The sequence below is a fragment of the Staphylococcus sp. HMSC055C03 genome (assembly GCF_001809385.1).
Classification (GTDB): domain Bacteria; phylum Bacillota; class Bacilli; order Staphylococcales; family Staphylococcaceae; genus Staphylococcus; species Staphylococcus simulans.
Window position 1 is genome coordinate 1 of the sequence record NZ_KV797483.1, and the last position, 57,671, is coordinate 57,671.

At 35.4% G+C, this 57,671-nt stretch carries 60 protein-coding genes and 1 pseudogene; 11 read left to right on the forward strand and 50 right to left on the reverse strand.

All coding sequences use genetic code 11. The features are described 5' to 3' along the window. Positions 1-71 precede the first annotated feature (71 nt). The 4 genes from mdh to HMPREF2603_RS03450 all read right to left on the reverse strand — a co-directional run bounded on the left by mdh (position 72) and on the right by HMPREF2603_RS03450 (position 3,548). Positions 72-1,010: a malate dehydrogenase gene (mdh, locus tag HMPREF2603_RS03435; protein ID WP_060803698.1), complete on the reverse strand. Its 939-nt coding sequence runs from the start codon at positions 1,008-1,010 to the stop codon at positions 72-74. A gap of 190 nt (positions 1,011-1,200) precedes the next feature. Next, the gene (locus HMPREF2603_RS03440; RefSeq protein WP_002481480.1) at positions 1,201-1,488 is read right to left on the reverse strand and encodes a hypothetical protein; all 288 of its coding nucleotides are present in this window, start codon (positions 1,486-1,488) and stop codon (positions 1,201-1,203) included. 25 nt (positions 1,489-1,513) lie between these two features. Then, positions 1,514-2,422: an aldo/keto reductase gene (locus HMPREF2603_RS03445; protein WP_060803699.1), complete on the reverse strand. Its 909-nt coding sequence runs from the start codon at positions 2,420-2,422 to the stop codon at positions 1,514-1,516. 196 nt (positions 2,423-2,618) lie between these two features. After that, entirely contained in the window at positions 2,619-3,548 is a 930-nt protein-coding gene (locus HMPREF2603_RS03450; RefSeq protein ID WP_060803700.1) for a CobW family GTP-binding protein, read from the reverse strand. A gap of 248 nt (positions 3,549-3,796) precedes the next feature. On the opposite strand from HMPREF2603_RS03450, the gene HMPREF2603_RS03455 reads away from it, so the two are divergent. Then, complete coding sequence (locus tag HMPREF2603_RS03455) at positions 3,797-4,237, forward strand: MarR family winged helix-turn-helix transcriptional regulator (protein WP_023015420.1); 441 nt, start codon at positions 3,797-3,799, stop codon at positions 4,235-4,237. A gap of 180 nt (positions 4,238-4,417) precedes the next feature. Here HMPREF2603_RS03455 and cydC read toward each other — a convergent pair whose 3' ends face one another. Further along, a complete protein-coding gene (cydC, locus tag HMPREF2603_RS03460) occupies positions 4,418-6,085 on the reverse strand; it encodes a thiol reductant ABC exporter subunit CydC (RefSeq protein ID WP_060803701.1) in 1,668 nt (555 codons plus the stop codon). Continuing rightward, positions 6,082-7,722: an ABC transporter ATP-binding protein/permease gene (locus HMPREF2603_RS03465; protein WP_060803702.1), complete on the reverse strand. Its 1,641-nt coding sequence runs from the start codon at positions 7,720-7,722 to the stop codon at positions 6,082-6,084. The genes cydC and HMPREF2603_RS03465 overlap by 4 nt, the downstream gene beginning before the upstream one ends. Positions 7,723-8,141: 419 nt before the next feature. On the opposite strand from HMPREF2603_RS03465, the gene HMPREF2603_RS03470 reads away from it, so the two are divergent. The 4 genes from HMPREF2603_RS03470 to HMPREF2603_RS03485 all read left to right on the forward strand — a co-directional run bounded on the left by HMPREF2603_RS03470 (position 8,142) and on the right by HMPREF2603_RS03485 (position 10,950). Next, positions 8,142-9,041, forward strand: coding sequence for an undecaprenyl-diphosphate phosphatase (locus tag HMPREF2603_RS03470; RefSeq protein WP_002481473.1), 900 nt, complete (start codon positions 8,142-8,144; stop codon positions 9,039-9,041). Positions 9,042-9,207: 166 nt separating this feature from the next. Beyond that, on the forward strand, positions 9,208-9,909 hold the full coding sequence (locus tag HMPREF2603_RS03475; protein ID WP_057510181.1) for a hypothetical protein: 702 nt from the start codon (positions 9,208-9,210) through the stop codon (positions 9,907-9,909). Then, positions 9,910-10,362: a YaiI/YqxD family protein gene (locus tag HMPREF2603_RS03480; protein ID WP_002481471.1), complete on the forward strand. Its 453-nt coding sequence runs from the start codon at positions 9,910-9,912 to the stop codon at positions 10,360-10,362. A gap of 12 nt (positions 10,363-10,374) precedes the next feature. Further along, complete coding sequence (locus HMPREF2603_RS03485; protein WP_002481470.1) at positions 10,375-10,950, forward strand: LOG family protein; 576 nt, start codon at positions 10,375-10,377, stop codon at positions 10,948-10,950. A 75-nt stretch (positions 10,951-11,025) separates the two neighbouring features. Here HMPREF2603_RS03485 and HMPREF2603_RS03490 read toward each other — a convergent pair whose 3' ends face one another. The 3 genes from HMPREF2603_RS03490 to HMPREF2603_RS03500 form a co-directional block, all read right to left on the reverse strand. Further along, positions 11,026-11,571: a GNAT family N-acetyltransferase gene (locus HMPREF2603_RS03490; protein WP_023015424.1), complete on the reverse strand. Its 546-nt coding sequence runs from the start codon at positions 11,569-11,571 to the stop codon at positions 11,026-11,028. Between the two features lie 177 nt (positions 11,572-11,748). Beyond that, positions 11,749-12,060, reverse strand: a complete 312-nt coding sequence (locus tag HMPREF2603_RS03495; RefSeq protein ID WP_023015425.1) for a hypothetical protein — start codon at positions 12,058-12,060, stop codon at positions 11,749-11,751. 71 nt (positions 12,061-12,131) lie between these two features. Then, a complete protein-coding gene (locus tag HMPREF2603_RS03500) occupies positions 12,132-12,512 on the reverse strand; it encodes an SA0632 family lipoprotein (RefSeq protein ID WP_002481467.1) in 381 nt (126 codons plus the stop codon). A 204-nt stretch (positions 12,513-12,716) separates the two neighbouring features. Between HMPREF2603_RS03500 and HMPREF2603_RS03505 the strand changes: the two genes are divergently transcribed. After that, positions 12,717-13,403 carry a DUF1129 family protein gene (locus HMPREF2603_RS03505; RefSeq protein WP_002481466.1) on the forward strand — a complete coding sequence of 229 codons (687 nt, stop codon included), beginning with the start codon at positions 12,717-12,719 and terminating at the stop codon, positions 13,401-13,403. A 77-nt stretch (positions 13,404-13,480) separates the two neighbouring features. On the opposite strand, the gene HMPREF2603_RS03510 is transcribed toward HMPREF2603_RS03505, so the two are convergent. The 22 genes and pseudogenes from HMPREF2603_RS03510 to HMPREF2603_RS03615 form a co-directional block, all read right to left on the reverse strand. After that, positions 13,481-13,969 carry a DUF456 domain-containing protein gene (locus tag HMPREF2603_RS03510; RefSeq protein WP_002481465.1) on the reverse strand — a complete coding sequence of 163 codons (489 nt, stop codon included), beginning with the start codon at positions 13,967-13,969 and terminating at the stop codon, positions 13,481-13,483. Positions 13,970-13,983: 14 nt separating this feature from the next. Continuing rightward, a complete protein-coding gene (locus HMPREF2603_RS03515) occupies positions 13,984-15,180 on the reverse strand; it encodes a sugar efflux transporter (protein ID WP_002481464.1) in 1,197 nt (398 codons plus the stop codon). A 185-nt stretch (positions 15,181-15,365) separates the two neighbouring features. Continuing rightward, on the reverse strand, positions 15,366-16,235 hold the full coding sequence (locus HMPREF2603_RS03520) for a LysR family transcriptional regulator (RefSeq protein ID WP_023015426.1): 870 nt from the start codon (positions 16,233-16,235) through the stop codon (positions 15,366-15,368). A 132-nt stretch (positions 16,236-16,367) separates the two neighbouring features. Next, entirely contained in the window at positions 16,368-16,940 is a 573-nt protein-coding gene (locus HMPREF2603_RS03525) for a ribonuclease FAU-1 family protein (protein WP_002481462.1), read from the reverse strand. A gap of 237 nt (positions 16,941-17,177) precedes the next feature. Next, a complete protein-coding gene (gvpU, locus tag HMPREF2603_RS03530; RefSeq protein ID WP_002481461.1) occupies positions 17,178-17,564 on the reverse strand; it encodes a gas vesicle accessory protein GvpU in 387 nt (128 codons plus the stop codon). Between the two features lie 21 nt (positions 17,565-17,585). Then, positions 17,586-19,823 (reverse strand): YtxH domain-containing protein, encoded by a 2,238-nt coding sequence (locus tag HMPREF2603_RS03535; RefSeq protein WP_070501932.1) that lies wholly within the window; start codon positions 19,821-19,823, stop codon positions 17,586-17,588. Positions 19,824-19,920: 97 nt separating this feature from the next. Continuing rightward, positions 19,921-20,235, reverse strand: a pseudogene (locus HMPREF2603_RS03540) (gas vesicle protein); the annotation flags it as partial. A gap of 40 nt (positions 20,236-20,275) precedes the next feature. After that, positions 20,276-20,560: a gas vesicle protein K gene (locus HMPREF2603_RS03545; RefSeq protein ID WP_002481458.1), complete on the reverse strand. Its 285-nt coding sequence runs from the start codon at positions 20,558-20,560 to the stop codon at positions 20,276-20,278. Next, on the reverse strand, positions 20,544-20,807 hold the full coding sequence (locus tag HMPREF2603_RS03550; RefSeq protein WP_002481457.1) for a gas vesicle protein: 264 nt from the start codon (positions 20,805-20,807) through the stop codon (positions 20,544-20,546). The genes HMPREF2603_RS03545 and HMPREF2603_RS03550 overlap by 17 nt, the downstream gene beginning before the upstream one ends. Positions 20,808-20,824: 17 nt before the next feature. Beyond that, entirely contained in the window at positions 20,825-21,634 is an 810-nt protein-coding gene (locus tag HMPREF2603_RS03555; protein WP_002481456.1) for a GvpL/GvpF family gas vesicle protein, read from the reverse strand. Positions 21,635-21,637: 3 nt separating this feature from the next. Beyond that, the gene (locus HMPREF2603_RS03560; RefSeq protein ID WP_002481455.1) at positions 21,638-21,892 is read right to left on the reverse strand and encodes a gas vesicle protein GvpG; all 255 of its coding nucleotides are present in this window, start codon (positions 21,890-21,892) and stop codon (positions 21,638-21,640) included. Position 21,893: 1 nt separating this feature from the next. Continuing rightward, complete coding sequence (locus tag HMPREF2603_RS03565; RefSeq protein ID WP_057510177.1) at positions 21,894-22,658, reverse strand: GvpL/GvpF family gas vesicle protein; 765 nt, start codon at positions 22,656-22,658, stop codon at positions 21,894-21,896. Between the two features lie 57 nt (positions 22,659-22,715). Next, a complete protein-coding gene (gene gvpO, locus HMPREF2603_RS03570; RefSeq protein ID WP_002481453.1) occupies positions 22,716-22,985 on the reverse strand; it encodes a gas vesicle protein GvpO in 270 nt (89 codons plus the stop codon). A gap of 75 nt (positions 22,986-23,060) precedes the next feature. Then, a complete protein-coding gene (gvpJ, locus tag HMPREF2603_RS13575; RefSeq protein ID WP_002481452.1) occupies positions 23,061-23,411 on the reverse strand; it encodes a gas vesicle protein GvpJ in 351 nt (116 codons plus the stop codon). A 58-nt stretch (positions 23,412-23,469) separates the two neighbouring features. Continuing rightward, positions 23,470-23,958, reverse strand: coding sequence for a gas vesicle protein GvpQ (gvpQ, locus tag HMPREF2603_RS03580; RefSeq protein ID WP_002481451.1), 489 nt, complete (start codon positions 23,956-23,958; stop codon positions 23,470-23,472). 392 nt (positions 23,959-24,350) lie between these two features. Beyond that, positions 24,351-24,803: a hypothetical protein gene (locus HMPREF2603_RS03585; protein WP_057510176.1), complete on the reverse strand. Its 453-nt coding sequence runs from the start codon at positions 24,801-24,803 to the stop codon at positions 24,351-24,353. A 30-nt stretch (positions 24,804-24,833) separates the two neighbouring features. Next, positions 24,834-25,292, reverse strand: a complete 459-nt coding sequence (locus HMPREF2603_RS03590; RefSeq protein ID WP_060803705.1) for a hypothetical protein — start codon at positions 25,290-25,292, stop codon at positions 24,834-24,836. Between the two features lie 383 nt (positions 25,293-25,675). Continuing rightward, positions 25,676-26,167, reverse strand: a complete 492-nt coding sequence (locus HMPREF2603_RS03595; RefSeq protein WP_060803706.1) for a cupin domain-containing protein — start codon at positions 26,165-26,167, stop codon at positions 25,676-25,678. A gap of 3 nt (positions 26,168-26,170) precedes the next feature. Continuing rightward, positions 26,171-26,887 carry a YebC/PmpR family DNA-binding transcriptional regulator gene (locus HMPREF2603_RS03600; RefSeq protein ID WP_002481447.1) on the reverse strand — a complete coding sequence of 239 codons (717 nt, stop codon included), beginning with the start codon at positions 26,885-26,887 and terminating at the stop codon, positions 26,171-26,173. A gap of 195 nt (positions 26,888-27,082) precedes the next feature. Continuing rightward, a complete protein-coding gene (locus tag HMPREF2603_RS03605; RefSeq protein WP_002481446.1) occupies positions 27,083-27,439 on the reverse strand; it encodes a transcriptional regulator, SarA/Rot family in 357 nt (118 codons plus the stop codon). Positions 27,440-27,594: 155 nt separating this feature from the next. After that, positions 27,595-29,769 carry a helix-turn-helix domain-containing protein gene (locus HMPREF2603_RS03610; protein WP_002481445.1) on the reverse strand — a complete coding sequence of 725 codons (2,175 nt, stop codon included), beginning with the start codon at positions 29,767-29,769 and terminating at the stop codon, positions 27,595-27,597. Positions 29,770-30,046: 277 nt separating this feature from the next. Further along, on the reverse strand, positions 30,047-30,694 hold the full coding sequence (locus HMPREF2603_RS03615) for a Bax inhibitor-1/YccA family protein (protein WP_060803708.1): 648 nt from the start codon (positions 30,692-30,694) through the stop codon (positions 30,047-30,049). Positions 30,695-31,052: 358 nt separating this feature from the next. On the opposite strand from HMPREF2603_RS03615, the gene HMPREF2603_RS03620 reads away from it, so the two are divergent. Further along, positions 31,053-31,853 carry a CHAP domain-containing protein gene (locus HMPREF2603_RS03620; protein ID WP_070501933.1) on the forward strand — a complete coding sequence of 267 codons (801 nt, stop codon included), beginning with the start codon at positions 31,053-31,055 and terminating at the stop codon, positions 31,851-31,853. A 216-nt stretch (positions 31,854-32,069) separates the two neighbouring features. On the opposite strand, the gene HMPREF2603_RS03625 is transcribed toward HMPREF2603_RS03620, so the two are convergent. The 6 genes from HMPREF2603_RS03625 to HMPREF2603_RS03650 all read right to left on the reverse strand — a co-directional run bounded on the left by HMPREF2603_RS03625 (position 32,070) and on the right by HMPREF2603_RS03650 (position 38,553). Beyond that, positions 32,070-33,077 (reverse strand): inorganic phosphate transporter, encoded by a 1,008-nt coding sequence (locus HMPREF2603_RS03625; RefSeq protein ID WP_002481442.1) that lies wholly within the window; start codon positions 33,075-33,077, stop codon positions 32,070-32,072. Positions 33,078-33,090: 13 nt separating this feature from the next. After that, complete coding sequence (locus tag HMPREF2603_RS03630; RefSeq protein ID WP_002481441.1) at positions 33,091-33,708, reverse strand: DUF47 domain-containing protein; 618 nt, start codon at positions 33,706-33,708, stop codon at positions 33,091-33,093. Positions 33,709-34,102: 394 nt separating this feature from the next. Further along, positions 34,103-35,896 (reverse strand): FtsX-like permease family protein, encoded by a 1,794-nt coding sequence (locus tag HMPREF2603_RS03635; protein WP_261676365.1) that lies wholly within the window; start codon positions 35,894-35,896, stop codon positions 34,103-34,105. Positions 35,897-35,990: 94 nt separating this feature from the next. After that, positions 35,991-36,752 (reverse strand): ABC transporter ATP-binding protein, encoded by a 762-nt coding sequence (locus tag HMPREF2603_RS03640; protein ID WP_002481439.1) that lies wholly within the window; start codon positions 36,750-36,752, stop codon positions 35,991-35,993. 90 nt (positions 36,753-36,842) lie between these two features. Continuing rightward, entirely contained in the window at positions 36,843-37,886 is a 1,044-nt protein-coding gene (locus tag HMPREF2603_RS03645; protein ID WP_070501935.1) for a sensor histidine kinase, read from the reverse strand. Next, positions 37,873-38,553, reverse strand: coding sequence for a response regulator transcription factor (locus HMPREF2603_RS03650; protein ID WP_060803712.1), 681 nt, complete (start codon positions 38,551-38,553; stop codon positions 37,873-37,875). The genes HMPREF2603_RS03645 and HMPREF2603_RS03650 overlap by 14 nt, the downstream gene beginning before the upstream one ends. 207 nt (positions 38,554-38,760) lie before the next feature. Here HMPREF2603_RS03650 and HMPREF2603_RS03655 point away from each other — a divergent pair, with 207 nt between their 5' ends. Further along, the gene (locus HMPREF2603_RS03655) at positions 38,761-39,267 is read left to right on the forward strand and encodes a GNAT family N-acetyltransferase (RefSeq protein ID WP_002481436.1); all 507 of its coding nucleotides are present in this window, start codon (positions 38,761-38,763) and stop codon (positions 39,265-39,267) included. Between the two features lie 156 nt (positions 39,268-39,423). Here the strand turns inward: HMPREF2603_RS03655 and HMPREF2603_RS03660 are convergent, their stop codons facing one another. The 9 genes from HMPREF2603_RS03660 to HMPREF2603_RS03700 form a co-directional block, all read right to left on the reverse strand. Continuing rightward, a complete protein-coding gene (locus HMPREF2603_RS03660) occupies positions 39,424-40,452 on the reverse strand; it encodes an alpha/beta hydrolase (protein WP_060803713.1) in 1,029 nt (342 codons plus the stop codon). 228 nt (positions 40,453-40,680) lie between these two features. Continuing rightward, positions 40,681-41,748, reverse strand: a complete 1,068-nt coding sequence (locus HMPREF2603_RS03665; RefSeq protein WP_023015440.1) for a YkvI family membrane protein — start codon at positions 41,746-41,748, stop codon at positions 40,681-40,683. Between the two features lie 326 nt (positions 41,749-42,074). Then, positions 42,075-42,575, reverse strand: a complete 501-nt coding sequence (locus HMPREF2603_RS03670) for a hypothetical protein (RefSeq protein WP_002481433.1) — start codon at positions 42,573-42,575, stop codon at positions 42,075-42,077. A 115-nt stretch (positions 42,576-42,690) separates the two neighbouring features. Beyond that, positions 42,691-43,707, reverse strand: coding sequence for a FecCD family ABC transporter permease (locus tag HMPREF2603_RS03675; RefSeq protein WP_002481432.1), 1,017 nt, complete (start codon positions 43,705-43,707; stop codon positions 42,691-42,693). Beyond that, positions 43,704-44,711 (reverse strand): FecCD family ABC transporter permease, encoded by a 1,008-nt coding sequence (locus HMPREF2603_RS03680; protein WP_002481431.1) that lies wholly within the window; start codon positions 44,709-44,711, stop codon positions 43,704-43,706. The genes HMPREF2603_RS03675 and HMPREF2603_RS03680 overlap by 4 nt, the downstream gene beginning before the upstream one ends. Positions 44,712-44,721: 10 nt before the next feature. Further along, positions 44,722-45,528 carry an ABC transporter ATP-binding protein gene (locus HMPREF2603_RS03685; protein WP_023015441.1) on the reverse strand — a complete coding sequence of 269 codons (807 nt, stop codon included), beginning with the start codon at positions 45,526-45,528 and terminating at the stop codon, positions 44,722-44,724. Between the two features lie 293 nt (positions 45,529-45,821). Next, positions 45,822-46,658 carry a YitT family protein gene (locus HMPREF2603_RS03690; RefSeq protein WP_002481429.1) on the reverse strand — a complete coding sequence of 279 codons (837 nt, stop codon included), beginning with the start codon at positions 46,656-46,658 and terminating at the stop codon, positions 45,822-45,824. 411 nt (positions 46,659-47,069) lie between these two features. Further along, a complete protein-coding gene (locus tag HMPREF2603_RS03695; protein ID WP_023015442.1) occupies positions 47,070-48,299 on the reverse strand; it encodes a NupC/NupG family nucleoside CNT transporter in 1,230 nt (409 codons plus the stop codon). Between the two features lie 304 nt (positions 48,300-48,603). Beyond that, positions 48,604-50,334, reverse strand: a complete 1,731-nt coding sequence (locus HMPREF2603_RS03700; protein ID WP_023015443.1) for an ABC transporter ATP-binding protein — start codon at positions 50,332-50,334, stop codon at positions 48,604-48,606. A gap of 233 nt (positions 50,335-50,567) precedes the next feature. On the opposite strand from HMPREF2603_RS03700, the gene pbp4 reads away from it, so the two are divergent. Continuing rightward, a complete protein-coding gene (gene pbp4 / locus HMPREF2603_RS03705; protein WP_060803714.1) occupies positions 50,568-51,857 on the forward strand; it encodes a penicillin-binding protein PBP4 in 1,290 nt (429 codons plus the stop codon). 75 nt (positions 51,858-51,932) lie between these two features. Here pbp4 and tagD read toward each other — a convergent pair whose 3' ends face one another. The 4 genes from tagD to HMPREF2603_RS03725 all read right to left on the reverse strand — a co-directional run bounded on the left by tagD (position 51,933) and on the right by HMPREF2603_RS03725 (position 55,439). Continuing rightward, a complete protein-coding gene (tagD, locus tag HMPREF2603_RS03710) occupies positions 51,933-52,331 on the reverse strand; it encodes a glycerol-3-phosphate cytidylyltransferase (RefSeq protein ID WP_002481425.1) in 399 nt (132 codons plus the stop codon). A gap of 56 nt (positions 52,332-52,387) precedes the next feature. Beyond that, positions 52,388-53,473, reverse strand: coding sequence for a glycosyltransferase family 2 protein (locus tag HMPREF2603_RS03715; protein WP_070501937.1), 1,086 nt, complete (start codon positions 53,471-53,473; stop codon positions 52,388-52,390). Then, positions 53,470-54,561: a teichoic acid glycerol-phosphate primase TarB gene (gene tarB / locus HMPREF2603_RS03720; protein ID WP_060803715.1), complete on the reverse strand. Its 1,092-nt coding sequence runs from the start codon at positions 54,559-54,561 to the stop codon at positions 53,470-53,472. The genes HMPREF2603_RS03715 and tarB overlap by 4 nt, the downstream gene beginning before the upstream one ends. A gap of 74 nt (positions 54,562-54,635) precedes the next feature. Beyond that, positions 54,636-55,439: an ABC transporter permease gene (locus HMPREF2603_RS03725; RefSeq protein ID WP_023015447.1), complete on the reverse strand. Its 804-nt coding sequence runs from the start codon at positions 55,437-55,439 to the stop codon at positions 54,636-54,638. 288 nt (positions 55,440-55,727) lie between these two features. Between HMPREF2603_RS03725 and tagH the strand changes: the two genes are divergently transcribed. Both tagH and HMPREF2603_RS03735 read left to right on the forward strand, forming a co-directional pair. Further along, the gene (tagH, locus tag HMPREF2603_RS03730) at positions 55,728-56,525 is read left to right on the forward strand and encodes a teichoic acids export ABC transporter ATP-binding subunit TagH (RefSeq protein ID WP_002481421.1); all 798 of its coding nucleotides are present in this window, start codon (positions 55,728-55,730) and stop codon (positions 56,523-56,525) included. Between the two features lie 358 nt (positions 56,526-56,883). After that, entirely contained in the window at positions 56,884-57,255 is a 372-nt protein-coding gene (locus HMPREF2603_RS03735; protein WP_023015448.1) for a Na-translocating system protein MpsC family protein, read from the forward strand. The last annotated feature ends 416 nt before the right edge of the window (positions 57,256-57,671 follow it).

Sequence of the window (57,671 nt, forward strand, 5' to 3'; positions counted from 1 at the left end):
ATTTTATTTTGGACTGTATTTATGTCCCAGCCCCCTGTTCCAATATATAATAATTTACTTTACCACATAGTTTATGAATACTTTAAAGCACTTTTTACTTCTTCTACCGCATCTGCTGAAGCTTTTAACTGTGCTTTTTCATCATCAGAAAGTTTTGTTTCAATGACTTGTTCGACACCATTTTCACCGATTAATGTCGGAACACCTAAACAAATATCATTAAAGCCATATTCGCCTTCTAAATACGTAATTGCAGGTAATACACGTCTTTCGTCTTTAAGTATCGCTGCAGCCATTTCAAAAATCGCAGCGGCTGGCGCATAATAAGCTGAACCGTTGCCAAGCAAGCTGACAATTTCAGCACCGCCTTTACGCGTACGGTCCACAATCGCATCGATTTTATCTTGTTCCAATAGTTCAGTGATTGGCACACCACCTACTGTAGTCGTACTTAATAACGGTACCATTGTATCTCCGTGGCCACCTAGTACTAATCCTGAAACGTCCGTACGCGCAACATCTAATGCTTCTGCGATAAATGTACGATAACGTGCTGTATCTAAAATACCTGATTGCCCTAACACACGATTTTTAGGGAAACCTGACAATTTATATACTGCATATGTCATCGCATCCACAGGATTCGTCAACACGATAATCGTGCTGTCCGGCGCATAAGTTTTAATACCCTCTGTCACTTGTGCCATTACCGATTCATTAATTTGAATCAAATCATCACGACTCATCCCAGGTTTACGTGCGACACCTGCAGTGATCACCACAATATCTGAACCAGTAATATCTTGATAATCAGATGTCCCTTTAATTTTGTTGTTGAAATTAAAAATCGGTCCGCTTTCCGAAATATCCAACGCTTTGCCGCGTGCTGGTTTTTCATTTTCAGGTTTATCTAATAACACCACATCTGCTAAAGTTTTTTCAGCTAACATAAACGCTAAGGTTGCACCTGTATGACCTGCACCAATAATTGCGACTTTTCTTTTCCCCATCTTGAATCCCCCTCAATACGAATTTATTTTTCTTTATACATTCTTATTTACTTTAAGAATATCAAAGCTAGTCCTATTAATAAAGAAAACGTTTTCATTTCTTTTGAATTCTTTATGACAATACAAAACTCCCTCTATATAGAGTGTTGAAAAACACTTATAGAGGGAGTTATTTTACTTATTTAATTGCTTAGTATCTGCCCGCAAATTGCGCAGTTGCTGAGATGGTAAACATGAGACCGACGAAGATTGTTAACACTAATAATAAAATCATCGTACGTGTGTAATGCTTAATAAACGCAACGAATAATAACACTGCGTTATAGATAAAGAAAATACCGAATAATGTCAGTACAACAGTTGGTGCTGAAAAAATCGTTGTAAAGAAAAAGACGATAATCGCAAAAATAATATATGGAAAGACGATAAGGTTACGTTCAAAGCGCATGCGCGCACGTGATTGTTCTTCTGAATTCATTTCTTATTCTCCTTTATTTCACTTATCAAGGGATGTCTTGACCTAAGACTGCAACATAAATATCAAACCATTCTTGATCTGTTAAAGTCAGTTCTAACCCTTTTACCGCATCTTGCATACGTTCAATTTGACTTGTACCCATGATTGGCATTATCGTAGCTGGATGTTTCACCAACCACGCTGTGACAATACTGGCTGGAGCCACATTATATTTATAAGCAAGTGGGCTGATAATAGACATGACACGTTTAGATTTAGCATTTTCTACATTCAGTAATTTACCGCCTGCAAGCGGGCTCCATGCCATAATCTTAACGTCATCTCGATACATATGATCAATTGTTCCATCATAAATAGGTGCTGCATGATACGGTGAAACTTCTAGTTGATTCACTGCGATATGCAGTTTATGTGATTTGATACCTTGGTTCAGCAAATCATACTGTGTGTTATTAAAGTTAGAAACACCGAATGATTTAATTTTACCTGCTTCTACTAAAACATCAAGCGCATCTCTGACTTCATTTGGATCCATGAGCGGAGATGGACGATGAATCAACAACGTATCAAGTACGTCTGTTTGTAGATTCTGCAATGAACGGTTCACCGCTTCTACAATATGTTGTTTGCTTAAATCGTAACGATGGCCATCAAATTGCGCGAATTGATCGGTCGGCAAGATAATACCGCATTTCGAAACTAATTCAATTTGGTCTCTGAGTTCAGGTGACAAAGCCAATGCTTCTCCGAATAACTGTTCACAACGATAATCACCATAAATATCTGCATGGTCCATTGTCGTTACACCTAATTCAACTAACTGGTGCAAATAACGGTTTAAGTCTTGGGTTGTCATCTGCCAATCATTTAATCTCCAAAAACCTTGAATCATCTTTGAATAAGTTACGTTACGATTGATTTTAACACGATCCATTGTGTTTACCCCTCTCACTCATTTCATTTTTATTACAACTTATGTTAGCGCTTGCTAAATTTAAAAATGAGGTTCACTATAGTGTAGTAGGGATGCTTAATGGATTAAAATATTTTAGTATTGTATTCCCTACAAATTCCTTGTACTATTAAACGTTGTATTCATTATAGTGTTACCTTGATATGCACGTCAATTTTCAAGTGAACTGCAATGCATCTAATTGATTGCGTAAACGCTCTTTATCGAGTTGTTCACCAATCAATACAATAGTATTTTGCACCTCATCTTGAATCGGCTCGTAATCTGGCAGCCCATTGGCGAATTGGAATAAATACGTTGTTTCTGGTGCATCTCTGAATCTTACATAACCTTTCAAACGATAGACGTTGTCTGGCAAACGTAAGATAAACTGGTAAAACATTTGTCTATCTATAGGCGAAGTAAAGGTATACGCAATTGAGCTGATACCATGGTGATGTAAATGTTGGTGTTTTGGCTTCATATTGACTGGCTCTAACGCCTGCAATTCATCAATATTGACTTGACCATAGGTTGTAAAATAGATGGCACCATTCGAATTGATTTGTTTTAAAGCTTCGATCAGCACTTGCTGCTCATCTTGGCTGATTAAATCTGTCTTATTGACAATCAGCGTTTGACTGACTGCAAGCTGTTCTTCCATCAATGCTTGCGTTGATTCAGAATAATCCGCACGATGTAAAAATCTAGGTGCGTCAACTAAACCGACCACAAGCGGCGGATTCACATAGTCAGTAAGCAATGGATCATAGCAAGCTTGGATGAGTTGAAGTGGATGTGCAATCCCTGTGGCTTCAATAATGACGAATTGTGATTGGTTTTGATTGATTATTGCTGATAGTTGTCCGATAAGGTCTTGTTGTAAATCACAACAGACACATCCGTTCTGCAAGGAAATCGTTTGAACTTTATCTCCTAAAATTTTACTATCGACATCGAAATCACCAAATTCGTTCATAATTACAGTGATTTTCTCATCTCTTTTTAATAATTGCTCAGTATAATATTTAAGGAAAGACGTTTTACCGCTTCCTAGAAAACCTGTTACAATACAAATAGATAATTTACTATTATTATTTCGTTCCATTTTTAACACTCATTTCTAAAGGACTTAATGGTACAATCATTAATGGACATATTATATTATGTTACAACTTGATTTAATGCAAGATATCTTCTAAAATCAATGCATGCTTTAATTTTAACATGGCTTGTGAGGAGTCGACAAAATAGATAAAATTTCCATTTTTGTCACTGCTCAAACTTTCACAACAAGACGGAACGAATTCCGGTACACAGAAAAATATAACGGATAGAATGTCTGGAGGAGAACTTATGACTGAAAAACTTAATTTAGGCGGACGTTTATGCTTTAGTTTGTACAACGCTCAAAGACAAGTAAATCGCTACTATTCAAATAACGTTTTTAAGAAGTACAAATTAACTTACCCGCAGTTTTTAGTATTAACAATTTTATGGGAAGAATCACCAGTTAATGTGAAGAAAGTCGTTACTGAACTTGCATTAGATACTGGTACAGTATCCCCACTTTTAAAAAGAATGGAACAAGTAGATTTAATCAAAAGAGAGCGTTCTGAAGTCGATCAACGTGAAGTGTTTGTTCACTTAACTGAAAAGAGCGAAGCAATCGAAGAAGATCTAGGCGGTGCTTGTAACCACTTAGGCGATATCTCAGGATTAAACAAAAAAGAAGAAAAAGAATTGAATCGTTTATTAGATAAACTGATTGATTCTTTAACTAAGCAAAACTCATAATTTCGAATGCCATTAAAATTAGAGTGATAACTTGCATTTTTAGTTTTTTCACTTTTAAATAAAGCAAAAACAAAGCGGTTGAGACTTCTGTCATAGAGGTCTCAACCGCTTTTTCTATTTCTTCATTTTACTTCTCAGCGTTGGATTCAGTGTGCTTATCTTTTGAGTAAATACATAGTTTTATCGGTTTAAAGTCACCATGTCATAAAGTGCACCGTGTTGTTGAAGCAAACTGTCATAAGTGCCACTTTCAATAATTTGACCTTCAATCATGACGATAATGCGATCAAATTGCGGTAACAATTCTAAATCATGCGTTGCGACAATAAGCGTCTCACTTTCATTAAAGAGACGTTGCATCACATGATGGCTATTATGCCAATCTAATGCACGTGTCGGTTCGTCAATCAGCCAAACAGGTGCTGTTCTTAAGAATAATCTCGCAAGACAAATCCGCTGCAATTCTCCACCTGATAGTCCTTCCCCACTCATGGTAATTTCATAGTCTAAATCAATATACGCTAAACCTAAGTCATCTAAGACAGCACGCATTTCATTATCGCTGTAATCTGATAATAAATTATCACGCACTGTACCATCAAAGAGTTGTTGGTGCTGCAATAAGACATTAAACGTCTCTGCTTTAGACGCTTCAGACATCTCATATACTGATTGACCTTGATAAGTAACAGAACCTTGTGTTGTTTGATATAAACCAGCCAGCACTTGCAGTAAAGTACTCTTACCTGAACCTGAAGGTCCGATAATCGCAAGTTTTTCACCAGGCTGGATATCTAATTGAATGTGTTCTAATACCTTTGTAACTTGATGTTCATATTGGAAAGTCACATCATCAACTGCTAGTATCTGCGTATTATTCACTTGTTTTGAACTTTCAGGTGTTTCTGGCACTTCTTGCAAGACCTCTTCAATTTCTACTAATGCTTGGTCTGTATCTGCTTTAAAGTAAGCCACATTACTCATCGTTACTGCTTGTTCAAATAACGTCAACAACATTAATACAATACTTGTTAAATAGATGACATCTAATTGTCCATTTTGAACTTGTATGACACCTAACCAAACACAAAAGAACAAGGCCAACATAGAAACTAAATCTAACATAAATTCATAAAGCGTTAAGAAACGTTGTTCATTACGTTGTTGATGGCTGTATTTAGAGAGTGCCTTAAGTACAGATTGATGATAGGTTTTTAATTGTTTGAATCGTGCTAGTTCTTCATAGCCTTCTTTATAGTCGTAGAAGCGGCTTAAAAATGATGATTCATCTTGAGCTGCTCGTGCGTTCAATAATTGTGCACGCTTCGCAGAAATCCAAGGTAAGACACCTAATGAAATCAACATACTGACTAATAATAAGACGGCATGCATCCAAGAAAAGAACCACAAGGTTAATATTGTAATAGCTGCCGTGATACCAATGACCACTGGCGGATAATAAACGCGTAAATAAATATTCTGTAATGCTTCAACGCGTGATACCATTCGTGCAATCAAATCACTGGATTTAAATTTACGATAAATATCCGGTACAACTTGAATCAAGCCTTTGAAGAATTGTGTTCTGACGTCTCTTAACATCGTGAAAGTTGTTCGATGTGAGTATAAACGTTCAAAATAACGCATAATCGCACGGATAATCCCAAACATTTTCACGCTGACCACTAAGACAATCAAACCATATAACGGTACATTTTTCGCAGCTTGCGCAATCATTAAACCACTTAAAAAGAACATACCGATTGCGACTAAACTACCGATGACTCCAAACAATATCGCTAAAGCTAAATCTTTATCTAACTTAAATTGAATGCCGCGTCGTTTCATTGTCTATCACGTCCTTTGTCTCTTTGCGTGGAAATGACTTGATCATCTGTAATCATATGGCCACCTTCCATATAAATACGACGTTGTGCCATACGAATTGTACTTTCACGGTGTGCAATCATAATAACGGTACTTTCTTTAAAATAAGTATTCAGTGCTTCTTGAATCGTACGCTCTGTCCAAACATCTAAACCTGTGGCTGGCTCATCAAAAACAACCAATTCTGGTTGTGCTAACAATACACGCGATAATTCAATACGTCGCATTTGCCCGCCTGATAACATCTCGCCGCCTTCTCCGATATACGTTTCAATACCTTGAGGCAATTGATTGATTTTTTCCATTAAACCAACCGCTGCTAACACCTCAATCACCTTTTCATCCTCAACCGCTTCAAACATTGAGACATTTTCTTTAATTGTCGCATTGAAAATATAAGGTTGTTGACTTAACACACCCATTTTTAAGTGTTCGAATTGAAAAGAAACATAGCCAGCTGTCGGTTGTCTGTGCTGTAAAATCAATTCAGAAAGTGTCGTCTTCCCTGCACCGCTTGGACCGACTAAGGCAATCTGTTCACCTTCATAAATATTAAAGCTCACATCTTTAACTGCTGCTCTATCTGCTTCTGGATAGCGATAAGATACATGTCCCAACTGAATCAACGCCTCTTGTTTAAGATTGACGTGTTGTTTGGTTAAAGTAGTGTCATCCATTTCTTGATCAAGCGCATCGAATACGACATCTGCTGCTCCTTCGCTTTGTTTACCAGTATGGAATGCTTGGCCAAGGTCTTTAATAGAGTTGTAGAACTCTGGTGCTAAAATAATCGCAATCGCCGCTGTTTCGAAAGTAAGATTATGAAAGAGCACCAAACCAAGCCCTGCTTCTAACGCAACTAAGCCAATACCTAACAAACTGATAAATTCCAATAGCAACCCAGATAAAAAGGCGCTGTGTAAAATATTCATTGTTAAATCTCTAAAGCGTGTGCTTTCTTGATAAATAGCTTGTTCAGCTTGTTTAGAACGGTTGAATAATTTTAAAGTGACTAAGCCTTGCGCTAAGTTTAAGAAGCGCTGGCTGAATTGTGTTAAATAAGTCATTTGTTCCTTAGATTCATCACGTGTTTTTAATCCGAAAATGATATAGAACACAGGAATAAAAGGTGCTGTCACCATCATAATAATCGCAGTATTCAAATGAATAAAACACATCGCAATAATAATCACTACAGGTACAAGTACTGCTTTAAACACTTGAGGTAAGTAATCTTGATAAAATGGCGTAATTCCATCAATGCTTTCAGTCATCACACTCATTTGAGCACCGACAGGTTGTTTCGTGTGATGATCTACCATACGACGACGCAGTGTGCCTTTCACTTTATATGCGAGTTCTGTCCCCATCCATTGATTGGACATATTCAATACTGCACGTAATAATAAAGCGGCCAATAAAATCATCAATAATGTTGAAATATGGTAATGATGCGAATTCTGAATCAGCATTTTATCTAACACTTTCGCAATGGTCACATTTTGTACGACTACAATCACAGCTAATAGTGCACAAATAATACCCATGACGATGGGGTATTGTTTGTATTTCAGTGCGTAACGCATTAAATGTTTCATCTTTTTTCACCCTTTTTATTTAATCAGGCATCGATTAATTTTGACACAATAAAGGTGGAACACGTATGTATGTCATGCATACTTGTCCCACCCACTTTACTATCGTTTCATCTTTAATTAATAGATATCAGGACGTCTTATGTCCTTAATAGTCATTTGTGTCAAAAATGTCTTATCTTCAACTTAAAACATATAAGTAGAATTTTCAATTTATTCGACTCAAAATTAATTTCAAATAAGAAATTAACCTTCAAAGTTTTGTCATAATTTTTGAAAGACCTACATCTTAAGTCTTATCTTTCAATTTACTACGAGAATTAGTAGCACAAAGATTTTTTTATGTGCTATCATAAAAGTTGTTTCAACTGGTATTTACATACATTCATACAAAATATATTTTGAAATAAGGAAGGTACACTATGTTATTGTTAGAATTACTCAAAGCGCTGATTTTGGGGATTGTCGAAGGTTTGACAGAATTTGCGCCTGTATCCTCAACAGGACATATGATTCTTGTAGACGACATCTGGCTGAAATCGACGAGCTTCTTAGGATCAGAATCCGCATTCACCTTTAAGATCGTCATACAGTTAGGTTCTGTATTTGCGGCAGCGTGGGTATTTAGAAACCGTTATTTTGAAATGTTCCGCCTTGGAAAGTATAAACATACTGCACCATCTACGGAACATACTGAAGGAGAAACTTTAAGCAGAACGGCTCAATCTAAACACAAACGTCTAACGATTTGGCACGTTTTAGTAGGGATGATTCCTGCTGGTGTTTTAGGTTTATTATTCGATGATTTAATCGAAACATACTTATTCAGTGTGCCGACTGTTATGATTGGACTTTTATTAGGTGCGTTCTATATGATTTTCGCACAAAAGTTCAGCCGTCGTTATGCACACCGTGAGCATCTTGATCAAATTACTTATGTTCAAGCATTTATTATTGGTTTATCACAAGCGGTTGCGATGTGGCCAGGGTTCAGTCGAAGCGGTTCAACAATTTCAACTGGGGTATTAATGAAATTAAACTATAAAGCTGCCTCTGACTTCACATTTATTATGGCTGTACCAGTTATGTTAGCCGCAAGTGGTTTATCATTGGTAAAACATATGGAATATATTCATTTAAATCACATTCCGTTTTACTTAATCGGCTTTATTGCCGCATTCTTATTCGGATTATTATCTATCCGCTTATTCTTAAACTTAATTAACCGTATTAAATTGGTACCTTTTGCGATTTACCGTATTATTTTAGTTATCTTTATCGCAATCCTTTATTTCGGATTCGGAATCGGAAAAGGCATTTAATTGATACACTCACCAGCATTGAATTTCAATGCTGGTTTTTTTCATGCCTTCAATTACTGATGCTTTAATCGATGGAAAAAGTTATGTATGATACAAGGGTATTCGTTTATCCCCTAATCAGTCGGGGTATTTAAATGTTATATACTAATAAATGGAGGCCATTCAAATGGAGAAGAAACGATTAATTAGAACATTGTTAACGGTATTACCTATCATTCTTGTACCTTTAATTGTGGAAAGAAAACGCATCAAAGATCATCCTGATGTACAAAAATTGAATGATAAAACCGCAGGTTTAAGACAAAGTGTTTCTGACAAGTCTTCACAATTTGCGAGCGGTGTATCAGATAAATCTTCTAAAGCTGCGTCAGCGGTTTCTAATAAATCTTCTGACCTTAAACAATATGTAAGCGAGAAGAAACAAGAAATCGAAGAAAAACGCCAAGCTAAAAAAGAAGCGAAAGCCAATGACCCAGAACGCATCAAAGCTAAAGGTGACAAATTAGAAAAACAAAACGCTAAAGAAGCTGAAAAAATGGCGAAGAAATTAGAGAAAAACATTGAAAAACGCCATAAAAAAGAAGATAAAGATTCAGAAGCAACTCGTAAACGTCTCGTGAAAGAATTAAAAGACGCTCAGAAATACGAGAAAAAAGTCGGACTTGTACCAGGCGGTCAATCTGACAAACAACTTCACAATAAAGGTGAAGAACTTGAACAAGAAAATAAAGATGAAGCTTATGACATGAACCGTATTTTAGAAGATCGCATTGAACAACGTTTAAAAGCTGAAGAAGAAGCTAGACGTGCCAACGAAGAAGAACGCATCGCAGAGATTCAAAAACATGAAAATAAGCCGAATCTCTAAATGACACAAGTCATTATTGATGGTGATGCTTGTCCCGTTACAGATTCAATTATTCAATTGACTGAAGGGACAGGCATTTTTGTTGTGTTGGTACGTAGTTATGCACACTTTTCAATGCGAGATTATCCTGACCATGTTCGTGTCGTTTACGTCGATGATGGTCCTGATCAAGTGGATTATAAAATTGTTCAATTAGCCAAGCCAAATGACATTGTAGTCACACAAGATTATGGTTTAGCTAACCTATTGATTAATAAAATACAGTACGTGATGCATCATAATGGTATGCTATATAGTGATAAGAATATTAATTCCTTACTCGAACAACGTTATTTGAATGCACAAACCAGACGTCAAGGCGGACGTCATAAAGGTCCGAAAAAGTTCTCAGAAGAGACACGCAATCATTTTGAGCAAGCATTTAAACGTGTAATCAATCAGATTTCTTCTTAGGAGATGACATTTATGAGTAAATTAAAACGTATTGCAGTATTTTGCGGCGCAAGCAGAGGGAAAGATAAAGTTTATATGGAGCAAGGCTATGCTTTAGGTAAATACATGGCAGAAAATGGTTATACTTTAGTCTACGGTGCCGGCTCTGTCGGTGTAATGGGCGCAATTTCTAATGGCGTCTTAGATAACGGTGGAGAAGCGATTGGTGTGATGCCGAAAAGCTTAGATGATAAAGAAATTACGAGCCAACGCTTAACAGATTTAGTATTAGTCGACTCTCTTCATGGTCGCAAAGCTAAAATGAGTGAATTAGCCGATGCATTTATCTTAGCACCTGGCGGCGCTGGTTCACTTGAAGAGTTCTTTGAAACATATAGTTGGGCACAAATCGGTATCCACGATAAACCGATGGCAGTTTTTAATATCAACAACTTTTTCGAACCGCTTCAACAACTCATTGAATCTATGATTGAAGCTGGTTTCATTGATGATAAATATCGCGGCTTAGCTCCGCTTTATGATAACTTAGATGATTTATTCGACGGTTTAGAACACTATCGTTCTGTCGGTACACGTACTTATGATTAACACTTCTAAATTAAATAACATACTCTATGTTCACTCCAAACAAAAAGCGAGAAACGTCACCTTGAGTTTCTCGCTTTATTCATTCAGCTTTTTATAATATCTGACTTGTGTTTTTAATGGATGAGCTACTGACACATTCGGTAATTCATAGTCTTCTAAATATGTCATACCGATTTTTTCCATCACTCTTCTTGAAGCCATATTTGTTTTGGCTGTTAGACTATAAACTTCTTCGATACCTTTTTCTTTGGCATATTCAAGCACTGCTTTTGCCCCTTCTGTTGCGATACCATTGTCCCAAACCTCAGGTATCAAACGCCATCCAATTTCAAAGAAAGGCAGATCTTTAAATGGATACTGACTGCGTTTAGGGAGATAATTCAATCCGATAAAGCCAATCCATTCTCCGCTTTCTTTCAATTCTACCGCAAATAAACCAATGCCTGATTGTTTCAGTTGTTTCTGCATCGCCTGCATATCCAATTCAGAACGGCGATAGCTTAATATACTTGGGAAGAATCTGCGAACTTGTCGATTCGCATTCATTTTTTGAAATGGCAATAAATCTTTATCTTCCCAATCTCTTAACTTTAAACGTTGTGTTTCCAAATATACACTCATTTGATTCCACCTCGTACACCCATTCAATCTCTTGTGCTCTATCTAAAAAATCGATATACAAAAAAGCACTTTAGTAAAGTGTTCTCTAATCATGATAGTAATGCAAAGCGATATGACTTCACTTATAAGCGCCTTTTGTATACTTTATAAGATTGTCGAAATTACTTATAGTTGCGATTATGCTTGAGGAAATTCAGAACGCGTATTATAACTGATTAATTGAACAGTTACAGGCACTTCTTGTAAACGATCACGTTCGCTTTTAGGTGCTGTAAATACTACGTCAACAAAATCGCCTAAATGACTTAATTTATAAGTTGCTTCAAATGTATCTGTATCTGATTCAAAATTAGGCTTTTGCGCAACTCTGCGTCTTACTTGTGCTGAAGGCGCATCATGTTGGTAGCCTGTAATTTTTTCGATGGCTTTGCCGACTTCTCTTAAAGTCATCTTATTACCTTCTAATTCAAAAAATTGTTGTTCGTACATGATTCAATCGACTCCTTTAGTTCGTTTATCCATTATCTATTTAATACCCTTCTGACTTTTCAAACAAACGCTTAAGACGGTTTGTTTTCTTTCTTGTCAGAATGCGGTGTGTGTGATTTTTGATCACTTTCTTTTGTTGTGTTAGATGACGTTTTTGCTGCTTTTTCCTTTTTATCTTTAGCTTCTTGTTCTTTTTTAGCTTTGTCTTCTGCTTCAGATTGTTGTTTTGCTCTTTCTGTCGCAACTTTATCTTTCACTTCATCTTCTAACTTATCTACACGTTCTTTCACTGATTTTTGTTCTTTTTCCAACTTCTCTTTTTTATCTTTCAACTGTTTATTTTCTTTCTCTAGTTGTTTGATATCATTCTCAAGCGCTGTCTTCTCGTCACTTTTACCGCAAGCACTTAACATTAAAGTTGAAGCTAACAGCACCATCATCACTTTTTTCATGTATCTTTAACTCCTTTTACCATGAATCCAACGCCTATGTAACGTCAATTTGCTATGTATATTTTACCATTTATCCGGCTTCGCTCATAGTTTCCACGCATGCACTAAAAAAAGAAAGCGAGATATTGCTTCAATCATTGATTTATGCGCGCAATTTAGTCATAATATGCTTGATTGTATAATATGAATCGGAGGGCAAAAGCAATGGCTAAATCTACAGAACAATTGATGCGCGAAAATAACGTAAAAGCGTTGCATCTTAATAATACAGACCGCGAAATTTTCGAAAGCTATATGACTTATATTCGTGCTGATTTACGCGTCAACCCTCATGATTCAGAATTAATGTTGAATCGTATTTTAAAAGAACTGCTAAAATCAGAAAACCAGGGTATGTTAGCCATGGATTTCTTTGATCATAATCCTCGTGCGCATGCGAAAGAAACGATTAAAAAACTAAAAAACGAAACAGTACAAAATATTTTCAAATATATTTGGCATCACATTTTGTTTTTACTTGGGATTTTTGCGTTCTTTAAAGGATTTATAGGCTTCTTCATAGGTGAAAAACCTATCTATTATTTCACATTCCCAATCATCGTATTAATGGGATTATTTATCATCTTTTTATTCGTATGGTGGATTTTTAAAACGGTACAAATACAAGCTTTCAATAAGTCTAACTGGGTTTGGCTTTTAACTTATGCGGTTATTTTCGGCTTAATTGCGCTGTTATTTTATGTCTTATATATCCCGCAATCTTATCTTACATTTGGTCCGTCCATCCATATTGGTAATTGGACATTTATTATTGTCTCATTCATCATCACGCCAATTGCGTTTTATGTCGACCATCATTTTGTGAAGAAAAACAGCAATACTTATTTATGATAAATTAAAAAACAGCCTCAAAAGCAGGATTATCTTTGCTTTTGAGGCTGTTAGTGTTTGCACTATTTCTCAATAATTTAGTTAATTAAAATTGCTAAGAAGAACCAAATGACCATAATGATCATGACCATGGCTTGAGCTGCAGTGCTTGCTAAAAAGCCGACAACTGAACCAAAACTGGCTTTAAGTGCAGTCATTGGGTCACGTCTTAATACCATTTCTACAATAAACACTGCGATTAACGGAACTAAAATAATACCGAATGGCGGGAAAACAAAACAACCGACAATCACACCGATTAAAGCTGTGATTTCCCCTGCTTTAGAACCGCCAAAGCGTCTAGTGAAGTATTGGCTCATCATCAGATCAGCCACAAAAATAAAGATTGTTAAAATAATCATTGAGATATAAAAGACCCAAGATAATTTTCCGTTATGAAAACCGATTTGATAAATTAAAAATCCAATCCACATCATTGGCATTGATGGGATAACAGGTTTAATCAAACCAATAAATGCGGTAACGAAACACGCAATAATCAATAGCCATAAAATTGTTGCTAGCATGGTAAACCTCTTTCTTATTCAATAAATTTCTGCTCTTTCGTAAAGAAGATTAAAATCATTCCTAATGCTAAAGAAGCAGCGGATACATAGAATACATTCCCTAATCCTACGATTTGACTCATCACACCGCCAAGTAAATTCCCACATAGTTGACCTATTACAAGCGCATTCGCAAAGAGTGTTGAAGAATAACCCGGGAAATCAGGCAGGATGTCTTGGAAGTAACTGATACCAATCCCTAATAATACCGCTAAAAACATTGCTAAAAAGACTTGTCCAAGCATCATCATATAAATGTTATCAAACACTCCGATACTGAAGAAGAAGAGTGCACCAAACAATGCGCCGAATATCAATAAGGTTCTTGTTTCAAGTTTCGCAGACAAAACACCTAGGATAATCATAAATGGCACTTCTAAGCCTGCACACAAGCTCGCAAGCACTCCGACATAGTCTTCACTCTCATGAAGATAATTCGTCACAAATAGAGGCATATTAAGCGTGTACATCCACTGTCCAATATGGAGTAAGATAAATGCAACAAATGGTACGATTAATTTCTTGTGTGTCAACATACTTGGGGCTTTACGCTCGATATGTGTCCCTTCTTCAATTGGGCGATTTGTTTTCACTTCTTTAAAGAAGAAGACTTGAAGTAACAGTGTAAATAATAAAATAACTACTGTACCGCCGAACAAACCGGCATAGCCCATACTTTTATTTAACAAAGCTCCGATTAACGGACCAAATAAGAACCCGAACGAGAACATAGAACGTAATACTGTATTAGCAAATTTTGCACGACCGCGTGAAGAGGATGCATTAATAGATTCACGAGCTGAAGCATAAAGTTGAGGCATTGCAGGTGCGAACAAACCTTGGAACAAAGCATATAACGCAATATACAGCCAGATTGTATGAACATAGAAGTAAATACCGAAACTCATTGCGCCCATAAACAGCGCACCGATAATTAAGACTTTACGGTTTACATTCCCTCTGTCAGAAAAACGTGCCACAATGGTATTAACAGTAAACTGACTGATTGCGGCTAGTGCTAATAAGACACCGAACTGAGTAGTTGTCATACCAAGTTCATTTGTCGCAAATAAAACAAGATAAGGAATCGTAATCGCAATCCCCATACCGACCAGCATCATATTAACTACGAATAATTTATAATTTTTAATGTGCAGTAACGCTGCAAACATAGTCTAACCTCTCTTAAAACTTATTTAGATAATCTCTAGTTTAATCAATTTTCTTACCTTTTGGAATAGATGTACAAAGATTTCCATTAAAACAGCATATAATTTCAAAAAGCGGCGTTTCTATATAGAAATCTTCACACAAGAGAAAAAGACACCCTAGCTAGGATGTCTTATTTACACATCAGTTAATTCTGCGGAGCTTTCGCAATATCATTTACGACTAATTCTACAAATGATTCCACTTGTGGCAATTGCAACATACTAGAATCGTAACTTAGATAGGTTGAACGCACTAACGGATGTGTTTCTATATCAACTTGCTCAAAGTCAAAGCGTTCTGTGTCTAAATCTTTTACCATAATTTCTGGTAATACAGTTACACCTACACCGCCGACTAACATTTCTTTACAAGTCGCAACTTGGTCTACGGATATCATCGCATGATAATCACGTCCTAAATTACGACCATACCATTCTTTAATCTGGTTAATATAAATCGGATCAGCTTGAAACTCAATAAACGGCAGTTCTGGTGCTTTATCTCTTTGACCCTTAGGATAAATAAAATAATGTTTATCATTAAACAAATGCTGATTGTTCAAATTCAAAATCTTGCTTCCACGGATAATCATCACGTGATAATCACGATGATGCGCTTTTATATGATCAGTAGAACCTACTTTTACTTGAATTTCAACATTGGGGTATTGATCGTTATAGTGACTAAGTATTTGGGGTAATAAAGTTTGGCCGATTAAAGAAGAGCACCCTATAGAGATAGTGCCATTTACTTCGCCCATATGTGCTTGCATCTTATCAAAAAATAAACGCTCGCGCTTCAACATGTCGCGCGCATGTTCAATAACCATCGCACCTTCAGTTGTAGTGATCAACTGCTTCTTAGTACGAATAAAAATATCAACGCCGAAGGCACTTTCTATGGCTTTTAATCGTTGTGTTACAGCAGGTTGAGAAATATAAAGAATTTCAGCTGCTTTACGCAATGTACGTGTTTCATCTAACGTGATTAACAAACGGTAATCCTCAATCTTCACGTTTTATCCTCCTACTTCCTTCAATCCTTTTCTACTATGAAATAAAAACCATGCGGCAGTCTTATGACAGCGACAGCATGGTACCTTTCATACAAACACTCTTTCACACTGTGTGCTGGGTTCTCCTGACTGTTATCCTCGGTGATGATGCGTCGTATGTTTATCGTTTAAATACTTATGTTTAATCTTATTATAGCAATACATGATATTTTCTTGCATACTTGGAAAATCATGATCAATCTTCATCATTAACTGATGTGCAATGATGTATGCTTCGTGATATTGTTTCTTCGAAATTTGTTTTGTTTCTAATGCTCGTAATAAATCATCCTCGTCAACCAACTCATATTCTCCATTAGGCAATACAATAACATCTAAGCATAAATCTACTGTGCGCGCTTTACCTTTTTGCGTGATATTTTTAATATTGATATCGAAATAATATTCAAGTGGGTTGCCTTTTTCATCTAGCATCACTGTTATACTGTAACGTTTCTTATCCGGTACAATTTGAAGCCATTGATAGTTATCATCTGCGACTATCATGGTTTTACCGACGACAGAAACTTTTAAAGGTTCCTTTACTTTCTTCATTGTGATTAAGCCAATGATTCCTTTGAATTTATTATTATTCACCTTAACTTCAGTATAATCTCTTTCAATCAGACGACGCCAGTGACGTTTGTCGATGTATTTTACTTTCACTGTCACCAACTCCTTGACATTATTATATAAAACTGTCACATACATGTCACTCAATGTTTGATATTATTAAAAGTATTACACAAATTAAAAGCTCTTTTTACAAGTTGTACACATAACAATGGAGTACTGTAAGTAAAACAGAAATAGCTTACAACAATAGAAAGGACCGTACTTTCAGCTGATAAGTACGGTCCCTTGTTTTATATCACACTATTTATTCAGTGCTTATATTAAGTTTTAATTACTTTTAATTTTCCCTAAAAAGAAACTGTTTACTTCGCTTAATTTACCTCTCCAAATCAACTTACCACTTGAAGGTGTAGGTTTATTCTCACTGATAAAGATACTTGTATCTTTTAAGTGAATATAATTGATTTCATCGTTATCACTTTCAGCGGCATAGTCACCAGCTTCATCTAAGTCTTCGCTAAATTGTTTAGACGTTGCATTGCCGCCTTTAAATGATTTGCTTAATGTTTTAAAGTATTCTTTCGCTGAAATCAATGTACCAGTCACAATGGCACCGTCGACTAATAACGAAATATCTAGAGTAAAGTCGTCTTCGTTTGCGGCTTTTACAAATGATTCAAGAATATCATCTTTAGATGTTTGTTTGTTACTCATTATATCATTCCTCTCGTTTAATTATCTGTCACCTGTGTCATCATGACTTTCTATCCACGTTCCAGCTTTTTCTTCAGACGTTTCTTCTTGCTTCTTAGTGGTCTGTGTTTTTTCTTTTTGCCTAGAAGAGGTTTCTTCTTGTTCTTCTTGAAGTTTTTCTTCAGGTTCTTTTTCATCTTGTTGATTTGTTTTAGTTTCTTGTCTTTCATTTTCTTCAATTTCTTCTGATTGTTCGTCATCACTATCATCCTTTTTGAACAGGCTTGCCGTTGATGTTTTCAAGCCTTTGAGTTTTGCTCTGGCAACTTGGTTGAATTGAGTGCCTTTTTCTTTTGAACCCTTCTCTTCCTCGTTGTCTTCATCTTTAGTTTGTTCAGGTTCAGTTGGCATCTTTGAGTTTTTAGATTCCCCCGTTGCCTTTTCTTTACTATCATTTTTTTCGCTTTCATCATCTTCGTCAGATTGATTATCTGGTTTAGAATTATCAGCTTTTTTCTTTGATGTAGATTTCTTAGGCTGTTTTGTTTTCGAATTAGACTCTTCATCTTTTGAATCCTCAGAATCAAGCTTTACATTACCTGCTTTTTTAGACTCATCTGATTTAGTTGAATCTTCCTCAGCTTCGTCCTCGGATTCCTCATCGTCTGAATTACTATCTTCTTCGGATTCATTTTTCTCCTCTGAAGCTTCATCTTTATCATCAGAAGTGTCATCAACTTTAGAATCTTCAACTTGATTTTTGGACTCTTCAGCCTCATCGTCTGATTCTTCTTCTGATTGATCAGATTCATCTGTTTCTGATGTCTCATCATCTGATTTTGATTCAGACTCTTCTTCTGGCTCGGATTTTTCAGAAGTTCTTTCAGCTGATGCTTTTGATGTTTTCTCATCCGCTTCAGGTTCTTCTGATGCTTCTTCGTCTTTTGAAGTATCTTCTTTAGAATCTTCAGCTTCGTCTTTAGACTCTTCAGTCTCACCCTCTGATTCTTCTTCTGATTCCTCAGGTTCACCTGTTTCTGAAGTGTCATCTTCTGATTCTGGTTCAGACTCTTCTTCGGATTCTGGTTTTTCAGAAGTTTTTCCGGCTGATGCTTTTGTAGTTTTTTCATCCCCTTCAGATTCTTCTGATGCTTCCTCCTCTTTTGAAGTGTCTTCTTTAGAATCTTCAGCTTCGTCTTCGGACTCTTCAGTCTCATCGTCTGATTTATCTTCTGATTGATCAGATTCATCTGCTTCTGATGCATTATCCGATTCTGATTCAGGCTCTTCTTCTGATTCGGGTTTTTCAGAAGTTTTTTCAGCTGATGTTTTTGATGATTTCTCATCTACTTCTGTTTCTTCTGATGCGTCCTCGTCTTTTGAAGTGTCTTCTTTGGACTCTTCAGCTGCGTCGTCGGATTCTTCTTCTGATTCATCAGTGTCTTCATCTTTCGATGTGTCATCTTCTTCAGAATCTTCTACATCATTATCTTCTTTTTTAGTTTTTGCTTTATTTTTCTTAGTTGCTTTTTTGTCTTGTTTTTCTTTTTCTTCGTCTTCATCATCTGATGCTTGTTCTTCTTCGGATTCATTTTTCTTTGATTTACGTGATTTTAACTTGCTGAAGATGTTCTTTTTCTTCTTCTTACCTTCAGGTTTGTCGCTATCTTCTTCGGATTCTTCTTCAGAATTATCTTCTGATTCATCAGTGTCTTCATCATTCTCAGATTCTTCATCATCCGACTCTTTTTCATCAGATTTATGCGATTTGAATCTATCGAAGAATTTCTTTTTCTTCTCGCCTTTAGGCTTATCGCTGTCTTCGTCTGCTGAATCATCTTCTTCAGTTTCTTCGTTGTCTTCTGTATCTTCTACTTCCTCTGTTTCAGATTCATCAGTGTCATTTTCATCGTTGTCTTGATCGTTTTGATTTTCTTCATTTTCTCGATCATCTTCACCTTGGACTAATACTGTTGTGTTTTCTTCTTTGTCTTCATCTTCTTGAATGTCGTGTGATTTTTCTTCGTCGGGTGCTTTTTTTTTGAAAGGATTGTTAGGGGAAGGTGTTAAGCTGCTTATTTTTTTCTTAGTTGTATGACCAAATTCTTTGGCAGTCCCTTTTAATACAATTTTACTTAATTCTTTTACGATTTTCTTACGGCTCTTAGGAGCCGTAAGATAACCGAAAGAAGCCCCTACTAATCCACCAGCTATGGTTTTGGTTAAGTTGATTTCACGCTTTTGATTCTTTTTTTGTTTTTTTCTAGATTTTTTACTCATCCTTATCCTCTCCATCTAATTGCTTATCGGATGCCTTTTTGGTTGAAGCATTTTTAGCTGTAGACTTCTCTGTTGAAGGTGCTTCATTTTGTTCGTTGAGTTTATTTTCTAAAGCTTCAACTTTCTTTTGTAGTTCTTTGTTTTCAGCTTCAGCATTTTGTTGTTCTGCAATTTTCATGTCTGTAGCTCTAGATGTGAGATACGGATCTGTTTCCCACCAATCTAAGCCCATTTCTTTAGCCTTATCAACTGAAGCTACGATTAAACGAATTTTGATGGTCAATAATTCGACATCTGCGATGCCGACTCTGATATCTCCGGCGATTACGACACCTTTATCTAATACTTTCTCTAATACATCTACTAAGTTACTAGAACCGTTTGAAGCAGGAGGCAGTTGTTCATTTGCCATAACTTATTCTCACTCCCTTAATCAAATTCATAACGAACTGTTACATAAGTCTTCCTAAAGGACCTAAGTCGATGTTTAAATCTTCATCGTCTAGTCCAAATACGTCTTTCAGTTCTTCCATTTTTTCTTCTAAATCCATTAAGGCAACACCTAACTCTTCGATTTGTTCGTCAGTCAGTGTTCCGCCTTCTACACGTCTGATGGCATGGCGTTCTACAATTTGTCTCAATAACTCAATTACTGTCATTACTAATTGCGCTAATCCATCTTCTGCATTATCTTGGCCTAAGTTGATACGTGAGCTATTATTATTCATCTGTGGCATCTAGAAGTTCCCTCCTTTGTTCATCAAATGCTTCGGAAGTAATATCATGTCGACGATTGCCCATAGAAGACTGTACTAATGTTTCTACTGAAGAAATCAAAACACGTAAGTCTAAATAGACTAAGTCTATATTGGCAATCGAAATGATTAAATCTCCTCTGATCGCAACACCTTTATCGAGAATGACATCTAAAATATCAATGAGACCGACTTCTTTGTTTTCTATAGTTTCTCTTGTCGACGGCATCTCTATCCACCTCCATATTAGTTAAAGCTAGAAAAATGGTAGGCAGGCCAAGGTCCAGCGACTTCTATATGCCATCCTTCTTCTGGTAATTCATTTTTAGTGTCATCAATGACTTCAAGAAAATCATTTACCTTTTCATTAGGTACAAGATAGACACTGTTATATACCATTTCTTCTTCTAAACCTGTTACATCTCTGCCCCAATTCTTTTTAATTGAGAAATCAACAGCTAATGCTTTGAGGTTTTGATGTAAGTCTTCGCTGACTCGGTCTTTTTCATTTTCTAACTCTTTATCAACGATACTGTCAATTTTCTTTTCCGCAAAGAAACGACGGCCGCGTGGCAAGTCTTTGATTTCTTCACGTTTTTCTTCAACAGCTTTGTTATTTTTGCTGACTTCTTTGCGAAGTTTCTTATCGTTTGTATAAATTTTAACTGTCCATTCTTCTTTATCTTCTAGGAAATTGAAAGTGGCAGTAATTTTTTCGCTATAACCTTGAATTGTTGATTTCAAACTGTCTTTTGTTTTGTAAATCGTACAGAACTTCAATGGAACTAAAGTAAAGTTTTGATAAAGTGTTTCAATCGTTTCATGATGATGAACAGCTTTCTTCTGTAGCCATTCCATATCATTATCGATTTTATCTTCGATTACTTCTTCTGAATATTCATTCCCATCTAAATCACATACAATTGCTGTGATTTTATCATCAACAGGAACTGTATATAAGCTGCCTTCACCATCAAAACCAGTTAGGGAAGGAAGGTCTTGGTTTTCTAGTTCCGCTTCTGGAACAAGTGCATATAAATATAACAAGTTTTCCATTCGCTATTCATCTTCCTTTTGTTGTATCATTGCTTCTGCTTCATCAATTTCTTTTTGTTTAGCCGTTTCATAACGTGCTAATAATTGTTCTTCTTTTTCCTTGTATTCGTCTTCTGGTATCTCACCTAGTTCTTCTTGCATTTGTAATTGAATTAATTTCTTTTCAATTGTCGGAAGGTCATAAAGTTCTTTGTCCGCTTCATCTTTGACTTGTTCTGCAATTTTTTTCAATAACTTAAGTGAGCCATATACTATCATTTTATGATCCCTCGATATTAAGACGGATATTCACAAAGTTGTAAGCGGCCCATGGACCTGTGTACTTGAACTCTACTTTGTCTTCCCATTTTTCATAGAGTTTATTTACTAAATCATCAAAGGCTTGATCATTTTTCTCATCAACTAAAAACGCTGCATTTAGTAGCATTTTCTCGCTTTGAGGTTCATTCGATTTAGCAGATGTACTCAACTCTGCGAGCGGTTCATAAATATCCGCTTCTATTTTATTAGATAATTGCTTGAAAACATCTTGTGTCGCAGAACCCAGTTGAATACGTTCATAGTAGCCTGCATCTTCGGATTTGCTGCGTACTGATTTTGCCATTTCCTGTAATTTAGGGTCGTCATTCACTACTGACTCTAACCACTCTTGTTTGCCAATGACTTTTAGTCCTAATTCAAATTTTCCTTTGATTTCAGGGAATAACGTTTCAAATTGCGGGTACAATTTTTCAAGTAAAGCTTTAACATCGTCTTTAGACTTAAATACGTTACCGAAACTGATAGGAATCACTGCATCTTTTTCTTTCATAACAGTCGCCACAACATTTTGGTGCATCATTAAATTATCTTTCTTCGGTGCATAAATCTTCATCGGAACTTCTGCAGCAACAATAGCTGCATCTTTATATCTGATTGTGAACAACTCACGATCTTCACCTTCTACTTCAACAGTTCCGAAATCGTCATTTTGATCTGTCTGTGTTCCACAAAATATATAAATCCCTGTTTCTTCTTGTGCCATAAGCTTATCTCCTTTGAGTACCTAGTATTAGTGTCCTTTAATTAAAGCGTTTATTAATTAACTACCGTCTACTTTACTTCTGTAACGAATACCTTCACGTTTAAATGAAGTGACTTCGCCATCTTTATCTAATACAACGCTATACGTGCCAAGCATTTCATCTTTAGCGTAACGTTTCATATATTCTTTCTCTTCAATCACTTCAACTGTCGCAGTCCAACCTGATTCATCGCCTTCACGTTCTTCGATTGAAGTAATTTTGAAAGGCGGTGCTACATTTTCATTGAAGAATTCTCTAATTTTACTCATAAGTTCTTTGATCGTCATAATTATCCTCCATCAATCTTATATAGTAAGAGATGACGACAACATTCCGTCGCCGCCTCCCTTTTAATTTAAAAATCAAACACTATATTTTGATTTTTTCTTGTCGTCTGCTTCTTTTGTTTCTGCTTCTTCTGGTTCACTTTGTTGAGAAATTTGTTGCTGTTGGTTCGTATCTCCTGAAAGTTGTTCTTGTTGTTGGCCTGGTAAGCCTTCTTCTTCAACTTCATCACGCAGTAAGCCTACAGCTTCTGCATATCTTAACCAAGTATCTACGCTGGCAATTACGATTCTTGCTTCGATAGTTAAGATTTCGATACCTACTACTGAAACTCTGACGTAAGCATCAATAACGATACCTTTATCTAAAATTCGGTCAATTACCTCTGCTAAACTAGACGTATCTGCACTTCTTTGTACTGAACTCATAATGTTCAATCCCCTCTCAAATTGATATTGTTTTCATTCGTTAAACTTTTAAATTTTTTTAGTTGTCAATCAATGTTGATTTATTATCTTCTACTCCCTTAATGTCTGAGGCATGTTTAATGTCGTTGTAGCTTTTAATGTTAGAAATACCTTTGATATTTTGAACACTTTTGATGTCTTGAACACCTTTGATTTTTTTCTTGCTGTTGCCGGACTCATCTTTGTTGATTTTTTCTTGGAATGCTTCCCCAGCTTCTTTGACTTGTCCTAATTTATCACGTGTCTTTAACAGGGCGCCTTGCATTTTGTCTGTTGCTTTATCTGCAACTTCAGGCACAACTTCTTGGTTTTTCTCTTTCACTTGTTGTAATTTGCCTGCTGCTTGATCTGCTTTATCTTGAACGCCTTCTGTTATTTTCTCTTCCATCATCTCGTGTGCTTTATCTTTTAATTTATCTTTTGCTTTATCTTCAATTTCGTCAGGAGTCTTTTCAATTGCTTTTTTCGCCACTGCACCAGCAGCTTTTTTCACCATTTTATTAGGCATTGTAGACCTCCTTTAAATTGATATTTTCTTTTTTGATAGAAACCACCTTTGACTTATCAATAAATAAAATAAATAAAGATGTCTAAGATGTTTTTCTGTATATTCTTATCGTTTGATTCAAATGATGTCTGAATACATTTAAATTATTTATTGTTTTTATTTGAATATTCGATTTAGTTGTAAAATCTATTTTCTTTCATGTTAATTTCATTACCACTTTTAATTTAAACTCAAACACAATTACAACTTTTGAAATATTCTCTTAATATACATTACAATCATTGTATTGACGTTTAACATCTTGAGGTTTTGAAAGTGCTTGTATTACTAGTTAAAAAAAGGTGCCAGTTTTTTTAACTGTGCACCTTTTCGATTGAACGTTTAATCAAAGTTTATTTTTTACGGAAAAGAGATTTCTTACGTTTTTTTGATGTTGTATATTGATCTAATTTATCTTCTAAAAATTGTAAACGTTGTTGCAGTGTTTCATTTTCGGATTTCAATAACTGAAACTGTTTCTTATTTGGTTTCTTTTTACGTTTTTTACCTTTAGTATTTTTACTGAATAACCCAGCATTTTTCTTACCTTTTTTGCCTTTTTTCTTCTTATCATCACCAAAGATAGAGTCTTTTAAATCAGAAGCTTTATCTTTTAATGATGCATTTGAAGCATTCTTTTTAGTATAAAGTGCTTTTTTATCTTGCTTAGGTTTTAAGACATAACCAAGACCTGCACCGACTGCTCCCCCAGCCACTGTGCGGTATACGGGACTAGATGTCCATTTTTTCTTCTTAGGTTGTAACTTTTTAGTTTTTTCTGTCTGGTTTTTAATTTGTTTACTCATACTGTTTTTCCCTCTACTTTCTTAATGTTTTTACAGTAACTCTTCAAAGCGATCTTCTAAACGACTGATAGCTTCTTTAAGCTGTTCATTTTCTTCTAATAACGCTTCATAATATTCTTCTTCATCTAACTCTTCTTCGTCTTCATCTTCTACGTATGCTTCTTCAAATTCTTCATCATCTTCATAATATTCTTCGTCTTCGTCCTCTTCATCTGGCTTTTGAAAAAAATCGCGGGTTTTATTTTCAATATTCATCGCGATGTAGGCTTTAATATTTTCTTCAGTAATTTCATAAACATCTGAAGCAATATTTTGGAATAACTCTGATTCTTTTACACGGTGAATCATATTTTGAGTGCCTTCTCGTCTATAGAACCAGCCGAAAGTTGCGCCGAACACACCGCCTACAATAGCATCAGCGACATGAATGTTTTTATTGCCCTTGTTTTTCTTCTTTTTAATATTTACGCCCTTTTTATACCTGCTCACGATAACACCCCTCTCTCTTTAATTGGTATTATTCTTTTTACCCTCAACTCTAATTTGCAAACAAATCATTTTTATATTCATTTATACTTTTTAGGTAAAACGTATTTTTATTTTATTTTAATAGATTGAGAATTAGCCTGTAAGATAAAAACTATTTACCAATAAAATCCTCTCCAATATTCGCTTTAAACATTTAAACTTCATCAATGCGAATAGATTAAATAGCTGATTCGTAAGACGTATTAAATTCTAGGTGTTACCCTAATATAAATTTCTGCTATAGTTAAAATATTTCGAGATACAAAAAAAGCACTTGTTTTAGCTTGGGCTCGTTCCCAAAATCTAAAGCAAGTGCCTGGTAAAACATAGATTCAATTTTAAAATCAATCAATAGTTTCTAGTGCATAGTGTTCAATCACTTCAATCAAATGAGGATACGCTTTTTTAAGTTCCGCTTGATCAAACATTTCAAAATGCTCAAACATGAAACCTGGTTGGCACATACATCCAACCAGCGCATAGCCTTTTTCATCTTTAATCGAAGATACAAAAATTGTACCTGCAGGCACAACGTATTGTAGCACTTCACCCTCTGTTATATCGGGTCCAAGGTCTACCGCTTCATATTGACCATTAGGATAAATCATATGCACTGTTAAAGTATTACCATAGTGATAATACCAAATTTCATCTGCATCTATACGATGAAAATGTGAGATATTATCATCTGTTAATAAAAAGTAAATACTCGTATAAGCTGGACGTGCTTGTCCTTCTTCTTGGCGTTCAGCTTTAATAATTTCTTTATAATAGCCGCCTTCTGGATGCGGTAATAAATCTAATTGGCGCACCCATTCCGATACAGAATGTTCCATTACTTAATCCAAGTCCACGTTATGATAAACGTTTTGAACATCTTCTAAATCTTCTAACGCATCGATTAAGCCTTCTAAAGTTGCTTTATCTTCATCTGATAATTGGATGTCATTTTGAGGTAACATTTCAAATTCAGCAACTTCGAATTCTTCAACGCCGCTTTCTTTTAAAGCTTCTTGTACTTGTGCAAATTGATCTGGTTCAGCATAAACGATAGTTAAATCACCGTCTTCGACAACATCTCGCACATCTAAATCTTTTTCCATTAAAACTTCTAAGATTTCATCTGCAGATTTGCCTTCAAATGCGAAAGTACCTGTATGTGTGAACATATATGATACTGAACCTGATACACCCATGTTACCGCCATTTTTACCGAAAGCAGCACGTACATCTGATGCAGTACGGTTAACATTATTAGTCAATGCATCAACAATCAGCATTGAACCGCTAGGACCAAACCCTTCATAACGTAATTCATCGTAGTTTTCATCATCATTACCTTTTGCTTTGTCAATCGCTCGGTCGATGATGTTTTTCGGTACATTATACGTTTTTGCACGTTCAAGCACTAAACGTAATGCTTGGTTCGATTCTGGATCAGGTTCACCAGATTTCGCAGCTACATAAATTTCTTTACCGAATTTCGCATAAATACGACTTGTATTTTTATCTTTTTGGGCTTTTTTCTCTTTGATGTTATTCCATTTACGTCCCATACTTCCATCTCGCTTTCGCTCTCAATTTTTAACATCAACTATTATACATGATTTCACGCTTAATATATAGTTATTGAAAACCAAGTTCCCCTTTTGTGCATAATTACTTTGAATCCTCATAAAAAAACAGCCCAAAAACCGGGCTGTTCATCCACAATATTATATCTCTCTAGTATGGGGTGTTCAGATGTATTATCAACCTAAAAACTTATCAATGTCTTTAAGCATTTGATCAAGTTTTTCTATGTTTTTATCATCCATATAAATATAAACCTTACGTTCGTCAGACTCAGAACGGACTTTGCTGACACGGTCTTGATTGACTAGTTTACGAATGGATGCCAAAACTTTAGTTCGGCTAATTTCAAATGAATCTGTTGCAATCTTTAAAAAGGGCTGCATTAACATCTTTTCTTCGGTGCAATTCTCATGAACACAATTAAGTATTACAAAGTCATTCATGTTGATTTTATATGTTTCTTCAATGAAACGTGTCAAATCCATAAATTTTTTGTATTCATTGAGCAATTTCTCTAAGTTACTTTTTTTCAAAGTATACGCCTCCAGATTTTATATCGATATAATACATTAAGTATGAATATTAAAACTCTAAAAGTCTTTAGTGTTTCCCCACATTGTCTTTGCAATTTTCCTAAGTACGACAAATTGAATTGTATAAAATACAATTACCTTTTATAAACTTCAATCTATTTCGTTGTTTTATATAAAGAAATCAATTGCAATGAATTATATTCAACATCAACACTCAATGTGCCATTGTTAAAGTTGTGTTCAAATACATCAAACTTTGGATTATTGGCGTTTTTTATCTTACGTTTTAAATCTTTTGGCCATTTAAATGTAGGCATGATATTGGGTGAAATAATCTCCTTGATATTACCGTGTTTATAATCTGTTACTTCACGTGTTACCAAATAATTGTCTCTTAAACTTTTATCTTTAAAACCGATATAGAAACGATGACAACTTTGATTACCTTCATGTATTTCATTTTCAATAATACGCCAGTCATAGACGATAATACTGTAATGTTCATCCCCACGTGTCATGAGACAAGCATCATCTTCATAGAAATAAAACGTCTCAAATCCAGACAGTTGTCTATATAAAAAATACAGTGTGGTCTTGAAACCATTTGTATCAAAAAGAAATGCGATATTCGTATCAGTACGTTGATATAAATCCACGCCGATTCCAGATAAAATACTATAAAAGCGCATAAACATATACATCATTAATGGTGTGCTATCTAAGAGACTCATATCTTCATTCAATAATTTCCTATTCGGAACATTAAGCAGTATATATTTACGTTCTTCTAAATGAACTTGTTTCATAACTGACTGCAGCGCATTCAAATTGACTAGTTGTTTCATCGGCATTTTTTTATAAGATTTTTCCAAATAAGGATGTTTCAACTTTTCATTATCAATAAAGAAATAATCAAAATTCACTCGTTTAATTGGGAGTTCTAATGCTTTAAATTTTTCAGGATCATTAAACAATTTAGTGACATCTAGGTTGAAATTAACATTAAACCCAATTTCTTTAATTCTCATTTTTTGTATATAGATGTCTTTCAACGATTGATTCTGCAAACTAAATGTTATCGAAATCTTAGATGTATCCTTTTTAAGATCTGCATAGGCTTGATGATCTGTAAATGCACGTGACTGTAATAATTCATGTTTCACATAATCAATATCTTCTTTTGATTCAAGTTCAAAAGCTACCCTCGCATTGCTTTGATAGATAGTATCAAGCATAGCAACTAGTTCACTCGTGCTAAAATGTTGATGAATCGTTGGTATACTTGGATGGATTAAGAACATCACTTCATCATCGAAATCAAAGATTTCTTGATGCCTGTGATAAACCATCACTTCCTTCAATTCTTCAAGCGTGCGAATTTGAATCGTCATCACAAACGGACGTGTAGGAGAATAGATAGGATTATTATTATCTACATAAATAATGTTCTCTTTATCTTCTGTCCAGTTCTTCAGTATGTCTTTGATTTTCTTTAAATATACTTTTTTACCTTGTTCACTGACTTCAGAATCTTGATCCTTTACTAAATAACAAAGGTCTTTACTCAGCTTAGATTTATGTCTGTAGTCATTAGGCGTGGTATCTAAATGACGTTTAAATTTCCGATAATAACCACTGAAATTACTGAAACCTACTTCTTCAGAGATATCCAAAATTTTTCGGTCAGTCGTTACTAACATTTCTATAGAAAGTCCAATTCGTAATGTTTCAATATAATTTCTGAAACCCATATTAAATATTTTATAAAAGGAAGAAGAGAGTGTTGTCGGAGAAATATAAACTTCTTTAGCTACTGTCTCTAAAGTCAGTTTCTCTCCAATATGTTCGTTGATATAATCTACGATTTTCTTTTCTCTATAATCTAGCGATGCAATTAACTGGTGTGACGTATGTTTGATTTCAACACTCGCCTCTTCAATTAAAATGTCGCATATCTCACTAATACATTTTTTAATCAGTTCTTCTGTTAAGGTTTCTTCAAGATACTTTTCCAATAAGATCAACATTGCTTTTTCAATTTTACTGTTCGACTGAACCATTTGAATATTAAAGCAATAATTAAAAAAAGCGAAATCCTTCTCAAGGAACCAATCACTCGCAACATAAACCATCATCATCTTTTTGTTTTTCGAAACTTGAAAAACTTCATTATGGTTGATGAGACAAACCGTGTTATTTACTGTTTCAACTTGAGCGGACCTTTGGATTTCTGCTGTATCGTTTACTGGCCAAAGTAATAACACTCCATCATAACAACGATTGGCTGGCAAATTTTCAGCTGCGTATAAATCGATAATACTACTTCTCATTTATATAACCTTTAATAAAATAAGCTGTTTTAAGTCGTAATGATACATCTCTCTTTATTTTATTCCTTCCTGTAATTTCTCTAGGACTATACTCTACAAATTTAGCACACAACGCAATTAGACACAAATTTTAAAATTTAATAGTATTTTTATGTTGTTTCAAATTACGTAACGTATGATTATATCGTACTATTCTTATCAATGATAACTAGATTGTATAATATAATGAAGGACTGGAACATTGTTTTTCTTTGTTCCAGTCCTATTCTTGATGATATTAATCTCTAAAACGATTAGCTAAACTTAAGATATTAATAATAATATTCAATAAGTTCACAAATAAATTAAAGCCCATTTCACTTGGTGCAAATTGTCCTCGTTTCAATCTGTTAAAGTCATACAATGTATACAGCAAGAATAAGCCAACTGCTACAACATTGATTACAGTATAAAAAATCGGGTTTTGCACAAAGAAACCAATTAAAGTGGCCACAATTAACGCGATTAATACTACAAATAGATATTTGCCGATACTTGATGCATTCTGCACGAAAAAGTATCCAATGACACCAAACGCAATAAAGGCACCTACTGCAAGTGCTACGTTTTTATAAAATAACTCTGTACCTAAATTCTGCATGTATGTCGTAAATGCAGCATAAGCTAATAACCCAATTGCTACAGCATATATATTAGATATTAAAAAGCCGAATTTACGTGATCGATTCACAAATAACGAAATCAAAATTAATACCGTCAAACCGATAGAGAGTGGTCTTCTCCAAGCATCAGGCAGATACTGGCCAAAATATGTACCAATACCAAAAATAATCCAAAAGTACATAAAGTAAAGCCAAACCTTCGCATAAGCACTCGATTTAGAGGTAGTATGTGTTGCGTTTACCAAGTTGTTCAACTCCTTCATTGAAACTATTTGTTAATTATTATTTCATAGAGTGTATTCTGATTTCCACTTTCTGATTTAGCAACTATAAACCTTCAAAGCGCTTTAGTGTATTGTCATTTTTCATTACAAACATTACATTAGTATTGTCAAAATCCAAATTTTCCTTCAATAAACCCTATATTGTCTAGTGTTTTCTGAATTTTAGACAATTCAGGTTTTATTAAAAATTATTACAAGCACGTAACAACCGACAAATCACCGCATATTTTTGATAAGATGTGGAAGTATAGAAATAATGATTGATATTCGTATTACATAGTAAATATAAAACGAATGTATAATTACTGAACCAAACTTATTAGAGGAGGAATCTCATTTGAAAAAGTTAGCAGTTACATTTTCAGTTGCAACAGGTGTAGCCTTAGCGCTTACTCAACAAGATGCTGATGCATCGACACAGCATACAGTACAAGCCGGTGAATCACTTTGGTCTATTGCACAAGAATACGGCACTTCTATCGAAAGCATTAAACAAGATAACAATTTATCGAATAATATGGTATTCCCTGGCCAAGTCATTACAGTAAATGGCAGCAGTCAAAGTTCAAATACAGGGGCGACTGTTAACATTTCTGGTGGCACTCATACAGTGCAAGCTGGTGAATCATTAAATATCATTGCTAATCAATACGGTACATCTGCTGAGGCAATCATGTCAGCTAACGGCTTGAATGGTTATTTAATTCACCCTGGCCAACAATTAAAAATTTCTGGCGCAGCTGGTGGTTCAGGCGGTACACCTACACCTACAGCTACACCTGCATCGAACCAATCACCGACATTTAATCATGCTAACTTATATGACTGGGGGCAATGTACTTGGCATGTATTCAATCGTCGTGCTGAAACAGGCCAACCAATCAGTACATACTGGTGGAACGCAGATCATTGGGCAAACAATGCACAAGCTGACGGTTACACAGTAAACAACACACCTGCAGCTGGTTCAATTATGCAGAACTATGAAGGACCAATCGGTCATGTTGCATATGTAGAACAAGTGAATGGTGATGGCAGTATTTTAATTTCTGAAATGAACTACAATACACCTCCAGGCATTGTCGACTACCGTACAATTCCTGCTTCAATGGCTTCTAGCTATAACTACATTTATTAATAATCTAAAAAGACGATGACGCATCGTCTTTTTATTTTGACTTATATTTGAAAACCAATAGATGATGTAACATGCTAATCAAACTGAGCTCCTCAATAGCTTTTATATAGTTCTAAGCCCGATTTATCGCAAAAAAGCGGATCATTTTCAAAATCAGAAAATGATCCGCTTTCTATTTAATGTTCTCTATGTTTATATCTCAATGATTGAGAATGATTATAAGAAAATATTCATAATCCAGTAAATCATTGCTGCGACGAATGCTGAAATTGGTAATGTAATTACCCAAGTCACAATCATACGTTGCGCTGTATTCCATTTAACGCCTTTGATGCGGTTAGATGCCCCTACACCAAGGATAGATGAAGATACAACGTGTGTTGTTGATAATGGGAAATGTAATGAAGATGCGACGAAAATTGTTAATGCTGAAGATAAATCTGCAGCAGCCCCGTTAGCTGGGCGAATCTTCATAATGTTACCGCCGACAGTTTTGATGATTTTCCAACCACCTACTGCTGTACCTAGACCCATAGCGGCAGCACAGGCTACTTTAACCCATAATTGCGGTTCAACATTGTTACCATCTTGTAAGTTCGCAACAATTAAAGCTAGTGTAATGATACCCATTGATTTTTGCGCATCGTTTGTACCATGTGAGAATGATTGTAATGATGCTGTGAAAATCTGGAATATTCTAAAGTTGCGGTTAGCTTTTGTTAAATTCGCATTTTTAAATACGACTTTAACAATACTATACATAATGAAACCTACACAAAAGGCAATCAATGGCGATACAATCAACACAATAATAATTTTAGTGAAGCCTTGGAAATGCAACACTGAAAATGAACCTTGAGATGCAACCGCTGCACCTGCAATCGAACCGATTAAGGCATGTGATGAAGAACTTGGAATACCGAAGTACCATGTTAACAAGTTCCAGAATATCGCTGCGAAAATAGCCGCTAATACCACGACTAATCCATTTTGCAATTTAAATGGATCCACAATGTCTTTCGTAATTGTCCCTGCTACACCTGTAAATGTTAATGCACCGATAAAATTCATAATCGCTGCTAAAAAGATTGCGCGTTTTGGTGTCAGTGCTCTTGTCGACACTGCAGTAGCTACCGCATTCGCTGTATCGTGGAAACCATTAATAAAGTCGAACACCAATGAAAAAATAACGATAGCTACAGTGATAATTATAATATAATCCATTTTATATTACTCCTTAGCTATTTTTCATGATAATTGTTTCGAAATTATTTGCGACTGCTTGGCATTTATCTGCAATGTTTTCTAAGCTTTCATATATGTCTTTAATTTTAATCAATGTGATTGGATCTGTTTCACTATTGAAGATATGTTTAATTGATTGTCTTAAAATACCGTCACAATTTGTTTCAAACTCTTTAATATTAATTGAATGAATACGCATGTGAGAAAGTTTCTTTTCTACTAATAAGCCGATAGCTAATTTCATTTCAGCTACTGCTTTTTGAATATTATCTACAAATTCAGCCATGTATTCATCTGAATACTCGATTGAATACATTTCGAACATTGCTGATGTTTCTTCCATTGCGTCTAAAACATCATCAATAGCGTTACATAAAGATAAAATATCCTCACGCTCGATTGGGGTAATGAACGTTTGGTTCAAGTCTGAGATTACTTGGTGCATTAATTCGTCACCGTGTGACTCATACGTTTTGATATTATCAGAATAAGCTTTTAAATCTAGGTGTGTGTTAAAGTCCATTTTCCCGAACTCAATTGCTGCGCGATCTAAATTGAATACCATTTCCTCCAATTTAACCATGAACTTATCCTTTTTCTTGTTAAACATTGAAAATCCTCCATTTTCAGCGATTGCTTCCCAATCACATTTCATAAATTTGAACTCAAAAGTATATAATTGTAAAAAGTAATCGTGTGATACTTTTGAAACTAATATGTATACCATCTTCACACTAGCTTCAAATAAATTTTACCTTCCTAAAAAGAAAATAGCACAAAATTTACAACACTACAATTCTATTTACAAAATCTTAACAATTGAACATAATTGTAATGTCCGATTACTTCGCTAAGTTTTCAAAATTTCCACAATCCTAAGCGAAAAGTAAATACTTCCTCTCTAAAAATTTTACCTAACTTCACCATTCTTACACATTCCAATCCAAAAAAATACTCCGAAAACTCATTATTTCAAGTTTTCGAAGTAAGTTTACTATTCTATACTATATTGACTGTTTTATAGTACGTTTTGTGTGTATATAAGCAATAATCGCAAATGATGCATAAATCAATGTATAAACTCCCATTACGATAAAGACTGGAGAATGATCATCAGACCCCATCAAATTCAAGAATGCCCATGATGCAAAGTATGCATGTGCCAAACCTACTATCAATGGCAAACCAAAGTTGAACATGATTTTAAGTTTTAAACCGTGACGCATGTCATTTTGTGTATAACCTAGCTTTCTCAATATTTTAAAGTTACCGATTTCATCTGTTGTTTCATCCATTTGTTTAATGTAGATAATACAACCTGCCGCAATTAAGAAAGCAATACCTAAGAATGATGATATGAATAAGAACATACCATTATTTTCTCTATTATCCTTAGCTATTTCTTCTTTTGTCTCATAACCTGGATCAACTTCATCCAATGCTTTCGAAGCTTCTTTCATTTGAGATTTATCTGTAATAGTAAAGCCATATTGCGTAGAAAGGTCATCTTTATCTATTTCCCCTTTCTCTTTCAATAAACGATAGTCTTCATCATTGACGATTACCAACACACCGCCACGTAACGTAAGCAAGCTGAAACGTGTATCAAGTTCAGTGTCTTGTACTTTCACACGGAAGAGTTGTTGTCCTTGTTTATCTTGAAATGCTACATATGAATCGTTAGTAATCGGTTTTAAGAGCATACCTGTTCCAAAAGGATGTGAAAGTTTTGCGGTATGATCAGAGAGTCCTGCATTGTCGACATATTTTTCACTTGTGACGCGAATACCTATCTCGTATCCGACATTTTTCTTAAATAAATTATTCTTCTGAGACTGTACCATCAACAGCTCTTTATAATTTAAGTCATAATCGATATGATGTTTTTTTAATGCTTTTTCATATAAATCCACATCATGTTTCGATTGTAATGTCACATCATATGGCGAAAACATATTGAGTTGCACTTTTTCCATCTTCATTTGTATAGCACTAAAACAAAGTACAGTTACTGTAATCGCAGAAATGACCGCAATAATAGTTAAAGATAAGGCATTCTTTTTCATACGATGCATAATAGATGACGTGAAAATGACATCATTAATTGAAACTTGGCCTTTTTTTCTTTTCTTCAATGTCTTGAATAATAAAGATACCGTACTTCTAAAGAATAAATAAGCACCGACAATTGTCAGGAGTAAAATTAAAAACGGAATAGCCATATTCGCTAAAAGCTTTGTATCAACCGCCATAACATATCCTGAAATAATCATCGCAAGCCCTACAATACCACTGATTGCTTCAAGTACTGTAATTTTATTTGATTTCACATCAGCCGTACGACGAGTTTGCATTAATCCTAAAATGGAACGTCGTTTGATAAAGAATGCGTTTTGAACAATAACTAAGATGTACGCAATTACTAACATCAATGCCGTTGCGCCTACTGCTTTTAAGCTGAAATGCAGATGTACCGTTTCATTCATTTGCATTAATTTCGTCACAATCAATAATAAAATTCTAGACCCTACTAAGCCGACAACTATGCCGACAAAACCTGTGACAACAAATATCGCAAATTGCTCTAACATCGACATACGAACTACATTTGCTTTCGTTAATCCGATTAATTGATAGAGTCCAAGTTCTTTATCTCTTTGTTTAATGAAGAGCTGATTCACATACATTAAAAAGATTATAATGATAATGAACAGTACAACACTACCTAAACTCGCGCCTTTTTGAATTAATTTCGAAGATTCACTATTATTGATTGTTTCTGTATATTTTAATGTCACAAAGCTAAAGTACAAGGAAATACTCATTATGAGAGAAAAAAGATATAAACCATAATGTCTGATGTTTTGTCTTAAGTTCTTTAATACAATATGTCTAAACGTCATAAGACACACCGCCCAAGACGCTTTGTGCTTGAATGATTTCCTTATAGAACGCTTGTTTAGAACGTTCACCTTGGTATAGCTCAGAATGTATTTGACCATCTTTCAACATGATGACACGGTTTGAATAACTGGCTGCTGCCGGATCATGTGTCACCATTAAAATAGTCGTATCAAAGCGTTCATTCATATTTTTCAAACGTCTTAATAAATCTTGTGCACTTTTAGAATCTAACGCCCCTGTTGGTTCATCTGCGAAGATAATTGCTGGACGTGTGATAAATGCACGGGCTGCAGAAACTCTTTGTTTCTGACCACCTGAAACTTCAGATGGATATTTATTTGCTAAATCTCTGATACCTAATGTTTCTGTCACTTCATCAAATCGTGCATCCACTTCTTTTTTGGATAACTTTTGAATAGATAACGGCAACATAATATTTTCCTTAACTGTCAACGTGTCTAATAAATTATAATCTTGGAAAATAAAGCCAATTTCTTTTTTACGCACTTCTGACAGTGCTTTGTTACTTAATTTCTGCAATTGATGTCCGTTAAGTTCCACTGAACCTTGTGTTATATAATCAATGGAGCTTAACATATTCAATAATGTCGTTTTACCAGAACCAGACGGTCCCATAATTGAAATGAATTCACCTTTTTCAACTTTAAACGAGATGCCTTTCAGCACTTCATGCGCCACATGCTTATTTCCAAATACTTTTGTTAAATTGGATACTGTTAGAATTTCCATTTTTTGCGCTCCTTTTTTCTTAACTCTTGTATTTATAGTGTACGCATAAGTGATTTTATGGTCGTTGATTTGATATTACAAAACGCATATTTAAAGTGACGATTTTGTCACTTCAGACATACGTTCTAACATTTCGTTCTGTTTAGGGAAGATAAAAGAGACTGTTGTCCCTTCTTCTGCAATAGAATCAACCGATACTTGTATATGTAATGGCTGTTTGATTTGATCCACTAAATATAAACCTAAACCTGAAGAAGTTGTCTCGTGGCGGTATTGTGTTGACGTAAAACCACGTTCAAATATACGCGGCATATCTTGAGAAGCAATTCCGCGTCCTGTATCTTTGATTTCAAGCACAATATGTCCTTCGACTTCTTTAGTGATGATTTGTATCTCTGTACCCGCTTGACTGTATTTCACCGCATTTGAAAGGACTTGGCGAATCATCATCTTGCACCATTTCATATCTGTAAAGACCTTATCTTCTTCATTAAAGTCTATATCGAACCCAATACCGCGCTGTCTACAAATATTACGTGTTAACTGAATTTCTTCAATCACCATACGTTTTAATGAAACGACTTCAAAATATAAATCTTGGTGCTTTTGGCTTAATCGTGATAAATACAATTGTTGGTCTAACATTTCATTCATGCGTGACCATTCAAATAATAAAGCTTGTCGACGAGTCATATCTTCTTCTTGATCAATGATTAATTTCAATGCGGTTAAAGGTGTTTTAATTTCATGCACAAATTCCGTTAGGCTTTGTTCATTTTCTTTTAATTGCACAGATTGCCTAGATACAATTTGTTTTTGTCTTTGAATCATCAGATATAAATATTGTAAGACTTCTTCTTCCATCGGAGTATTGGCCGCTTCTTTATGCTTCAACTCCTCAACTTCTTTCATTTCAGACAATTTTTTTTTGAACGAAGTTTCATAGTTGTAAGAAAAAATGAGGAACACCAATGTGAAGATAACATTACATAAAATGACATAAAGCATAGATTCAACAGATAAATTTTGATCTAGTACAGCTAAAATCACTAAAAAGATTTGAAAGCCAACAATCAACGCCAACCAATTCAAACGAGAGACTAAATAATTTGAGATACGTTTAAATATTGTCATGTGCTAAATATCCTTTGCCGACCCGTGTTTCAATCGCATTAGTTAATCCAAAGTCTGCTAACTTTTTACGTAGTCGATTGATATTAACCGTCAACGTATTATCACTCACAAATGCTTCATCATCCCATAAAGCCGTAATGATCTCATCACGACTGACAATTTGATTACGATGTTTTAATAAAATCTCTAGAATAAGCATTTCAGTTTTAGAAAGATGTGCGGTTTCATTTCCTCTCTCTAATAAGCCTTTACCAAGGTCCACTTGGACATCGCCCCATGACAACATACGTTGCTCCTCTAGATTGAATTGATATACACGGCGATATATGGCTTTAAGCTTCGCGATTAAGACATTAGTATAGAAAGGCTTCTGCATAAAATCATCTGCCCCTAGTTCCATACTCATAACTTGATCCATTGGATTATCTCTCGCTGATAAAAATAAGATAGGTACATTCGATTGATTACGTATTTCACGACACCAATAAAACCCGTCATATTTCGGCAACTCTACATCCATGATAATAATTTCTGGTTGTTCCTGTTCAAATGCTTCCATAACTTGATTAAAATCATCAATACCAGACACTTGCAAATCCCAATGTTCTAGTTCTTTTTTTAATTGTTCAAATAAGGACTTGTCATCTTCTACCAATAAAATTTTCATGTTATCACCTATTGTTTTTATTTCGAAATTATTTCAAAACTGTTTCATTTACATTTCACAACTTTTATTTTACACTTATCTTTGTGCGATTCTCTAACAATCATTGCGTTCTATCATTTTAAAGTAAAATGAAACTAAAAACGATGCAGACAATCGTCATTTACGCTATACTCAGTGTAATACTACCTTATATTATGGAGGGTGTCTATGGAACATACGATTAGAGAAATAAGTATCAATGATGCAGATGCATATATTGCTTTATTAAAAGATATCTATGATGAATCTAGCTATATGCTGTATAGCCCTGGCGAATATGTGCCATCTCTTTCAAGCGCATTACAGCAGCTTGAACATTTTATCACTTCTCCATCGAATACTATTTATCTTGCAGAAATCGACGGTAAGTTGATTGGTTTTGCGATTGTCACATCTCGCGAATATGAACGTACACGCCACGAAACACGCGTGCGTCTTGGCATTCGCGCACAATACCGCAGCAAAGGTGTTGGACAATCATTATTAAATGCAGTGGATGCATGGGCATACAATCACGATATTCGTCGTTTAGAAGCATTAGTTGTCCCTCAAAATGAGCATGCTGTAGACTTATTCAAATCAGCAGGCTATCAAATTGAAGGCGAAATGCGCGATAAACTCAAAATAGATAATAAATACTATAGTGAATACGTTATGGCTAAACTATTGCACTAATATTTCTCCTGATATGTCACAAACATATCAGGTTTTTTATTACTTTCATTTTCTATTTTACATATAACCCACTTATTATCTTATAACAAAAAGAAGTATCTACAAAGTCAATTACTTTGTGATACTTCTTTTAAAATATGATCTGTTGTTAACATACTAATCCTTATAAGGATTTAATTGAATCGGTTCAAATTGCTCATCTGGATTTTTAATCGTTGTTGAGCTTGTATTTCTACTTAAGAAACGTTGTACAGAGACTAGATTTTCTTTTGATTCTGGTAAGTTTAAATGGAATTGATACTGATGTCTTAAATGGTGTGACCCATCAAAAAAGAATGTATCGACTGATGTACCGTCTTCTTCTAAAACCCGTGCAAATTCTTGATTTTGACTGAAGAATGGATCTGCATCCCCAACAGATAAGAAAGTCGGTGGATAATCTTTTGTGACATGTTCCACTGTCGACATTTCAGATAAATCTCTGAATTCACTTTCCCACTCTTCTGTACCAGTATAACTTCTCATAAAGAGTTGAATACGTGGGAACTCTGTTTCTCTAACTGTATTCATGTTATAGAAACCACCGAAAAAGATAGCTGCACGAATATTTTTCGGTTTGAAACGTTGTTTAAAGTGCATATCTTTTCTTAACTGTTCATCTGTTTGAATCGCAGTAAATTGACTGGATAACTGTGCACCTGCTGAGTCGCCGCCGAACACCACTTGCGTAAAATCAATCGGCAATTCATGCGGATTCTTTTTAATGAATTTTACAGCTTGATCCATTTGAATTAAAGGGGTCGGATATTTGTACTGTGGTGCTAAAGCATAGTTAATATTCACTACAATATAGCCTTGTTCTGCGATTTTTGCCAACAATGGATTTTTATATTGTTTATCACCCGCAATAAAGCCGCCGCCATGCATCCAAAAAATCACTGGTAATTTCACATCTTTATCTAATTCTGCTGGTGTGATGATATCAAGCTGACTCTTCGGGAATGCTTTACTATATGTAATATTATTAAAGACCTTTACATTATTATTGTTAATCGCGACTTTAGGTTTCATATTTTGTTTATGTTGATAGTCCATATAAAGTTTTATACCAACACCGACAGCGACGCCTAATAACACGAAGATAATCGCACCGATTGCCAGCCATTTTTTTCTTCGACTGTTCATTTGATTACCAAGTCCTCTCTTTATTCTATCGGCAAGATAATTTCCAGTTTGTATTTATTGTACTTTATATTTAAAGTCATCTCAAAGGGTGAAATCAAGAAAAATAGCGCAGCAAAATCAGCTGCGCTATACCTATTGTTTTCATCATTACTGCTTACAAGCAGTAAGTTGACCTTCATTATTCATAAGTTTTCTGCTATATCTAGTAAATGTCACACATTGGGCAATTTATGCGATATGTTGTTCATTCTCTTTTTTACGTTTGAAATATTTCACTAACACGCCAATAACAATCGCAAGTCCGATAACACCCATTGTTGGGTATAAGAAGTTGATCAGACTTGAGAAACCTACGAAACTTAATCCGTAAGCGACAAGCATCATAATCACGATTAAAATGTGATATTTTTTGCTATAAGGTGTTGTGAATCTTGCTGCGAATGAATAAAGCAGACCCAAAATTGTGTTGTACATTACGGCTAACATCACAATTGACAATACAATTGTTACGATTGGGTGAATACCATTCGCTAATGTCAATGTTGGAATAGCCGCTTCTTTGATTGCTGGGAATTCAGTTTGCAATGCAAATGTAATCAATGCTAACAGAATCGTATAAATGATACCGCCGAACATTGCACCGGCACCTGATACTCTTCTACGACTTGCGTCACCGCCGATAGCGACGATTGTACTAAATCCTACCGCAAACGCTAAACCGCCGTAAACTGTTCCCATGATAATGCCCCAAAGCGGACTTGTCTTAGGCATTTCTGCATTAATTTGATTAAATGGCACTTGACCTTTAAATAGGTAAACACCTGCAATCACAATCACTAAGATGATTAAGAAAGGTGTTACCACACCAAGTGCGCGGACAATCTTATTGAAGTCCATAAGTAATGTAATATAAATAGCAATTACCATAATCAGTGAACCTAACCATGTAGGGATGCCATAACTTTCATGGAATGCAGAACCTGCCCCTGCAATCATTGTGACAGAAATTCCGAATAAGAAGAAGACCAGTATATAGTCGACGATCCGTCCAACGTATTTTCCAAATAAATATGCCAAAGTTGATTCGTGGTTTTCAGCATCGAAAGCTGTCCCTATCTTTGCGACCTGTCTTCCGATGAATCCTAAGATAATACCAGAAATTAAAACACCGATATAAGCCCATAGACCATATTCAGTGAAGAATTGCATAACTTCTTGGCCTGTTGAAAAACCTGCGCCGACGACTACACCGACATAGGCAAAGCCAATTTTTACTGTTTCTTTATTAAACGTCATAATAACGTTGAATACCTCCTCGTGTAATTAAAAACAATGCTTGCCAACGTTAATACTTACTATCCATAGCTTATGTTTCTGTCTTTTTCTGAAAAAGGCCATTACTTATTCCATGAAAAGTATATAGTAACAATAAAACACTCAATTGCGCAATAGCCGTTAAGTGTAATTACCCAAACACAACAATAAATTACCCTCAATTTGATAGAATTACTCATTAAACTTTGTAAACATACCCATTAGTAAAACTTATGGATAAATATCACTTTTGTGCAAAACAAAAAGGATACCTCATGTGAGATACCCTTTAATTCATTTTAAATTCATTATTTTGCATCACGATTTTGGTTCAGTTCATCAATGCTGACCACCACGTTATCCATTCGTTTCGCTGTCTGTTTAAGGATATTACGGGCTACGTTATTATTAGGATCTAATTTCAAGATCTGTTTAGAAATATCGAAAGCTTTTTTATCAGAAATAACAGGTTCAGGAATTGCATGGAGCAACAACATTTGTAGTAAACTCTTCACTTCTTTGCCCTCAGTGAGTTTTATGGAAGCTTCTGCATGATAGTAAGCAGAATCCAATGCACCTTCTAAGTCACTTAATGGATAAACAAGGAGTAAGAATGCTAAATCATGCATTTCAGCTGTTTCTCCATCTTTGATCATATCTAAGATACACGTATAAAACATAACACTTTCTGCTTCATGCGCACTTGAAATGTAATGTTCTTCAAATTCCATAAAATCTGATTCGGACATTAATCGTTTCACAGATTCAAATTCGCCGTTTAAGACATGTCGCTTGATTAAATCTTTCATGCCAATGTCCTCCTATTGTTGAACAGATTTTATCTACAATTAGTATTAGTTTACCATATTTTTTTGGATTTCACATCAATTACTATAACGTATAACAATATTTCATTACGTTAAATTACAATGAACGTGTACGATACATTAAATACAAGAAATAAGGTGCACCGATTAACGCAACGACAATACCAGCCGGAATACCTGATGGTTGTAAAATCACTTGACCAACTGTATCCGAGAATACTAGTAAGAACGAGCCAATAACAATTGCTAAAGGCATAAAGAGTTGATGTCTTGGTCCCACAATCGTTTTCGCAATATGCGGTCCCATTAAACCAATAAAGCTGATAGCACCACTCACCGCTACAGCTGCTGATGATAAAGCAACAGCTGCTAGTAAAATAATCATACGATCTCGTCTGACATTTACTCCTAAGCCTTGTGCTAATAGGTCATTGGTATTCAAGATATTTAATGTATTTGCTTTCATAAACAGGAACGGTATGATGACAATCAACCATGGTAATAATGCGATGACAAACGGCCATTCATCACCCCATATATTACCCGCAAGCCATGTTGCCATAAACTCTGCTTGGTCTTTATCAAATTTAGACATCAATGTCAGCGAACCGCCAGAGAGTGCGGCAGATAAACCGACACCGACTAAGACCATACTAGCTGGAGTCATACCGCGTTCTTTAGAATAACTGAAGTAGAAAATAATTAATGCAGTTAAAATACCGCCAGTCATACTCAGTATTGGCAAAACATAGATAAAGCTATCTGCACTCACTTGTCCGATGACAATAAAGAGTGCGATAAAGAAGCCGCTTCCTGCATTAATACCTAAAATACCAGGTTCAGCTAGTGGATTATTGGTTACACTCTGCATCATCGCACCGCTTAAACTTAATGCAGCACCTGCCAGAATCGTTACTAACATTCTCGGCAGTCTAAAATCTAGTAGAATCAAACTGTCCGTATAGTCACCTAAACCAAATAAAGTTTTAAAGAACGTGCCGACAGACATTTGATATTCACCTGACGTGATACTCCAAACACAGGCCGCAAACAAAAGGACACTAGTTATTAATAAAGCCAGCCACTGACGTCTTCGTAATTTATCTTCTATCATATTGAGCGACCTCCTTTTCTAATTAAATAGATAAAGTAAGGCACGCCAATAAAGGAAACAATCGCACCGACTGGCGCATCTCCTAACATACGTGCGACGGTATCTGCTAAAAGAACTAAAAATGCGCCTAAAACAGCAGTTAACGGAATCACTTTCGCATAATCCGTACCAATTAAAAAGCGTACAATATGTGGCACGATTAAACCGACAAAGGCAATTTGTCCGACCATTGCTACAGCAACACCTGCTAACAGCATCGTTAGTATTAAGCTGATTGTACGAATGACGCGCACATTTTGGCCTAAGCCTTTAGCTAAGCTTTCTCCTAAGTTTAAAATTGTTAATTGTCGACTTAGTAAGATTAACAAAACGATCGTCACTAAAATAACAGGAGTACTCCATTTCAATTGAACCCAAGTTGTGCCAGAAACACCGCCCATGCTCCAAAAATTGATGTCTTGATTCAATTTAAAAGTTAATGCAATGCCTTGGCTTAAAGCCGTCAAGAATGCACTGACAGCAGCACCTGCTAAAATAATACGGATAGGATTGAACCCATCAGTTCTAGAACGGCCCATCATCAATACGATTGTACCGCCTAATATTGAACCGATAAAACCTGCAAGCATCAATAAACTAAAAGAAGCTTGCGGTACAAAGGCATATGTTAAGGCGAGCATAAAACTGGCACCAGCATTCAAGCCGATTAAGCTTGGGTCTGCCAAACCATTTTTAGTCACACCTTGAACAACTGCCCCAGCCACCGCAAGCGCCATACCTACAAGTATTGCACCTAAGTCTCTAGGTATTCTAATTTCACTGATAATGTTGTGCTGTTCATTCATAGGGTTATAATGGAAAACCGCTTCATAAATCGTCCCAAGACGAATGGGCGCATCTCCATATAAAATGGAGAGCACCAACATTGTCCCTAACATCACACATGATAAAAGTAATAACAATATAAATCTGGGATACTTCTCTTTTCTCTCTTTATCACTCATTTACCGTGCCTCATACTTTCGAATAATGTTTACACAATAAATCATATGTGACTAACATCGGTTTACCTGTACGTGGATCTGTACTTAATTCTGCATCTATATTGAAACATCTTTCTAAAATATCTTTCGTTAAGACTTCTTGTGTTTCACCGCTTGAAACAATTTCGCCTGCTTTCATCGCAATCAGATGATCTGAGAAACGAATCGCTTGGTTGATATCATGTAACACCATTACAATGGTACAACCTTGTTCACGGTTCAATTCTTGAACTAATTCAAGAATTTCTAATTGGTGACTGATATCTAAATACGTTGTTGGCTCGTCTAAGAAAATAATATCTGTTTTTTGTGCTAAAGCCATCGCAATCCATACACGTTGTCTTTGACCGCCACTTAAATCATTAATAGCTCTGTGTTTAAAATCATACGTACCTGTTACTTTAAGCGCCCAATCGATTTCAGCTTTATCTTCAGCGCTTAAGCGGCCAAAACCTTTTTGGTGTGGAAATCTGCCGTATGAAACCAATTCGCCTGCTGTTAAACCATCTGCAACATCTGGTGATTGTGGTAAAATGGCGATTTTCTTCGCAATTTCTTTCGTAGATTGTGTATGAATATTTTTACCATCTAATGTGATTTCTCCGCCTTTAACGGATAAAAGACGAGATAATGCTTTTAGTAATGTTGATTTACCGCAACCGTTAGGTCCGATAATAGACGTAACTTTGCCGTCAGGGATTTCTACATCTAGGTTATCAACAATCACATGATCCCCATATCCGATTGTTACGTGCTGACCATTTAAACGATTTGCCAATATACTTCATCCTCCATTGGATACGACATGAACCTTAAATACAGTTGCCGAAACACCTGTCTCTTTTCAAGGTCTGCCGCAGAATTTATTTCTATTTCTTATCTCATTGCATTTATTTATAATTACGACCTGTAAAGATTATCGTGAAAGCTTTCATACTTTTATCAACTACAGCCTTGTAATTGATAATCATTATCATAGGCTATATTATAACATTTTTTGGAGCGATTTCCTAACAATTCTTATGTACTAAAACGCAAGAAATCGAGACTATCGCCTCGATTTCTCATCCTTTATTCATCTACTAAGAAGCCATTACCATACACATCACGCACATCGTGGATGACTAAAAAGGCATTCTCATCAATTTTTCGAATTAAGCGTTTCGCTTTTGAAACTTGTGTTTTACTGATAACCACATATAAAATTTCTTTGTCTTCTTTTGAGTAATAACCGCGACCATCTATAATCGTAACCCCTCGTCCGATTTTTTGGTCAATAACTTTCGCCACTTCATCAGGTCGGCTTGAAATTACAGTCATCGCCTTCTTCGTATTTAAACCTTCAATAACGAATTCCATAACTTTCGTACCAATATAAAGTGAAATAATCGTTACCAATAACTTATTGACTGGAATCACAGTAAATGAAATCGCCACAACGATTAAGTCGAAAAATAGCAACGCGTAAGATGTGCTGACGTCTAAGTATTTATGTGCTAAACGCGCTAAAATCGTTGTACCTGCTGTCGTTCCCCCAGCAAGTACAATAACGCCAATACCTAATCCGACTGAAGCACCCCCGAAAATGGCATTCACAATAATGTTGCCAGTTTCAACATGCCAAGATTCAGTCAGTCCTAAAAAGACTGAAATTAACACTGTTGCAAGAATGGTTAAATACGTACTTCGCTTACTTAAGAACTTATAACCAATCGCAATTAAAATCGCATTCATCACAAAGTTGGTGATAGCTGGCGAAATGTGAAAAGCATAATAAAATACAATGGATAGTCCCGTTACGCCGCCTTCCCCTAATTGTGCGGAAATAATGAATGTATTGACCCCTGCAGAGAACATAAATGAACCAAATACTACGAGTGCGAGGTCACGCCACGTTCTTCGTTTCAAATCCAATCGCCCCCTTATTAAATTGTGTAGATAAGATAAATACTAGCACAGGCGCTCTTAACCAACAATGTGAAACCCCTGAATCACAGTGTTTATTAATATTAAATTAATTATTCTGAAAATTTTGTTTACTTTGTGTTGAAGCTTTGCTATAATAAATTTCAACTTCCTTAATCAAGAGATTAAGGAAGTTATCTCCTTTGTGTTGTTTACAATAAACAAGCAAAATTTTCGCTCGAATGCACCATCAGTACCTAGTCCTTACTGATTACGTGCATCAAATTCATTTCCCGTTGAAAGCAGGTAATGTTTGTGTCTCCCCACATTCATTCACCTGTTTTCATTTTGCTTAAAAAAGAAAAGCATCATATTCAGTAACAACTACCGAATACAATGCTTCTATCTATACGCTTACCAAGCGAATAATCCTACGAATGCTGCTGTTAGTAATGAAACTAAAATACCAGACAATAACATCATAGGTACATATTTCGAAACGAAATCAGATGTTTTCTTATCAACAATACCTTTTAATGTCCCGATAATCATACCGATTGTTGAGAAGTTCGCAAATGATACTAAGAAAGTAGAAATAACTGCACGTCTATGCGGATCATATGATTTAACCGCATCAGAAATTTGTCCCATGACTACGAATTCGTTTGTGACAATCTTCTTAGCCATTTGTTGTGCAACTGGCCATGCTTCGCTCCAAGGTAGACCAAGTAATAATGAGAAAGGCACCATGATGACACCTAAAATTTGGTCTAAGCCAAAGCTGAATTTCACATTGAACCAACCAATTACTGTACCTGAAAGTACGTGAAGTAAACGATCAATTAAGTCTGCTAATGCTACGAAACTGATTACGAATGCGATAATAATCAATACTAATTTACCAGCGTTGATAACTGAGTCTCCAAGGAATGAGAAGAACGGTTGACGTTCTACACCTTCTTGTTGGATGTGGTAAATCACATCTTCACGTTCTTCAACTGTTACTGGGTTTAAGATAGAAGTAACAATAATCGCATTGATAATATTTAATGGAATTGCTGTTAATACAAGTTCACCTGGAATCATCGTTACATACGCACCGACAATTGCACCAGATACTGAACTCATAGACATCATCGCAATTGTTAGTACACGCATTTCATTCATACGTTTTAACTGTTCACTTGAAACAGCTAATGCTTCTGTGTTCCCTAAGAACATCATTTCGATACCGAAGAATGATTCGAATTTTGGTTGACGTGTAATTTTAGCTAACGCCCAACCAATCCAACCGATAACTTTAGGTAAAATATTAAAGTACATTAAAATATCGAATAAAGGTACTACGAGTAAAATTGGGAATAAGGCTGCAACCGCCATATCTATTTCTTTCGTATCTACAAAGCTTTTGAACGCAAACCCTGTACCAGCATTCGCTGATTCAATCAGCCATGCAATACCATCTGCCATTTTAGAAACTGCCGCATTTCCCCATGGGAAGAAGACAAAGAACCATGCTAAGAATAAGTTTACAATGACTAAGATACCAATTGATTTCCATTGGATCGCTTTTCTATTTCTAGAGAAGAGCACTGCAATACCTAAAAATACAATCAAACCAACAATGTTGATAAGTAAATACATTTTACACCCGCCATTTCTATTATTTTATTATGTACAAGTCTACACTGACAGAATCATAACCTCCCGATTGAATTCCCTATAATCCTTACAATGTCCGCCTGTTACTTGAGATATTTCGTATTTACAAATTGTAAAAAATTTAAGTGCTTTTTTAGTATATCATGTTGGTTGTTACCTTTGAATTAGATTTTTGAGAAATGAAACAAAAATTCTTGCAATAAATATGATTGTCATAATTCGTCTATATATCTCTTTTGTTATAAAAATAAGGTTGAGACTTTTCTTCTTGTCTCAACCTTTATCATTAATCTGTCAGTTTTTGTGTCATCACAAATTCTTTATACTTTTCATGCGACTGCATTAACTCATGATGCTTACCAATACCCGTCACACGTCCACCATCTAAGAAGATAATTTGATCAGCTTTCATAATGGTAGAAAGACGGTGTGCGATTACCACAGTTGTACGTTCCTTCATTAATGTTTCTAATGATTCTTGAATTTTTCTTTCACTTTCACTATCTAAATTTGCGGTCGCTTCATCTAATAATAAAATATCAGGATTTTTCACAAAGCTGCGCGCAATATCAATACGCTGACGTTGACCACCAGAAAGTTTCAATCCGCGTTCACCGACTAAGGTATCGTATCCCTCATCAAAATCTGTAATGAATTCGTGACAGTTCGCTAATTGTGTATACTGCATTAATTCAGCATCTGTCACTTTTCGGTTGATACCATATAAGATATTATCTCGAATTGTACCGCTCATCATCGCATTAGACTGCATGACATAACCAATTTTATTACGCCAATCCGATAGCGGTAATTGATAGATAGAAACATCATTATAAAGGATGTCTCCGTGTGTCACGTCATACATTCGTTCTATTAAATTGAAAATCGTACTTTTTCCTGATCCTGATGGCCCTACAAATGCAGTTACTTTACCCTTTGGAATATCAAAATTCAAATCATGTAAGACTTCTTTTGTATCATAACCAAATGAAACTTCTTTAAATGCGATGTCACCATTACCTAAAGATTGACCCGTAGGCATGTAGACTTCTTCTAACGGTTCTTGCATGATTTCATGAATACGGCTGCTTGCTCCGACTGCTTTCTTATAATCTGTCATCAATGTCGACAAGTTCACAAGCGGCATCGACATTTGAATAACATAAAAAATCATCGCAACAAGTGTTCCTGCAGTAATCGCGCCTGATGAAATACGGATACCTCCGAAACCAAGAATAATCCCGATTGTTAACAACATGATCAAACCGGAAATCGGTTGGATGACTGCCGCAATTTTCGCTTGTTTCAGACCCAGCTTATAAATTTCTTTTAAATTTATATGTGCTTTATCTAGTTCAACTTGTTCCGTATTGGCAACTTTAACTAAACGCATTTCCGTTAATACACGTCCAAGCAAACCACTGAAGTTCGCAATTTCTGCTTGTGTACGCGTAGAAATTTTCTGCATGACACGTCCTAAAGGGATCATAATAATCACAAATAAAGGTATCGTAATAAAAGTTAATAACGTCATCTGCCAATCCATAATAAACAACATAATCAATGAACCGATTAATGTGATAATAGAAGGCAGCACATTCGGTAATTTTTGAGAAACAAATTCGTTAATCACTTTAGTGTCATCTGTTAAACGACTCATTAACTGTCCACTTTCATTCACATCAAAGAAACGCATTCTTAAACGAATGATGTGTTCCCATACAACAGTACGAATCGCATAAATAATTTTTTCACCGATTTTACTTAATAAGTATAAGCCGATACCGCTTAAGACTGCATTCAACGCAAACACAGCAATAAAGATTAAAATAAACTGCATGTTGAAGGATTCGCCAGTAAATTTATCAACCATTCTTCCAGTAAATAAAGGGACAATTAAACCACTGATGCTCCCTAAGGAAGAAATAGATACTGCAATCGCAATCAAGCCGACTGGCCATGTCAGTTTCTTCAATAAGAATAAGAGTGGATTAGATGTTTTGTTAGTCTGTTTCATTTTTCACGCTTACCTCAATTATAGTTTTATGTTTCTTCTTAAATTATGATGCATAGTCCCGACTTTTCACATGATTTTAGACGTCCGGGCACCCTTCGGTCAGACAACCGTCAGACTGACGTCTAAAATAGGCATAATTTTCATATATTTATTGTTCCCTTGTATCAAACTACTTTTATGATAAAATAGTTTTACTGTGAAACTATTATTGTTGAAGGACTGAAACATACATAATGAAAAAGATAGTAATACTGACACTGTTAATATTCTTCGTAAGTACCATTATAACACCATTTTCTGATGCGGACACTGAAACCAAATCACCTGTCCAAATCGCTAATGAACGCGGTCAAAATATCGGAGAAGGTTTTGAACCAGAAAGTGCTGTGAACATTAGTCAAACCGGGCAAGTACTCTACAGCTATCATATGGATAAGAAATGGTACCCCGCTTCAATGACGAAATTGATGACAATGTACCTGACGTTAGAAGCTGTTAAAGAAGGTAAATTATCGTTAGATGATAAAGTGAAAATCACCGATAAACATTATGCGATGTCTACCCTTCCAGAGTTAAGTAATACTAAATTATATCCTGGTGAAACTTATACCATCAGTGAATTGCTTCAAATTACGGTTTCAGCCTCTAGTAATGCGGCTGCATTGATTTTAGCAAATGAAGTTTCTGATTCCACTTCTGATTTTACCGACAAGATGAACGAAAAAGCTAAAGAAATCGGGATGAACCATACACACTTTGTAAATCCGACAGGCGCTGAAAATAACTTATTAAAAAGTTTTGCGCCAAAACGTTATAAAGATGAAATGTCTAGTACATCAACCGCAAGAGATTTCGCGATTTTATCACAACGTGTCGTGCAAGATACACCCAAAGTGCTTAAATTTACTAAAGCAATCTCACCAACTCAACACGGTGTAACATATTATACGTTCAACTGGTCGCTTGAAGGTTCTGAATTGAGCTTACCTGGTACAGATGGTTTAAAAACTGGATCAAGCGACATCGCTGATTATAACCACACATTAAGCACTAAGCGTGATGGCTTCCGTATTGATCAAGCTATGATGGGTGCAGGTGACTTCGAACATCTAGGCGGAGATAAAGAACGTAATAAAATGGGCAACAGTTTAATCAATCGTTCATTTGAACAATATAAATACGTTAAAGTTATGTCTAAAGGACAACACAAAATCAATAATAAAACCTATTACGTGAAAAAAGATTTATACGATGTTGTTCCAAGCAATCTTAAAAAAGAAGATTATAAATTCGTCGTAGAAGATGGCAAGCTTCATCTAGACTATGACCGACAATTTATCTCAAAAGATTATGGCCCGCCATCAGTAGATGTTCAACGTCCATTGATGCGAAAAGCAACAACATTCGCAGAATCTTCTTGGAGTACACATCCGATTCTAACGAGCCTTGGTGTTGCATTTATTGTCGCAGCACTAGCCATCGTCGTTTATATGATTATTTCATCATTCGGACGTAAGAAATAATGTTGAAATTTTAAATACAAATCAAAAACAGAGGTATAACTGCCAAGCCCTGGCGATTATACCTCTGTTTTTATTTTATCTGGCATCTTTACCATATAATTCTTTTTTGATTTGTGTCGTAGAAATACCTTCTGTACGTTTTAAGTAAATCACTTCGCATTTGTCTTTTAAGAAGTCGAATTCGCCTTCCCAATCATGACCCATGACAAAAGTATCTACATCATAACGTTCCACATCACGTTCTTTTTGACCCCAATCATCCTCAGGAATGACTAAGTCTACATAACGAATAGATTCCAACATCATTTTTCGTTGTTCATAATTGTAGTAAGATTTTTTATTTTTAATGCGGTTAAATTCATCTGTAGAGAGTGCCACAATCAGGTAATCTCCCATTTCTCTCGCTCTTCTCAGTAATTCAATATGACCATAATGCAATAAGTCATATGTACCGTACGTAATAACTCTCTTCAAATTTAAACCCTCCTTCACAATTTTAGTTACTGTAAAAAAATAACACATTTCACTCTTCAATTCATATTAAAATTGTAAGTTCGCTTATTTTTTAACGCGCTTTTTAAAGCAGCACGCCCTCTAAAAGCTGATTGTTTAGGCACTAATTGTGCTTTGAACGCTAAATAGTTCGGACGTCCGATGCCTACTTTGTTCAACGCTTCACGCCATTGACGATAATAATGCAACGTCCAACCTTTACAGCCGCCTTCCATCACTTTGACAATTCTAAATAATGCATCGCCATCATAATGCGTCTTTTGCATACCTTCAATGTATTGGATAACTGTATCTAATAATTCTTGTGTTACTTTTGGTTTTTCTGTCACATAAGCTTGAAGCATATAACTGACAATCAATTCATCCATACGATAGCTATAATATTGTTGTACATTACGAAGTCTCAAGTAATCCATCACGCGACCACGTACAATATAAGCATCGTGCATATAATCAAAGAAACGCTCAACACTGCGTGCTGTAATCGAATTCTCACGTACATTATAGCCCGCAATAATATCTGGTAACAATTGAATATCATGTGCTTGATTAAATGCATGTGCCATAAATGTATGTTCTTCACAAAAAACAATGTCCTCATCAAAACGTAAATCTTTGAAACGTGCGCTGAACATCTTATCTCTTGGTCCAATAGATTGCAGCATCGCTGGGCATTGTGCTAAATTCACAACTTCATCTTTTTTAATTTCTTCATGTGTCGGGAAAGTACGCCATTCACCATGATAATCACGTCCTGTTTGTCCAATCACGATTTCAACATCGTCATTTTGTTCATAACGACGTGCCATCACATCGATACGGCTCGGTAAAAATTCATCATCAGCATCTAAAAACATGAAGACATCGCCTGTAATATGAGATAAGCCGACATTACGACTAGCCGCTGCGCCTTTGTTAGATTGACTGATAATTTTGACGTGCTTATTTTCTTTTTGAATTGTTTCAAGTGCTTCAAGTGTGCCATCTGTAGAACCATCATTAATACAAATAATTTCATGATCGTATTTCGTATCAATGGAACTGACTGCTTTCTTAATGACTTCTTCTGAGTTATAAACTGGAATAATAATAGAAATTTTCATCGTTTCACCAATTCTTTTATATAATTTGATATCTGATTTAAAGTTTCATCCGTATTGTAATCATGCCATTCATTAAAGAGCGGCGGATAATGTTCTAAACCTTCTTTTAATTTATGCAGCAACTCTGCTTCATTATATGCTTTATAGTTTTCAGGAATTTGCCAATAGTAATGATTCAAACCCCGATCCGCTTCATATTCCGCTTGATCGTAAACATAAAATAAGGCAGGTTTATTCAATAAACTCGCTTCAATCGCAAGTGAACTATAATCTGTAATGATGACATCTGCCATCAAGAACAAGTGTTGTGTCTCAATATCAGGTGTAGACCCTTGTCTTACAGCTGGATGTAATTTATTGATAATTGTATAGCCTGGCAACTCCTGTTCAAAATGTTGTGCATCAATCGTTCTGTTCGCTGCTTGATGTTCTCTGTATGTCGGTACATATACTGCAAGCTTATCTTTAATCCCATACTGTTGTTTCAACTTTTCTTTTTGTTGTTCTAAGTTAACTGTAAAGTACTGTTGCATTCTAGGCAAACCAAAGCGTAACATTTGTTCAGGTGTTGCACTAAAAGCATTTCTAAAACAAATTTCCATTGGGTCGCCACCTATGAGATAGTAATCTGTCGCATAATATACTTTCAAATACTGATCCACCATTTTCTTGTTAGACAAATCGACCGCATGATCTTTTAGGCCGAAGTACTTTAAAGCGCCTGCCGCATGCCATGTTTGAATGACAGTCTGCCCTTTTTTCTTGCGATAACCTCCCATTAACAAATAGTAATTATCGACAAAAATAACTTTAGCAGTGGCTAATGCTTTTAATTGCGCAATAACGTTTTTATTACTGTTGATGACATAATCAACACCTGATAATTGTGCAACTTGTTGTTTATCTTTTTCTTTACCGATGATAGTTAAACGGTAACCTTCATAATGAAACCTTTGAACTAAAGGCCATATATCTTCTTTAAAGCTCATAAACAACACAATATGATGCGTATCGATTTTTTTATTGAACCATAATGTATTAAATACATTGATAATGGTTAAATACAGCTTCTTGATGACTTGTCTCATGTTTTTCACCTCTGCTTATTTTAAAAAAACTCCAAACACGCTAAAACATGCTTGGAGTTTACTCTTAAATAATCTTACATAAAGTCTGCAAATTGATCTCTGTAGCGCATGTGCAGAATCGAACCTACAAAGAATATAAATACGACAATAAATACGTTGTAAAGTGCTAATTGCCAATGATCAATAAAATACCAGTTATGATACAGTACTGCTGCACGGTATGATTCTGCGATGAAATAAATCGGATTCAACATCAGAATCTTTTGTACAATCGAACCTGGCTTAGCGACCCATAAAATTGGTGATGCATAGAATAATACACGCATTAACGCTTGCATCATCATTTGTGTATCACGAATTAATACACCTAGAGTCGAAGTTAAGATTGCGACAGCACTTGTAGCAATGTACGCAAATGGTACGTATAAGAATAACTGAATAATATGTATCGTCGGATAAATACCTGAAGCGATACAGAAAATAATAATAATCCCGAGTAATGCTAAATGTCCATATAATTTTGCAGTTACGGTATACGTCGGAATAATCGATAACGGGAAATTCATTTTCGCCACTTGATTATATTTCGATACAATCGAGCGTGTCCCATCTAATATTCCTTGGTTGATAAAGAACCACATACTGATACCGACAAGCATCCAGAAGATGAAGGGTATCCCATCAACCGGTGCGTTTGTACGAATCCCGAATCCGAACACGAACCAGTAGACTAAAATTTGGATAAGCGGGTTAATTAACTCCCACGCCATACCTAAGTAGTTATTATGGTTAGCAATTTTCAACTCAAATTGTGCTAACCTGTGGATCAAATAAAATCCTTTAATATGTTCTTTCAGAACAGTTATTAATGCTCCCATGTTCAAACCACGCTTTCAAACGATTTGCGCATTTCATTACATATGCTTATGTAATTTTTTCTCTATGCTTGAAATATATCCATCTCAACATTATACGTAATTATAATATAGAATGGAATAATTTTCATTACTAATGGCAAAGAAATGACTTTAACGACGAAAATAATGACCAATTCTTCAAGAAATGGTAAAATTTATAGCGTTGAAGAATTCATATGCGTTTTGACCGCTCGGCATCGCAATATGTACTATAATAGAGTAAATAGAGGTTAAGGAAGAGGTTATACAATGAAAGATGTATCTGTAAAGATGGATAATATTACAAAAGAATATCGTATCTATCGTAATAACAAAGAACGAATCAAAGATGCGCTCATTCCTAATCATAAGAACAAAACATTTTACGCGTTAAAAGATGTCTCAATGACAGCGTATAAAGGTGATATTATCGGTTTAGTCGGCATCAACGGTTCAGGCAAATCAACCCTCAGCAATATTATCGGCGGATCTTTATCCAACACTGCAGGTTCAATTGAGAAAAATGGTGAAGTCAGTGTTATTGCGATCAATGCAGGGCTTAACGCACAATTGACAGGATTAGAAAATATTGAATTTAAAATGTTGTGCATGGGCTTTACACGTAAAGAAATTAAAAAGCTCACACCTAAAATCGTTGAATTCAGTGAACTGGGAGAGTTTATTTACCAACCCGTTAAAAAGTATTCAAGTGGTATGCGTGCTAAACTTGGTTTCTCTATCAACGTCACGATTGATCCAGATATTTTAGTGATTGACGAAGCGTTGTCTGTCGGAGACCAAACATTCACGCAAAAATCATTAGACAAAATCCACGAATTTAAAGAAGCAGGCAAAACGATTTTCTTCGTCAGCCATAACATCGGCCAAGTCCGTCAATTCTGTACAAAAATCGCTTGGATTGAAGGCGGACGCTTGAAACAATTCGGCGAAGTTGAGGAAGTATTGCCTAAGTACGAACAATTCCTTAAAGACTTTAAAAAGAAATCTAAAGCAGACCAAAAAGCTTTCCGTAAAAACTTAGACGAAGAAAGATTTGTAATGAAATAAACAATTGAAGCTGTAAAAGAAATCGCAGTATAAACTGCTTTTTCTTTTCCTCTTCTACTTCACTCTTTTAAAGCGATGTTGATATTTCTGAATCTTTTTACTTAAAAAACTTTAAGCAAACCTCTTTAAATCAAAGAAAAAAAGTATTATCATTAAGTACAAGTGTATTAACAACAGGCAAAATAATATTGCACACTTGATTAATGTCGGATGCTCTCATACAATGACATTTTGATACAAGTAATCATTTCAATAGTCTTGCTGCACACTTCATTTTCTTTAAAGTGAAGGTGTATCAAAATATTGAAATCTAATCAGCCTGAACTTCAATATGTCATATCATTTCTCAAGTAAGCAGGTGATTGATATAGCTAAACAAAATAAGACACAAGCATTTGCGAACCTTGTCCGTGCGTATCGTAAAGAACACATCGGTAAAGGTCCCGAACAAATCAAAGTGTTTTTCAAAGATAACTGGGCGGTTGCCCATATGACAGGAAGCCTAAGTAAAGTTGAAAACTTCTATTTGCGTAATACTCAAAGTAAGGAATTCGAAAGAATGCTTAAATTTGGACGTACAGAAGAAATTAAACAACTTTACAACCAACATCCACCTACAGAAATGGAAGAATTGGTAGGTGCGAAATTTGTAAAACTATTTACAGATGTTAATTTAGAAGATGATGAAGTCATTTCAATATTCGTGTTCGATCGCAATATTGAATCGTAATAGAATATATTAGGATTGGTGTAAGGTACTCGGTGCTGTTTACTAACCTACTTTGAAACTCGTAAAGACTTTTCAAGGAGGTGATGCATGTAAACAGGAGCGAGTTTTTTTAATTCCCTATAACATTAAATTGAACTTACCTTATTAAACAACCATTCATTTCTATAAAAATTTTCAATACGCTACACTCACCACTATAGTAGTCTATTGAAACCAGCCCAATTATAACAATGTGCTTTACGTATAAGAAAACAGCCCATTCTATACGCACAAAGCTGATACAACAGCAATTCTCTTGCAACCTCCTGTTTTATAATGTTTGATTGAAAAAGCTAATCATAAACATTGCAAGATGCTGTCATAGCTACACAATAACCCTAACAACAACCGGTAAGTTCAAATTAAGTGCCAAATAG

What these genes read in the sequence shown, in the direction of transcription:
- mdh (WP_060803698.1), bottom strand. Translation starts at nt 1,010, where the DNA reads ATGGGGAAAAGAAAAGTCGCAATTATTGGTGCAGGTCATACAGGTGCA.
- HMPREF2603_RS03440 (WP_002481480.1), bottom strand. Translation starts at nt 1,488, where the DNA reads ATGAATTCAGAAGAACAATCACGTGCGCGCATGCGCTTTGAACGTAAC.
- HMPREF2603_RS03445 (WP_060803699.1), bottom strand. Translation starts at nt 2,422, where the DNA reads ATGGATCGTGTTAAAATCAATCGTAACGTAACTTATTCAAAGATGATT.
- HMPREF2603_RS03450 (WP_060803700.1), bottom strand. Translation starts at nt 3,548, where the DNA reads ATGGAACGAAATAATAATAGTAAATTATCTATTTGTATTGTAACAGGT.
- HMPREF2603_RS03455 (WP_023015420.1), top strand. Translation starts at nt 3,797, where the DNA reads ATGACTGAAAAACTTAATTTAGGCGGACGTTTATGCTTTAGTTTGTAC.
- cydC (WP_060803701.1), bottom strand. Translation starts at nt 6,085, where the DNA reads ATGAAACGACGCGGCATTCAATTTAAGTTAGATAAAGATTTAGCTTTA.
- HMPREF2603_RS03465 (WP_060803702.1), bottom strand. Translation starts at nt 7,722, where the DNA reads ATGAAACATTTAATGCGTTACGCACTGAAATACAAACAATACCCCATC.
- HMPREF2603_RS03470 (WP_002481473.1), top strand. Translation starts at nt 8,142, where the DNA reads ATGTTATTGTTAGAATTACTCAAAGCGCTGATTTTGGGGATTGTCGAA.
- HMPREF2603_RS03475 (WP_057510181.1), top strand. Translation starts at nt 9,208, where the DNA reads ATGGAGAAGAAACGATTAATTAGAACATTGTTAACGGTATTACCTATC.
- HMPREF2603_RS03480 (WP_002481471.1), top strand. Translation starts at nt 9,910, where the DNA reads ATGACACAAGTCATTATTGATGGTGATGCTTGTCCCGTTACAGATTCA.
- HMPREF2603_RS03485 (WP_002481470.1), top strand. Translation starts at nt 10,375, where the DNA reads ATGAGTAAATTAAAACGTATTGCAGTATTTTGCGGCGCAAGCAGAGGG.
- HMPREF2603_RS03490 (WP_023015424.1), bottom strand. Translation starts at nt 11,571, where the DNA reads ATGAGTGTATATTTGGAAACACAACGTTTAAAGTTAAGAGATTGGGAA.
- HMPREF2603_RS03495 (WP_023015425.1), bottom strand. Translation starts at nt 12,060, where the DNA reads ATGTACGAACAACAATTTTTTGAATTAGAAGGTAATAAGATGACTTTA.
- HMPREF2603_RS03500 (WP_002481467.1), bottom strand. Translation starts at nt 12,512, where the DNA reads ATGAAAAAAGTGATGATGGTGCTGTTAGCTTCAACTTTAATGTTAAGT.
- HMPREF2603_RS03505 (WP_002481466.1), top strand. Translation starts at nt 12,717, where the DNA reads ATGGCTAAATCTACAGAACAATTGATGCGCGAAAATAACGTAAAAGCG.
- HMPREF2603_RS03510 (WP_002481465.1), bottom strand. Translation starts at nt 13,969, where the DNA reads ATGCTAGCAACAATTTTATGGCTATTGATTATTGCGTGTTTCGTTACC.
- HMPREF2603_RS03515 (WP_002481464.1), bottom strand. Translation starts at nt 15,180, where the DNA reads ATGTTTGCAGCGTTACTGCACATTAAAAATTATAAATTATTCGTAGTT.
- gvpU (WP_002481461.1), bottom strand. Translation starts at nt 17,564, where the DNA reads ATGAGTAACAAACAAACATCTAAAGATGATATTCTTGAATCATTTGTA.
- HMPREF2603_RS03535 (WP_070501932.1), bottom strand. Translation starts at nt 19,823, where the DNA reads ATGAGTAAAAAATCTAGAAAAAAACAAAAAAAGAATCAAAAGCGTGAA.
- HMPREF2603_RS03545 (WP_002481458.1), bottom strand. Translation starts at nt 20,560, where the DNA reads ATGCCACAGATGAATAATAATAGCTCACGTATCAACTTAGGCCAAGAT.
- HMPREF2603_RS03550 (WP_002481457.1), bottom strand. Translation starts at nt 20,807, where the DNA reads ATGCCGTCGACAAGAGAAACTATAGAAAACAAAGAAGTCGGTCTCATT.
- HMPREF2603_RS03555 (WP_002481456.1), bottom strand. Translation starts at nt 21,634, where the DNA reads ATGGAAAACTTGTTATATTTATATGCACTTGTTCCAGAAGCGGAACTA.
- HMPREF2603_RS03560 (WP_002481455.1), bottom strand. Translation starts at nt 21,892, where the DNA reads ATGATAGTATATGGCTCACTTAAGTTATTGAAAAAAATTGCAGAACAA.
- HMPREF2603_RS03565 (WP_057510177.1), bottom strand. Translation starts at nt 22,658, where the DNA reads ATGGCACAAGAAGAAACAGGGATTTATATATTTTGTGGAACACAGACA.
- gvpO (WP_002481453.1), bottom strand. Translation starts at nt 22,985, where the DNA reads ATGACGATCAAAGAACTTATGAGTAAAATTAGAGAATTCTTCAATGAA.
- gvpJ (WP_002481452.1), bottom strand. Translation starts at nt 23,411, where the DNA reads ATGAGTTCAGTACAAAGAAGTGCAGATACGTCTAGTTTAGCAGAGGTA.
- gvpQ (WP_002481451.1), bottom strand. Translation starts at nt 23,958, where the DNA reads ATGCCTAATAAAATGGTGAAAAAAGCTGCTGGTGCAGTGGCGAAAAAA.
- HMPREF2603_RS03585 (WP_057510176.1), bottom strand. Translation starts at nt 24,803, where the DNA reads ATGAGTAAACAAATTAAAAACCAGACAGAAAAAACTAAAAAGTTACAA.
- HMPREF2603_RS03595 (WP_060803706.1), bottom strand. Translation starts at nt 26,167, where the DNA reads ATGGAACATTCTGTATCGGAATGGGTGCGCCAATTAGATTTATTACCG.
- HMPREF2603_RS03600 (WP_002481447.1), bottom strand. Translation starts at nt 26,887, where the DNA reads ATGGGACGTAAATGGAATAACATCAAAGAGAAAAAAGCCCAAAAAGAT.
- HMPREF2603_RS03610 (WP_002481445.1), bottom strand. Translation starts at nt 29,769, where the DNA reads ATGAGAAGTAGTATTATCGATTTATACGCAGCTGAAAATTTGCCAGCC.
- HMPREF2603_RS03615 (WP_060803708.1), bottom strand. Translation starts at nt 30,694, where the DNA reads ATGAAGGAGTTGAACAACTTGGTAAACGCAACACATACTACCTCTAAA.
- HMPREF2603_RS03625 (WP_002481442.1), bottom strand. Translation starts at nt 33,077, where the DNA reads ATGGATTATATTATAATTATCACTGTAGCTATCGTTATTTTTTCATTG.
- HMPREF2603_RS03630 (WP_002481441.1), bottom strand. Translation starts at nt 33,708, where the DNA reads ATGTTTAACAAGAAAAAGGATAAGTTCATGGTTAAATTGGAGGAAATG.
- HMPREF2603_RS03640 (WP_002481439.1), bottom strand. Translation starts at nt 36,752, where the DNA reads ATGGAAATTCTAACAGTATCCAATTTAACAAAAGTATTTGGAAATAAG.
- HMPREF2603_RS03645 (WP_070501935.1), bottom strand. Translation starts at nt 37,886, where the DNA reads ATGACAATATTTAAACGTATCTCAAATTATTTAGTCTCTCGTTTGAAT.
- HMPREF2603_RS03650 (WP_060803712.1), bottom strand. Translation starts at nt 38,553, where the DNA reads ATGAAAATTTTATTGGTAGAAGATGACAAGTCCTTATTTGAACAATTA.
- HMPREF2603_RS03655 (WP_002481436.1), top strand. Translation starts at nt 38,761, where the DNA reads ATGGAACATACGATTAGAGAAATAAGTATCAATGATGCAGATGCATAT.
- HMPREF2603_RS03660 (WP_060803713.1), bottom strand. Translation starts at nt 40,452, where the DNA reads ATGAACAGTCGAAGAAAAAAATGGCTGGCAATCGGTGCGATTATCTTC.
- HMPREF2603_RS03665 (WP_023015440.1), bottom strand. Translation starts at nt 41,748, where the DNA reads ATGACGTTTAATAAAGAAACAGTAAAAATTGGCTTTGCCTATGTCGGT.
- HMPREF2603_RS03670 (WP_002481433.1), bottom strand. Translation starts at nt 42,575, where the DNA reads ATGAAAGATTTAATCAAGCGACATGTCTTAAACGGCGAATTTGAATCT.
- HMPREF2603_RS03675 (WP_002481432.1), bottom strand. Translation starts at nt 43,707, where the DNA reads ATGATAGAAGATAAATTACGAAGACGTCAGTGGCTGGCTTTATTAATA.
- HMPREF2603_RS03680 (WP_002481431.1), bottom strand. Translation starts at nt 44,711, where the DNA reads ATGAGTGATAAAGAGAGAAAAGAGAAGTATCCCAGATTTATATTGTTA.
- HMPREF2603_RS03695 (WP_023015442.1), bottom strand. Translation starts at nt 48,299, where the DNA reads ATGTATTTACTTATCAACATTGTTGGTTTGATTGTATTTTTAGGTATT.
- HMPREF2603_RS03700 (WP_023015443.1), bottom strand. Translation starts at nt 50,334, where the DNA reads ATGAAACAGACTAACAAAACATCTAATCCACTCTTATTCTTATTGAAG.
- pbp4 (WP_060803714.1), top strand. Translation starts at nt 50,568, where the DNA reads ATGAAAAAGATAGTAATACTGACACTGTTAATATTCTTCGTAAGTACC.
- HMPREF2603_RS03715 (WP_070501937.1), bottom strand. Translation starts at nt 53,473, where the DNA reads ATGAAAATTTCTATTATTATTCCAGTTTATAACTCAGAAGAAGTCATT.
- tarB (WP_060803715.1), bottom strand. Translation starts at nt 54,561, where the DNA reads ATGAGACAAGTCATCAAGAAGCTGTATTTAACCATTATCAATGTATTT.
- HMPREF2603_RS03725 (WP_023015447.1), bottom strand. Translation starts at nt 55,439, where the DNA reads ATGGGAGCATTAATAACTGTTCTGAAAGAACATATTAAAGGATTTTAT.
- tagH (WP_002481421.1), top strand. Translation starts at nt 55,728, where the DNA reads ATGAAAGATGTATCTGTAAAGATGGATAATATTACAAAAGAATATCGT.